The following is a 57,671-nucleotide window of genomic DNA, read 5'->3' as shown; positions in this document are numbered from 1 at the left end:
GGCCGACGATCTCCAGGCGCAGGGTCTCGGCGAGGACGTGCTCGCCGTGCTTGGCGGCGACGTAGCCCGCGCCGCCCTCGTAGGTGGACAGGCCCGCGGTCGAGGAGACGACCACGACCGTGCCGTCGCCGCTCGCATCCAGCTTGGGGAGCAGGGCCTGGGTGAGGTTGAGGGTGCCGATGACGTTCGTCTCGTACATGCGGCGCCAGTCGTCCGGGTCGCCGGTGGCCACCGGGTCGGCGCCGAGCGCGCCGCCCGCGTTGTTGACGAGGACGCCGACCGTCCTGAACGCGGTCGCGAACTCGTCGACCGCCTCCCGGTCGGTGACGTCCAGGGGGTAGGCCGTCGCCTTGTGGCCGGCCGCCTCGATCTCCTCCGCCAGCGCCTCGATGCGGTCCTTGCGGCGGGCGGTGAGGACCACGCGGTACCCGGCCGCGGCGAGCTGCCGGGCCGTGGCGGCGCCGATGCCGCTGCTCGCGCCGGTGACGACGGCGATACGGGAGGCGGCGGACGGGGCGGCGGCTGCGGTGGCCATGGGCTGCTCCTGGTGGCGTACGGCGGGCGGTGCGGACGGTCGCCGACCAGGGTAGTCAGCCGCCGTTGCGCGGCGCCCACATGATCAGAGCCATCCCGGCGAGGCAGACCAGCGCCCCGGCGATGTCCCAGCGGTCGGGGCGGTAGCCGTCGGCGACCACGCCCCACAGGATCGAGCCGGCCACGAAGATCCCGCCGTACGCGGCGAGGATGCGGCCGAAGTGGGCGTCGGGCTGGAAGGTGGCGACGAAGCCGTAGGCGCCGAGGGCCAGGACCCCGCCCGCCGCCCACAGCCAGCCGCGCTGCTCGCGCACCCCCTGCCACACCAGCCAGGCGCCGCCGATCTCGAACAGGGCGGCGACGACGAAGAGGGCGGCGGAGCGGAGCACGAGCATGCGGGCAGCCTCGCATGCCGGGTACGCGGTCAGTGCGGGCCGGTCGCGCGTCCAGTACACCCCGTGTGTGCGCCGGGCGGCGGACCTGCGGAATAACGGCCGGAGGCGCTCCGTTCCACGGGTATAGTTGAACCGTCAACAACCTGGAGGTTGAGCGATCATGCAGTTCGGCATCTTCACCGTCGGCGACGTCACGCCCGACCCGACCACGGGCCGTACGCCGACCGAGCGTGAGCGCATCAAGGCCATGGTCGCCATCGCGCTCAAGGCCGAGGAGGTCGGGCTCGACGTCTTCGCGACCGGCGAGCACCACAACCCGCCCTTCGTGCCCTCGTCACCGACGACCATGCTCGGCTACATCGCGGCCCGTACCGAGCGGCTGGTGCTGTCCACCTCCACCACCCTGATCACCACGAACGACCCGGTGAAGATCGCCGAGGACTTCGCGATGCTCCAGCACCTGGCCGACGGCCGGGTGGACCTGATGATGGGGCGCGGCAACACCGGGCCGGTCTACCCCTGGTTCGGCAAGGACATCCGCGAGGGCATCAACCTCGCCGTCGAGAACTACGCCCTGCTGCACCGCCTGTGGCGCGAGGACGTCGTGAACTGGGAGGGCAAGTTCCGTACCCCCCTCCAGGGCTTCACCTCCACCCCGCGTCCGCTGGACGGGGTCGCGCCCTTCGTGTGGCACGGCTCCATCCGCTCCCCGGAGATCGCCGAGCAGGCCGCGTACTACGGCGACGGCTTCTTCCACAACAACATCTTCTGGCCCGCCGACCACACCAAGCGCATGATCGAGCTGTACCGGGCCCGCTACGCCCACTACGGGCACGGCACGCCCGAGCAGGCGATCGTCGGCCTCGGCGGCCAGGTGTTCATGCGGAAGAACAGCCAGGACGCGGTGCGCGAGTTCCGGCCGTACTTCGACGTGGCGCCCGTCTACGGTCACGGACCGTCGCTGGAGGACTTCACCGCGCAGACGCCGCTGACCGTCGGCTCGCCGCAGCAGGTGATCGAGAAGACCCTCGCCTTCCGCGACTACGCCGGTGACTACCAGCGCCAGCTGTTCCTGATGGACCACGCGGGGCTGCCGCTGAAGACCGTCCTCGAGCAGCTCGACCTGCTCGGCGAGGAGGTCGTGCCGGTGCTGCGCAAGGAGTTCGCCAAGGACCGTCCGGCGGACGTGCCGGACGCGCCGACCCACGCGTCGCTGCTGGCCGCCAAGGCCGCCGACCAGGAGAAGCAGGAGAAGGAAGGAGCGCGCGCATGAAGCTCGTCGTCGTCTCCGCGGGGCTGAGCGTGCCGTCGTCCACCCGGCTGCTCGCCGACCGGCTGGCCGCGGTCGCCGCCCCGGCCGCCACCGCACCCGAGCCCGCCCCGGCCGACGTCCGGGTGATCGAGCTGCGCGACCTCGCCGTGGAGATCGCGCACACCTTCACCAACGGGTTCCCGGCGCCGGCGCTCACGGACGCGTTCGCCGAGGTCGCCGCGGCCGACGGGCTGATCGTCGTCACGCCGGTGTTCTCGGCGTCGTACAGCGGGCTGTTCAAGTCGTTCTTCGACGCGCTGAGCGTCACCGACGACGACGCCCTCACCGGGAAGCCGGTGCTGATCGCCGCGACCGGTGGCACCGCCCGGCACTCCCTGGTGCTGGAGCACGCGCTGCGCCCGCTCTTCGCCTACCTGAAGGCGGTCGTCGTCCCCACCGGGGTGTACGCCGCCTCCGAGGACTGGGGCGCGGAGGGACTCGACGCCCGGATCGAGCGGGCCGCGACCGAGCTGGCCGCGCTCATGGCGGGGCTGTCGGGGCCGTCGGCGGGCCGCCGGCTGCCCCGACGGGACTCCTTCGAGGAGGTCACGCCTTTCGAGGAGCGGCTCGCCGCGCTGAGCGTTCCTGGCCCGAGCCCGGCATCCTGAGCGCCGGACCGCCGCACCGCACCGTGAGCCGCCGACCGGGTTCTGCCGAAGCCGTCGGCGGCTCACCGGCATTCAAGCACCGGTGAACGCTTCCGGAAACCGGCAATGCGCACAGGTGGCACCCTCACACATCATGGGTGCACGGGGAGCACTGCGGAAGGGGGCGGACGATGACGACGACGGTGACGACGAACAGTCCCTACGTCCGTCCGCTCCACCCGCTCCACCGGCTCCACCCGCTCCACCGGCTCCGACCCGACGAACCCGGCCGAGGGCCCCGCCCCGCCGGTGGCGCGGCGCACGACTGCCGCGCCGGCCGCGGCGTCCACGCCGTCTGAAACCCACGCCTCGCCCCGGACGAAGGCCCGAACCCGCCTTCGCCCGCCCGAACGTGCCACCACACCAACGGCCGGCGCCACCGGCCCGAGCCTCAACAGGCCCGCGCAACAACGGACTTCGCGCCGGTGGCCGCCGCCTCAGCCGTCTCATGCCGTAAGGACGTGTCCCATGGAAGTCATCGGTGTCCTCGCCGTCGTCTGCCTGCTCCTGGTCGTTGTCGTGCTGTTCGGCGTCTCGCGGCTCTTCCGCAAGGTCGAGCAGGGCAAGGCGCTGATCGTCTCGAAGATGCGCAAGGTGGACGTGACCTTCACGGGTCAGGTGGTGCTGCCGGTGCTGCACAAGGCCGAGGTGATGGACATCTCGGTGAAGACGATCGAGATCACGCGGGCCGGCAAGGAGGGGCTGATCTGCCGGGACAACATCCGCGCGGACATCCGGATCTCCTTCTTCGTCAAGGTCAACAAGTCCGTCGAGGACGTCGTCAAGGTCGCCCAGGCGGTCGGCACGGCCCGCGCCAGCGACCGGAACACGCTGCAGGAGCTGTTCCACGCGAAGTTCTCCGAGGCGCTGAAGACCGTCGGCAAGCAGATGGACTTCACCGACCTCTACACCAAGCGCGAGGAGCTGCGGTACCGGATCATCGAGGTCATCGGCGTCGACCTCAGCGGGTACCACCTCGAGGACGCGGCGATCGACTACCTGGAGCAGACGCCGCTGACCCAGCTGGACCCGGCCAACGTCCTCGACGCCCAGGGCATCCGGAAGATCACCGAGCTGACGGCCGTGGAGCACGTGCGCACCAACGAGGCGCGGCGCACCGAGGAGAAGGAGATCACCCGGCAGAACGTCGACGCGCGCGAGGCCGTACTGGAGCTGGAGCGCCGCCAGGCGGACGCCGAGATCAAGCAGAAGCGCGAGATCGACACGACGCGGGCCCGCGAGGAGGCCGAGACGGCGCGGGTGGTGGAGGAGGAGCGGCTGCGCGCGCAGGGGGCGTTCCTGCGTACCGAGGAACAGCTCGGCGTGCAGCGCGAGAACCAGGCCCGTGAGGTCGCGGTCGCCGCGAAGAACCGCGAGCGGGTGATCGCCGTCGAGAACGAGCGCATCGAGAAGGACCGCATGCTCGAGGTCATCGGCCGCGAGCGGGAGACCGAGCTGACGCGGATCGCCGCCGAGAAGGAGGTCGAGGCGGAGAAGCGGGACATCGCCGAGGTCATCCGCGAGCGTGTCGCCGTGGACCGTACGGTCGCCGAGCAGGAGGAGTCCATCAAGAAGCTGCGCGCCGTGGAGGAGGCCGAGCGGCAGCGGCAGGCCGTCATCATCGCCGCCGAGGCCGAGGCGCAGGAGCGGCTGGTCAAGGACATCAAGGCCGCGGAGGCGGCGGAGGCGGCGGCCACCCACCGTGCCGCCGAGGAACTCACCATGGCCGAGGCCCGGTTGAAGAGCGCCGACCTCGATGCGCAGGCCAAGCTGCGGATGGCCGAGGGAATCCAGGCCGAGGCGGCCGCGGAGGGACTGGCGGCGGTGCAGGTCCGCGACAAGGAGGCCGAGGTCATCGAGAAGGCCGGCCGTGCCGAGGCGGAGGCGACCGAGGCCCGGATGCGTGCCGAGGCCGAGGGCGCGCGGGCCAAGGCGCTCGCCGAGGCCGAGGCCATCGGCGGCAAGCTGAAGGCGGAGGCCGCCGGACTCACCGAGAAGGCCGCGGCGATGGCCGCCCTGGACGACGCCTCGCGCGGCCACGAGGAGTACCGGCTGCGGCTGGAGGCGGAGAAGGACATCCGGCTGGCCGGCCTGGACGTGCAGCGGCAGGTCGCCGAGGCCCAGGCCACGGTGCTCGCCACCGGTCTGGAGAACGCGGACATCGACATCGTGGGCGGCGACACGGTCTTCTTCGACCGCCTCATGTCCTCGATCGCGCTGGGCAAGGGCGTCGACGGGTTCGTCAAGCACTCCGAGACGGCGCAGGCCCTCGCCGGGCCCTGGCTGGACGGCTCGTCGAGCTTCACCGACGACCTGACCCGGGTGCTGGGCTCGTTCTCCACGGCCGACGTGCAGAACCTCACGGTGTCCGCGCTGCTGATGAAGCTGATGAAGTCGGGCGGCACGGACGCCGGGCAGGTGCAGCGCCTCCTGGACCGCGCCGGTGAACTGGGCCTCGCCGACACCCCGCTCACCGCCCTGAACGGCACGGCCAGGGTCTGACCGGCCTCTACGACCGGCCACCACAGACCGGGTGCCGAGGCCGCCGTACGGGGGTCGGCGGCTTCGGCACCCCTCGCATCCTGGAAGGGACCAACCGCTCATGGCCACCGCTCCGGAGACGGCTACGACGGGCACGGGCACGACGTACGACACGTCCGGCACGTCGGCCACGTCGGCCACGTCTGCCACGTCCGCCACGGCCGAGACGGCCACGGCGACGGCGGGCGCGTACGACACCGCCGACGCCGGCGCGTACGAGGTGCTGCGCGACCGCCTCGCCGCGCAGACCGCCGACCTCGCCCACCGGGCCGAACTCCTCAACGCCCGCCGCATCGAGGAGTTCGGGTCGGCCCGGCTCGAACTGGCCTCCACCGAGCGGCTGCGCACCGAGCACCCGGTCGTGCCCTGCGACATCGCCGCCGTCGGCGACGCCCTGCTCCTCGGCTCCACCGGCCGCCCGGGCCACCGCGAACAGGCCGCCGTGGCGGACGTCTTCACCCTGTACGACCGCGACCTGAACCCGCTGCCCGAGTCGGCCGTACCCGGCCTGCTCGACGACCCGTCCTTCGTGCGGGAGTTCGCCGACCTGCACCGCTACTACCGGCAGGCCCGGCTGCTGCGGCTGCGCCCCGTCGACGGCAGGCTGCTGGCCGTCTTCCGCACCGGCGAGAAGGCCGACGACATCCGCGTCCTGCGCTGGGAGCTCACCGAGGACGGTCGGGCCGCCTTCCTGGACGCGCGGGGCGAACGCGACGACGTGTTCCCCCCGGCCCACGACTTCGAGTGGACCGAGGCCACCCGCGAGGACCACGTCCTGGGCCGCCACCCGCACGTGTCCGTGCGCGGCGAGTTCTACGTCAGCGCGGTGGGCGGCACGCTCACCGTCAAGCCGGCGGACGACACCGAGACGGCCGACGGTATCTACTCCGAGCCCGTCGACGAACCCCTCCAGTCCCTGGCCGACGCGGACATCGCGCACGCCCGGGTCGGCGCCCTGATCCTGCTGCGCGTACGGCCCTACAAGGAGGACACCGACCGCCACCTGGTGTTCAACACCCTCACCAAGTCGGTGGTCCGCCTGGACGGCATCGGCGCGGCCTGCCGTCGCCTGCCCGACGACCAGGGCATCGTCTTCCCCGGCGGCTACTGCCTGGCCACGGGCGCGCACAAGACGTACGAACTCGACGCGACGGGGCTCGAGTTCGAGCGGGAGGTGCGCTCGCCGAACGGCGAGGACGTGCTGTACGCCTTCCACGCGCGCGGTGAGAGCCGGCGCCTGCTGCTGTCGTACAACACCATCCGCAAGGAGGTCGCCAATCCGCTGCCCTGCCGGGGCTGGGCCCTGTCCGGGGACGGCACCTTCGCCGTGCTGCGCGCGGACGGCGACGAACCGGCCCAGGTGCACCCGGTGCAGCTGTGGCACTCGCCGTACGTCTCCGACACGTACGCCGCGGCCGCCCCCACCGGGAGCGGCCCGCTGGCCCGCGTGGGCAACGCCGACCTCGTACGCGGCATCTCCGCCTGTCTGTCCGTCGCCGGGGCCGTCGGCGAGGGGATCACCACGGCCGAGGGCTACCGGGCGCTCGCCGCGTCCTGCGTGCGCGCGGCCGACGGCCACCACTGGCTGGGCGAGGAGGAACTGGGCGACCTGGCCGACGCGCTGGCGGCGGTGCGGGAGACCGCCGAGCAGGTCCTGGCCGAGTTCGCGACGGTACGGGACCTGACCCGGCGGTCGGCCGAGGCCCGCGACGAGGCCGCCGAGCGGATCGCGGCGGTGGTCCGGCGGCTGCGCGGCGAGGCGCCCAAGGAGGCCGCCGCCTGGGTGCGAGGACTGACCGAGCTGCGCCACGCCCACGGGCACCTGCTGAACGTCAAGGAGATGCGGTACGCCGACGTCCCCGGCATCGACGCCCTCGCCGCGGAGACCGAGGCGTCCCTCGCCGAACTCGGGCGGCGGGCCGTGGCCTTCCTCGCCCGCGAGGACGCCTTCGACGCCCAGCGCGAGGACGTCGAACGGCTCGTCGCGGACGCGGAGGCCATCGCCACCGTCGCCGAGGCGGCGCCCGTCGCCGCCCGGCTCGACGAACTCGCCGACGGGCTGCGCACCGTCACCGACGTCGTCGCCGAGCTCGACATGGGCGACGCCACGGTCCGCACCGCCCTGCTGGAGCGCGTCGCCGGTGTCCTGGGCGGCGTCAACCGCGCCCGCGCCACCCTCGACGCCCGCCGCCGCGCCCTCCTCGACCACGAGGGCCGCGCCGAGTTCACCGCCGAAACGGCCCTGCTCGGCCAGGCGGTCACCGCCGCGCTCGCCGCCGCCGACACCCCCGAGCGCTGCGACGACCAACTGGCGCGGCTGCTGGCCCGCCTGGAGGACCTGGAGTCCCGCTTCGCGGAGTTCGACGGCTTCCTGACCGAACTCGCCGACAAGCGCACCGAGATCTACGAGGCGCTCGCCGCCCGCAAGCATGCCCTCTCCGACACCCGCGCCCGCCGCGCCGAACAACTCGCCGCCTCCGCCGCCCGGATCCTGGAGACGATCACCAGGCGGTGCGCCACCCTCGCCGACGCCGACGCGGTCAGCACGTACTTCGCCTCCGACCCCATGCCGGCCAAGGTCCGCCGCACCGCCGACGAACTGCGCGCCCTCGGCGACACCGTCCGCGCGGAGGAGCTGGACGGGCGCCTCAAGACGGCCCGCCAGGAAGCCTCCCGCGCCCTGCGCGACCGCGCCGACCTGTACGCCGACGACGGCCGCACCCTGCGCCTGGGCGCCCACCGCTTCGCCGTCAACACCCAGCCCCTGGACCTCACCCTCGTCCCCGACGGCGACGGACTCGCCTTCGCCCTCACCGGCACCGACTACCGCTCGCCGGTCACCGACCCGGCCTTCGCCGCCACCCGCCCCTACTGGGACCGCACCCTCCCCTCGGAGTCCCCCGGCGTCTACCGCGCCGAGCACCTCGCCGCCCGCCTGCTGCGGCAGTACGGCGCCGGCGCCCTCGCCGCGGCCGACGACCTGCCCGCCCTCGTCCGCGAGGCCGCGCAGGAGGCGTACGACGAGGGCTACGAGCGGGGTGTGCACGACCACGACGCCACGGCCGTCCTGACCGCGCTGCTGCCCCTGTACGAGCGGGCCGGAACACTCGTCCACGAGCCCGCCGCCCGTGCCGCCGCCCAGCTCTTCTGGGCCCACGGCACCACGCCCGACGCCCGCCAGAACTGGACGCGCCGCGCGGTGTCGCTGGCCCGCGCCCGGGACACCTTCGGCCTCTCCACCGCGATCGCGGACCTGGAGGAGGAGCTGGCGGGGGCCATCGGCGCGTGGCCGGGACCGGGACCGAGGCCGGGGGAGGGGACGGCCGGCCGTACGGATGCCGTCACCGGCCTTGCGCGCACGGCGGGACCGGGGGCCGCGGCGGCGGGCTCGACGGCGGGCGCGTCGGCCGGAGGCGCTGCCGGGGACGCCGGGACCGCCGGTCCCGCGACCGGGACGCTCGGCTCCCCCGCCGTGGAGCCGACGGGCTCGGGCGAGGACACCGCGCGTGCCGCCGCCGCGTACCTCTTCCACGAACTGACCACCTCCCCCGACGGCTTCGTCCTCGGCGCGGGCACGCGCACGCTCCTGGAGAAGTTCCGCCGCACGGTGGGCACCCCGGCCTACGACGAGGACCTGGCCGCGCTCGACGACCTGGCCGCCCGCGGGCAGCTCGCCGAGGCGTGGATCTCGTCGTACGCCGCCGCCGGCGGCACCGACCTCGCCCCCGGCGACCTGGCCGAGGCGGTCGCCGGCGAGCTCTGCCCGGACCTGCCCCGCTACGACGGCGACGCCCCGCCGACGGCCACCGCGGAGGGCCTGCTGGGCACCCACCCGCGCATCACGGGAGGCCGGCTGCCGCTGCGCCTCGACGAGTTCCTCGCCCGCACCACCCGCTTCGCGGCCGAGGACGTCCCCGCCTTCCGCGCCTACCAGCGGCGCCGTACGGCCCTGGTGGTCGCCGAACGCGAGCGCCTGCGCCTGGACGACCACCGTCCGCGCGTCATGTCCGCCTTCGTCCGCAACCGGCTCGTCGACGAGGTCTACCTCCCGCTCGTCGGGGACAGCCTGGCCAAACAGCTCGGCACCACCGGCGATGGCAAGCGCACCGACACCGGCGGCCTGCTGCTGCTCCTCTCCCCGCCCGGCTACGGCAAGACGACCCTGGTCGAGTACGTCGCCGAGCGCCTCGGTCTGATGCTGGTGAAGGTCAGCGGTCCCGCACTCGGCCACTCCGTCACCTCGCTCGACCCGGCCGACGCCCCGAACGCCACCGCACGCCAGGAGATCGAGAAGATCAACTTCGCGCTGGCGTCCGCCAACAACACGCTGCTCTACCTGGACGACATCCAGCACACCTCCCCGGAACTCCTCCAGAAGTTCATCCCGCTGTGCGACGCCACCCGGCGCGTGGACGGCGTGCGGAACGGCCGCCCCCGCACCTACGACCTGCGCGGCAAGCGCTTCGCCGTCTGCATGGCCGGCAACCCGTACACCGAGTCCGGCGTCCGCTTCCAGGTCCCCGACATGCTCGCCAACCGCGCCGACGTCTGGAACCTCGGCGACGTCCTGACCGGCAAGGAGGAGGCCTTCGCGCTGAGCTTCCTGGAGAACGCGCTCACCGCGAACCCGGTCCTGGCCCCGCTCGCCGGCCGCGACCGGGCCGACCTGGAGCTGCTCGTCCGCCTCGCCGCCGGCGACCCCACCGCACGCGCCGACCGCCTCGCCCACGCCTACCCGCCGGCCGAGCTGGAGCGCGTCCTGTCCGTCCTGCGCCACCTCGTGGCCGCCCGGGAGACGGTGCTGGCCGTCAACGCCGCCTACATCGCCTCCGCGGCCCAGTCGGACGACACCCGTACGGAGCCCGCGTTCCGGCTCCAGGGCTCCTACCGCAACATGAACAAGATCGCCCAGCGCATCCGACCCGTCATGAACGACGCCGAACGCGCCGCCGTCCTCGACGACCACTACACCGCCGAGGCGCAGACCCTCACCCACGGAGCCGAGGCCAACCTTCTCAAGCTCGCCGAGCTGCGCGGCACGCTCACCGCGGAAGAGGCCGACCGCTGGGCCGAGGTGCGCGCCGCCCACGTCCGCGCCCGCACCCTCGGCGGCCCCGACGACGACCCCGTCGTCCGTGCCGTCGCCGCCCTGGGCCTCCTCGCCGACCGCGTCGCCGCCGTGGAGTCCGCCATCACCCGCGCCGCCGACCCCCGCCACCTGCTGGCCAACCCGCACGCCCGGCACGCCGCCGACGGAACGGGGCGGTGAGGCGCCGGGAGGCCGGTCACGGTTCCGTCGCGTCCGCCGAGTCCGACAGGTCGAAGGCGTTCATCAGGTCCGCCGCGTCGGCCGCGTCCGCCGACGGCCCTCCGTCGAGCCGCTGTTCGGACCAGATGGTCTTGTCGTGGCGGCTGTGCCGGACGCCCCAGTGCGTGCTGAGCCGCATGACGATGAACAGTCCGCGGCCGCCCTCGTCGCTCTCCCGCGCGCGGCGCAGGTGGGGGCTGGTGCTGTTGGCGTCCGTGACCTCGGTCAGCAGCCGCCCCCGGTCGCGGATGAGCCGCAGCCGCACCGGACCCTTGCCGTAGCGGATGGCGTTGGTGACGAGTTCGCTGACGACGAGTTCGGTGGTGTAGGCCGCCTCGTCGAGGTCCCAGGCGGCGAGCTGACGGTCGACGAGCCGGCGTGCCGTGCCCACCACGGAGGCGTCGGCGGGCAGCGTCCAGTCCGCGACGTGCTCCGGGGGCAGGGCGCGGGTGCGCGCGAGCAGGAGGACGGCGTCGTCGTGGCGGGAGGGCGCCATGTGGTACACGGCGGTGTCGCACAGCTCCTGCAGCGGCCGCGTCGTGGAGGCGAGGATGTGTTCGAGGCGGCGCCTGGCGGCACCCGGGGCGTCGCCGTCGCCCCGGGTGAGGCCGTCGGTGTGGAGGGCCAGGAGGCTGCCCGGCGCCAGTTCGAGCACGGCCGGGGTGAACACGTGCCCGCCGCCGGTCCCGAGCGGTGGCCCCTGCGGAACCTCCACTGCGCGGGGGGCGCCGTCGGGGTCGATGACGACGGGGGCGGGGTGTCCCGCGCGGACCATGGTGCAGTGCCGGGAGACGGGGTTGTAGACGGTGACCGCGCAGGTCGCCACCGGCGCGTTCGCACCCGGCGCGGAGGCGTCCGTCAGCTGGGCGGCGACCTCGTCCAGGTGGGTCAGCAGCTCGTCCGTCTCCAGGTCCTGCAGCGCGAGGGTGCGCACGGCCAGCCGGAGCTGGCCCATCGTGGCCGCCGCCTCGATGCCGTGCCCGGACACGTCGCCGACGACGAGGGCGACGCGCGTACCGGAGAGGGGGACGACGTCGAACCAGTCGCCGCCGGCGCTCTCGGGCAGGTACACGTGGGCGGTCTCCACCGCCGTGAGCCGGGGGATCGCGCCGGGCTGCAGCCTGCGCTGGAGGGCGGCCGCCACGGTGTGCTCGCGCCGGTAGCTGTGCGCGTTGTCCATGTGCACGGACGCGGTGAACGCCGCCTGCCGGGCCACGTCCAGATCGGCCTCCTCGAAGGGGTCGGTCCGGTGCCGGTACAGGGTCAGCAGCCCGAGCACCGTGTCCCGGGCGATCAGCGGGGCGACGATCATCGAGTGCACGCCCGCCCTGATCAGCGGTGCGAAGCCCTCCGGGTCGGTGGACAGCCAGGGGTCGTCGGACGAGACCCGGACCAGACGGGCCCGCATGTCGTTGAGGACCTGCGTGTAAGGGGTGGGGAAGGGCAGCGGGCGGCTGTCGCCCTCCTGCCGGCTCACCTCGGCGGTCGGCGGGGCGAAGGACACCCGGCGCAGCGGAACCTCCGTCGGCGGGGGACCGGCCGGGCGCTCGGCCGCGACGGCACCGTCGTCCAGCAGGTCGACGGTGGCCGCGTCGGCGAAGGCGGGCACCAGGGCCCGCACCAGCTCGTCGGCCGTGGTCCGCACGTCCAGTGTGGAGCCGACGGCCGCGTGCACCTCGCTGAGTACGGCGAGCCGGTCCGCCGCGGCCTGCCGCTCGGTCACGTCCTCGACCACGCCCACAAGACCGGGTTCGCCGTCGCCGAGGTCGTGCAGCGGGAAGAGGGACACCTCGACGGCGAGGGTGCGGTGCGGCTCGAACGACGACCTGCCCCGGACCAGCCGGCCCCGCAACGGCTCGCCGGTCGCCAGGACCTCGTCGATCAGGCCCTGGAGCTCGCCCGCTGCGAACCCGGGGGCGAAGTCGTCGATGCCCTGCCCGACGACGTCGCGCGGGGACAGTCCCCGCACTCCCCGGCCGGCGGGGTTGTAGCGGGCGACCTTCCGCTCGGAGTCGAAGACGAACAGCCCCTGGGGCGAGTTGGCGAACAGCGCGTTGAGCACCGCGGTGTCGCCGATGGGATCGCCGGTCACCACACGCTCCCTTCGCGGCCTTCCCTCTCACCTTCTCGCATCGGCACCGCCCGGCAACTCGGCCGACGGGTGTGCTTGAGTCGACGCAGCCGCAAGAACCTCGGAGCCACAGGAACCGCATGAAGGGAGGGCCCCGCCCGTGCACGTACTGATCCTCGGCGGCACCACGGAGGCCCGCCGCCTGGCCGAACTGCTGGCGACGGGGGTGGCGGGACGGGCGGTATCGGCGGGACCGGAGGGGGCGGAAGGGGCGGCGGGACCGGACGGACGGGAGGAGTCGGCAGCACGGAATGGGTCGGCGGGGTCGGCAGCACGGGACGGGTCGGCAGGACGGGACGGGTCGGCGGGGTCGGCAGCACGGAATGGGTCGGCAGGACGGGACGGGTCGGCGGGGTCGGCAGGACGGGACGGGTCGGCGGGACCGGCGGGGTCGGCAGGGGCAGAGGAGCGAGTCGGACCGGCGGGTCCGCTGCCGGGGCTGCGTGTGACGACCTCCCTGGCGGGACGCGTCTCCGCGCCGAGAACGCCGCCGGGCGAGATACGCGTCGGCGGCTTCGGCGGCGCCGAGGGACTCGCCGCCTGGCTCCGCGAGCACACGGTGGACCTCCTCGTCGACGCCACGCACCCCTTCGCCGGCACCATCACCCGCAACGCGGCACACGCCGCCGCCACCGCCCGCGTACCCCTCCTCGCGCTGCGCCGCCCCGGCTGGCGGCGGGTCGAAGGGGACGTCTGGCACGAGGCCGGTTCCCTGACGGAAGCCGCCGCACTGCTGCCCGCCCTCGCCGCCCGGCGGGTCTTCCTGACCACCGGCCGCATGGGCCTGGCCGCCTTCGCCGGTCTGGCCGACCCGTGGTTCCTCGTACGGTCCGTCGACGCGCCCGAGGAGCCCGGCCCGCCCCGCATGGAGGTACTGCTGGACCGCGGCCCCTTCACCCTCGCCGGGGAGCGCGAACTGCTGCGCCGGCACCGGATCGACGTCCTGGTCACCAAGGACAGCGGGGGAGCGGCCACCGCACCGAAACTGACGGCCGCCCGTGAGGCGGGGCTGCCCGTGATCGTGGTGCGCAGGCCCCCGGTGCCCGAGGGGGTGCCGGTCGTGGCCGAACCCGAACAGGCGGCACGGTGGGTCGGCGAGGCACACGCGAGGCACACGCCGACTGGCTAGATCACGTACGCCCCACGGTCCCGCCGCTCACTCCTCCTCGCAGGCGAGCGCGTTGATCGCGGCGGCGGCCATCGCACTGCCCCCGCGACGGCCCCGTACGACGAGGTGCTCCAGGCCCGAGGGGTGGGCAGTCAGCGCGTCCTTGGACTCGGCGGCACCGACGAAGCCGACGGGTACGCCGATGACCGCGGCCGGGCGGGGCGCCCCCTCGTCGATCATCTCCAGGAGCCTGAAGAGTGCCGTGGGCGCGTTGCCGACGGCGACGACGGCCCCCTCCAGCCGGTCGCGCCACAGTTCCAGCGCGGCGGCGCTGCGCGTGGTGCCGAGCCTGGCCGCCAGCTCGGGGACGGCGGGGTCGGACAGGGTGCACAGGACGTCGTTGTCCGCGGGCAGCCGCTTGCGCGTCACCCCGCTGGCCACCATCCGCACGTCGCACAGGACGGGCGCACCGGCCCGCAGGGCCTCGCGGGCGCGGGAGACGACACCCGGCGTCCAGGACAGGTCGCGGACGAGGTCGACCATCCCGCAGGCGTGGATCATCCGGACCGCGACCCGGCCGACGTCCGCGGGCAGCCCGGAGAGGTCGGCCTCCGCGCGGATGGTCGCGAAGGACTGGCGGTAGATGGCCGCGCCGTCCTTCTCGTACTCGTACTCGGAGTCGTACGGGGTCACAGTGCTCTTCTCGCTGCTCTCGGTCGGCTGACGGCCACGGCGGGGAGCATACCGACAGGGCTCCGGCGCCGGTTTGTGGTGTGCCGCACGGTGAAACCCGGCAGACACCGACGACGTAAGACACATGTGGAACATGTGGAAGGGGACCAGCCACCATGACGACCACCGTGAACGACCTACTGCGTACCTACCCGGCCGACCTGGGCGGCGTGGACCGGGACGCCATGGCCAGGTGCATCGAGGAGTGCCTCAGGTGCGCCCAGGCGTGTACCGCGTGCGCCGACGCCTGCCTGTCGGAGGACACGGTCGCCGATCTGACCAAGTGCATCCGCACCAACATGGACTGTGCCGACGTCTGCGACGCCACGGCCGCGGTCCTGTCCCGGCACACGGGCTACGACGCCAACGTCACGCGGGCCGTGCTGCAGGCCTGCGCGACCGTCTGCAGGGCCTGCGGTGACGAGTGCGCCCGGCACGCCGACATGCACGAGCACTGCCGGGTCTGTGCCGAGGCCTGCCGAAGCTGCGAGCAGGCGTGCCACGAACTGCTCGCCGGCCTGGGCTGAGACCGGCGGGCAACGTGCCGCAGGCGGTCAGTGGTAGGCGTGGACGACGGCGTGGCCCTTGCCGCGGCCGATCATCCACTTGTTGACCGGCGTGGTGATCACGAACGCCACGGCGAAGCCGCCGAGCAGGGTGTACCAGAACAGCCCGTCCGACAGATGCGCGTCCATCGCGCCGGGTACGAGGGCGACGATGCCGTTGTCGACCAGCTCCATCACGGCGATGGAGACGGTGTCGGCGGCCAGCGCCACCTTGACCGCGGTCTTCATGGAGACCCCGGCGCGCACCACGGCGAAGAGCGTGAAGGAGTAGCCGAAGACGAAGGCCAGGGCGATGGCCAGCACCATGGTCGGCGCGTTGCCCCACATCAGTGCGGTGCCGACGACCATGCCGAGGATCTCGCCGACGGCGCACCCGGTGAGGCAGTGCAGCGTCGCCCGCATCGCGGTCGCCCAGGTGGTGCCGTGCCGCCCGTGACCGCCCGCGGGGGCGGAGTGGTGGTGCGCGGTACCCGAGTGGTGCGTGCTGTGCTCCATGGCCTTCGTCCCGTTCGACGTCCCGACGCCCGCGGAGACCGGAACGGCCCCCGACGATCAAGAAGGCTTGTCGCGGTCGAGCGGCCCCCAGCCTCCTGGCTGCTCGGTGACGATGCGGCAGGCGTCCTCGATGACCTGGTCGGCGATCCAGCCGAGGGGTTCGATCTCCGTCACCAGGGGCTCGTTGTCCGGTCCGCGGGCCGTCTCGGAGCCGTGCAGGACCCAGGGCCGGGTGCGGGCGTCCTTCACGTGCGGCAGGTGACAGTAGTCGTACAGCCGGCGGGCGACCCAGACTCGCGCGGGGCGCTCGCCCCACCAGTCCTCGAGGTCCAGCGGGCTGGCCGACAGGCCCGGAAGCTTGATCCCGGTCAGGTCGTCCGTACTGCTCGTCCTCGGCAGGTCGCTCTCCGGCCCGCGGGACCAGCGCACGTAGAGGCCGTGGCGGCGGGTGATGAGCCGGGTCAGCTGATCGAGACTGCTGAAAGTCGGCAGGTGGGCGGTCGTGGTCATGGTGCTGGAGGACCCACGCGGTGAGCGCTCAGGCGCTCAGCAGGGAGTCGTCTTCGACCCGGGCACCGGGAAGCCGGTGGCGGGCGGCGACGAGGGCGGCGTCGATGTCCCGGGTGCCGGTGGACACGCACAGCGTGTAAGCGACATCCTCCATGCGCTGGCACACTTCCCGGGTGCCGTTTTCGGCGTGCAGGTCGCGCAGCGCCTCGTACTGCTCGATCAGGTTCTTCAGCACGGCGGGGTGTGCCAAGAGCATCAGGGGTCTCCCTCGTCGCGATCGCTCACATGGGACATACACCGACCCGTGTGCCCCACCCCCGGGCCGCCAATCCGCTGCGTCCTCGCACTGGCGGCCGTGAGGACCGGGGGCGTCCGGCTCAGTCGGTGGACAGCGCCTGGAGCAGGTCGCCGACCTCGGGGTCGGGCAGGGAGCGGGCGACGTCGGCCTGGGCGATCATGCCGACCAGGTCGTGCCCGTCGATCACCGGCAGGCGGCGCACCTTGTGTGCCGTCATGGTGCGCAGGACCTCCTCCACGTCGTCGTCGGCGCCGATGGTCACGGCCTCGCCCTGGGCCAGCTCGCCGGCCGGACAGGTCGCGGGGTCCTTGCCCGCGCCGAGGACCTTCACGACGACGTCCCGGTCGGTCAGTACGCCCTTGAGCTTGTTGTCCGTGCCGCAGATCGGCAGGGCGCCGACGCCGAGGTCCTTCATCTTGCGGGCCGCGTCCAGCACCGTCTCCTCGGCACCGACGCACTCGGCCCCGCCCGTCATGATGTCCCGCGCCTTCGTCATCGCATTCACTCCCGGTGGCTGTCGGTCGCCCCCGACCACTGCGCCGGGGCACGACCGCGTTCTGGTGGATGTGGGCGTGGGTTCCCCCCGGCCACCTCTCATAACGCTTGCCGCGGCCCGATCTCACCGCCCGGACAGCGGGGCTCCGGTCGGACGGATGCCGACGGGGAACCGGGGCAAGCGGGTGAGGATGCCTCTGCCCGCTGCTACCCGGTGATGGTCATGACCTCGTCCACGCGTCCCAGCCCCCAGTCCGTGCCGACAACGACCGATGAGCTGGTGAAGGAACTGGAGCGAGTACGGGCGGAGAACAGACAGCTCAAGCAGGCACTCGCCTCCCACGCCACCGTCGACCGGGCCATCGGCGTCCTGACCGTCCTGGGCCAGATCAGCCCCCGTGACGGATTCACGATCCTGCGGGAGATCTCCCAGCACACCAACATCAGGCTCTCCGCCGTGGCCGAGCACCTCCTCGTGCACGCGCGCGGCGAGGCGCTGCCCGACGTACTGCTCGGAGAACTGCACGCCGCCCTGGCCCACCACGCCCGCCCACGCGCTGCTCCCTGACGGAGAAGGCCGACCGTGCTTCCCGCAGGAGGTACGGCGTCAGGCGGCTGTGCTCCGGGGAGTGTCCAGGAGGTCGATGCCGGCGGTGACGCGTTTGCCGACCGGCTCGCGCCGCGCCTGGAAACTCCGGGCGACGGCCGTGACGATCTCCAGGCCGTGCTGTCCCACCCGGCCGGCGTCCGCGGCCCGGGCCACCGGCAGCACCGGATCGGAGTCCCACACCGAGACCTCCACCGCCCCGCCCCTGATCCGCAGATCCATCAGAACCGGGCCCGGCGCGTACTTGCGCGCGTTGGTGACCAGCTCACTGACCACCAACTGCGTGAGGTCGCTCGCCCGTTGCGACACGGCGAGGCCGTGCTCGGCCCGCGCCCGGGTGAGGAAGTCCACGGCCAGACGCCGGGCTTGGGCGATGCACGCTCCGTCCCCGGCCAGGGCCGCGGTGGCGTGTATCGGCCGGCCGTCCGACGCCGTGCCGTCTTCCCCCACCGCATGTGGTCCCGTCACGACTGCCCCCGTTCCCGTTCACAATGCCCGGCGCTTACCCGTGTACCCGCAGCTCATGCCGTGCGCTCCTGTCGGCTTCGCCACACCGGGAAACGGCGCGCACCGGGCCGGACGGTGCCTCGGCAGGGCCTCGGTGTGCCAGGATCACTGGCATGGCCGAGGGAGAGATGACGGGTGTCGAACGTGTCGCGCAGCCCGGGCGGTTGTCGGTCGTGTCCACGGCCACCGACGGCGTCCATGTGGTGTCACTGGCCGGGGAGATCGACCACGAGACCGGAGACACACTCCGTCAGGCCCTGGACGCCTGCGACACTCCCCGCCCCCGGATCGTGGTCGACCTGCGTCAGGTCACCTTCATGGACTCCAGCGGCATCAACGTCTTCATCGCCGCTCACCGTACGGTCAGCGAGGCCGGCGGCTGGCTGCGGTTGGCCGCACCCGGCGAGGCGGTGATGCGCACGCTGAGCATCGTCGGCGTCGACGCCGTCATCGACTGCCGCGACACACTTCGCCAAGCCCTCGGCAACTGAGCCCGGCTCCCCCGAGCCGTTCCACACCGTGACCGGCACCGCTGCGCCCGGACTGCCCGACGGCCCGCCGACACGTGACGGTGGCGGGACCGGAAGGTCCCGCCCGACTCACAAGAAACCCCGGCTCAGGGCCACACCAGGCAGTACGGCTGATGCCCCGCCTCATGCAGCCGGTGGCTGAAGTCCTGCCACTCGTGCAGCGAGTGGGAGGGGTGCGGTGCTGACCTGGGGCTTCTTGGTCATATGTGCGTTGATCTGCGGGAACTCCTCTCGGTAGTTCTCACGGGTCAACGCCGTTTCCCGGGCTCATGTGCCCTGGATGTGCCCTGTCCTGGCTGCAGAGTCAGCTGGGAAGCGCACGCCTGCCCGGCGCATACATGAGGCCGTCTTGCTCACTGCTTCTGACCCTGGTCACATGGTCATTGGTCTGTGATGGGATGCGAAACGGGGGACGCGTGAGCGGATTACGGGTCTCTGTGTGGAAGCGTTACGGACATGACCGTCTCTACGTGAATCAGCCGGACGGCACGAAGGTCGCCTGGCTCGACCGCCGCACGGGGTCTCTGGAGCTTCTGGTCGAGGAGCAGCGGGACGCGGTACTCGACGCCCTCGCTCCCTACCTTGCTACTTCTTCTTTGCCGGTAGTGCACAAGGCACTGCGCTCTGAAGACGACCTTGCGGGGAACCGCCCAGGAGACGCGCTGCAGACGAAGGTGGACGAACTGGCACCCGGCTTCTGGCGGTGGGTGTTGGCCAGGATGTCCGGTAGGCGTCTGGAGGTGGACAGCTGGCGCACCGGACTGGCCGGTGAGCGCCGGGTGGGGGTGGAGTTGGAGAGGCTGGCGTGGCGAGGCTGGCGAGTACTGCATTCCATACCCCTGGCAGACGATATCGACATCGACCACGTCCTGATCGGTCCGGGCGGAGCCTTTTGTGTCAACACGAAGTGCCACCGCGGTGCGCGTGTGTGGGTGGGCGACGACTCGGTTCGGATAGGCGGCCAGTCGTACCCCTACGTGCGGAAGAGTCGAGCCGAGGCGCGTCGGGCATCGAGCGCGCTGACGCGTGCGTGTGGCTTTCCCGTCGAGGTTCAGCCGGTGCTTGCCTTCGTTGCGGTGGCAGAGCTGCAGGTCGTGCCGTCGCTTCGCGACGTGCGTGTCCTTCAGGAGCGCGACATCGCGACGTTCAAGCGCCTCAAGGCTGGCTGGGGACCGGACAAGGTCGAGTTGGTGTACACGGCGGCACGTGATCGCCGCACGTGGGTTCGCCCCTGAACGGTTGGCTGGGTTACAGCCAATTTCCGCGGAATGTGGCTGGTTTACATCATTACTCGCCGGTCCCTGTTGAAGGCCGCGCTTCTCTCCCACATCCTGGAAGGCTTTCCGTTGAGCCATGATCTGGGGGGATAGGTGTCTCTTCACTCTGCACTCCGTGCGAACCATCCGGAGGCGGTCCACCGCACGCGCCAACTTATCGAATACATGCGCGAATTCGTTCGCGGGTCATACAAGCCGGTGCGGGACTGGCAGAAATACCCGGAGGTCCTCTGGCTTTCCGACATTCCGGATGACAGGCTCCGGCGGAACCCGGATGGCGACCGGACGCTGCTTAAGGTGGCGCACCGCCCGTCCCGCCCGGCTCCTGTCCTGCCCGAGGTGCTGGTGGGATGGGTCGATCCCGAAGCCGCCGCCACCGCATCGCCCGAAGTGCCACCGCTGGCCGAATCGGGACCGGGGCAGGGTTGGCAAGAGGACGACAACGGAGACCTGTTCGAAGTTTCCGAGATTCGCCGGGAGGAAGCGCACGACGTACTGCGCGCCTACACACGGTGGCTCGACGCGTGGCGCAAGTGGTCGGAGAAAGAGCGCATCGACCGTCCTTATAGGGAACTCCATCAGCAGCTGTACCGAATGGCGACCAGGATTCAGCAGGACGGCGAGGAATACGAGGCGGTACTGAGCGCCGGATTGCTGACCGTCGGAGCCGCACGTCCGTCGGCGCGCATCGCCCGGCACATTTTGACGGCGCCGCTGATACTCACCGTGAATCCCACGAACATGTCCATCACCGTCGCCCTCGCCCCCGGCGACCCGGCGCGGATGGAGGACAGCGAGTTTCTCGACGCGGACGCGGGCTACAGCACCCGTCTGCTGAGCCCGCTGCGGGACCGTGTCGATACGGAAGGATTCCATCCGCTATCCCGTGACTCCCAGGACGTGCTCGGCGACTGGTCAGAGAGGGCGTTCGGCACCGATCGCGCGGTGGCGTTCCACCGTGGCTGGGGCCGCCCATCCGCAGACCTCGCGCTGCCGGTGCCCACACTTGGGTTCGCGCCGGCGATCATTCTCCGCCAGAGGGGCCAGGGTGCCCTCGTAAACTTCTACGACGGCATCGCGAACCGCCTCGCTCAGCCCGGTGCCATCGCTCCGCTGGGCTTGGCTCAGCTGCTGTACCAGCTGGAAGCGGAGGACCGCAGGGTGTGGGGTACGGCGGCGGGGAGCCGTGACGTGCCGCCCGCCCTTGGCCCTGACCCGCTGTTTCCGCTGCTGTCGAACGAAGCCCAGCGGGAGGTGCTGAGGCGCCTACAGACCGATACTGGCGTCGTCGTTCAGGGGCCGCCCGGCACGGGAAAGACGCACACCATCGCCAACCTCGTGTGCGCCTTGCTGGCAGACGGCAAGCGGGTGCTCGTGACGAGTGAAAAGGGCCAAGCGCTGAAGGTCCTGCGGCAGCAACTGCCGCCCGAGCTGCGCAACCTGTGCGTCCTCCAGGGCGACCGGCGCCAGGACGGCAGCGACGACCTGGAACAGTCCGTGCGCGCTCTCTCCCAGCTCAGTGCCACCCAGTCGACGGAGCGTCTCGACGTAAGGATCAAGAGCCATGAGGCGCTGCGCTCGGAACTGTCGGACACCCGCGCACGCCTCCGTAACGAACTGCGCGCCATCCGTGAGGCGGAGTGGTACGAACACCTCGAGGTGGCGCCCGGATACAAGGGGCGGCTCGCGGAGATCGTGGAGACCGTCGCTGCCGGTGCACCGAAGTACGGCTGGATGCCCGCACTGCCCGCCTCGGCACCGCGAGAACCTTCGCTGAGCCAGGACGAGGCCCAGCGCCTGCTGGGTCTGGTGTCCCGGCACGGGGCCGGAGTACTGGACGAGCATGCCGCCCGCTGCCCGGACCCCGCAGATTTCATCGCACCCGTGCTGTTCGAAGAAGCGGTCAACGCCCTGGACGCCGCTGTACGTGTCTGTGCTGCGTCGGCGTCCGACACACTTGCCCTCGAACTCGCAGACCGCGGGGATGAGCTGATCGCGACACTGGTCGGTCTGCTGGACGCAGCGGAACACGCGCTGCAGAGCGAGGGACTGCCGGGTGACCCTGCCGCCTGGCCGCCCGAGGAGTGGACCACGCGCGCCTTGCAGGACGGAATGGCAGGCCGGCGGCAGCAGCTGTGGGAGGGAGTGCGGCAGGCGTCCGCTCGTGCCGAGGACGTGCAAAGCGTGCTTCAGCACATGCTCTTCGCCGTGCTCGACGTACCCGACGTGGCGCTTGCCGAGGAATCACGTCTCATCGCCGCCGGGAAGGATCTCGAACAGTACTTGCGTGCAGGCGGCAAGCTGCGCAAGTTCGCCCCGAAGCCGGTCCAGAAGGAGGCCCAAGTCCTTCTGCGGGACTGCCGGGTGGATGGGAGGCTGCCCAGCACACCGGACGAGATCTCCGCGTTGGTGGCTCATCTGGCGGCACGCCAGTGCGTTCGGCAGCTGAACGAGCGCTGGAAGAGCGTCGACGCGCCCGAGGCCGAAGGCTCCACGCAGGTGGCTCTGTCGGAGTTGCTGGACCGGGTGCCGACGCTCCGCGCGGTGGACGGGTTCACCCAATCCGTGCGTACGCTGCACGAAGTCCTACTTAAGGCCAGGATCAAGGCCACGGTGCGGACGGCACAACAGTGGGACGACGTGCGTACGTCGGCGAACGGTGCGGAACGGCTGCTCCGTGCCCGTGAGGCGGAGGAGAGGCTGCGGTCCATCTCCGAGCAGCTGCCGCGACCCGATGCCCGCGGAGTGGCCGAACTGGCAGAGGTACACCGGGCTGTCACCGACCGTGATCCGCAGGCGTACACGTCCGCGATCGATTCGCTGACCGAGGCATTCCACCGTGAGGCTGATCGCCGGGAGGCCCGCAAACTCCTGGACCGCCTGTCCGAGGACCACCCCGAACTGGCACGGCGCTTCGCCGAGTCCCCGACCGAGGCGGCGTGGGAGACCCGCCTTGTAGACCTGGATGGGGCCTGGGCATGGCGGCGAGCCCGTACCTTCCAGGACACGATGCTGACACCTGGCAGGGAAGCCAAGCTAGAAGGCGAATTGGAGGCAATCGAAACGCACTTGAGGAGGACGGTGACTCAACTAGCGGCCGACCGAGCGCTGTATCACTGCCTGGACCGGATGACGGCCGGACAGAAACAGGCGCTGAGTGCCTACGCGTCGGCCACGGCGAACGCAGGCAAGGGAATGACGGCACTCGGCAAGCGGCACCTGAAGGCTGCCCGTTCCGCGATGCGTGACGCGCGTGCCGCGGTCCCGGCATGGGTCATGCCGATCAAACAGGTGGCCGAAATGATCGATCCCGAGCCGGACGCCTTCGACGTCGTCATTGTGGATGAGGCGAGCCAGGTCGGTCTGGACGGTCTGATGCTGCTGTGGCTCGCTCCGAGGATCATCGTCGTGGGTGATGACAAGCAGTGTGTCCCGTTTTACACAGGCGGCAAGCACGAGCGGCTCAACGAACTCCTCGACTCACTCCTGCCCCATCTCACCGACTGGCAGCGGGACGGACTCAGCCCCAAGTCCAACCTCTACGACCTGCTGTCTGCGCGCTTCAGCGAGACGATCAGGCTCACCGAGCACTTCCGGTGCATGCCGGAGATCATCAAGTGGTCCTCCGCCCAGTTCTATCCCGACAACGAACTCGTGCCGCTGCGGCAGTACGGAGCGGACCGACTGCGGCCCCTCGAAGTCGTTCATGTGCATGAAGGCCACTGTGAGGGACGTCGAGAGACCCTGGTCAACAAGCCCGAGGCCGAACGCATCGTTGCCAAGTTGCAGGAATTCGCGGAGGACGAAGCATATGCGAAACGAAGTTTCGGGGTCATCGTGCTCCGTTCCGGACACCAGACAAGGCTCTTGGAGAGTCTCATCGACAGGCAGATCGACTCCACGATCCAGGAGCGGCACAACATACGTGTCGGCACGGCCGAACAGTTCCAGGGGGACGAAAGGGACGTCATCCTGCTCTCGCTGGTCGTCGACGCCGACAACACCCGGGCCCTGACCGGCCAGGGTGACGGAAGACGGTTCAACGTGGCTGCCAGCCGGGCCCGCGACCAGATGTGGCTGTTCACCTCCGTCACACCGGACCAGCTGCGCAGTAGGGACCTGCGCCACTCCCTGCTCACCTATATGCAGGCGCCGCCGGAACTTCAGGGCACCTCTCCCGGCCTTTCCGCCGTTTCACCCGATGAGCAGTGCGAGCCGTTCGACTCGCTCTTCGAGCAACGGGTCTTCCGCAGGATCAAGAAACGTGGCTACCACGTCGTCCCTCAGTGGAAAGTCAGCGGCAAACGCATCGATCTCGTCGTCGTTGGAGAGACGGGCCGCCTCGCCGTGGAGTGTGACGGCAGCCCGTATCACTCCACCCCTGACCAGATCCGTGACGACTACGAGCGGGAGCGGGAACTGCGCCGGGCAGGCTGGCAGTTCTGGCGCATACGCAGCAGCGAGTTCGCCCTATCTCCGGAGGATTCGCTGACCCCGTTGTGGAAGCGCCTTGACGCTCTGGGGATCCGGCCCGGAGTCACCGAGGAGGCCCAGGGCGACTCGGGGAGCATTTGGGCCCCGATCGAGATGGACGATGCCGACCTCACCACCGATGAACTCGACGCCATGCTCGATGAGGATGCGTCCGTCTCTCTCGAAGGGGCCTGATGTGAACGAGATCTTCGACGACAGCACGCTGACGGAGATTGCCCACCTGATCTGCGGGGACGAGACGCCACTGCTTTACCGGAAGGGGTACGAGATAGCCGCCTTCTTCCAGCGTGCGGGCTGGGACGACGTCCCGGACTACGACGGCACACCGAGGCACAAGTGGACCTTGGATCTCCTCAGGGAGCGACAGGAGGACGGTACGGACGATGCCCAGCGAGCCGTCCTTCGCCTGGCGAATCGCCTTGAGTACTACAACCAGCAGCAGGAGTACCACGCCACGCTGAAGCGGCTCAACGAGATACTTGTGCTCGACGGACGCCGGATCGGCGAGGAAGAAGGCCAGCCGGTCCTTGTCCGCTGCGAAGCCGGTTTCGAGGACGAAGCACGGCGGCAGTTGCCGCGTGTGGAGTTGAAGGTCTCCGTGACGGAGGTGGTGAGCGACCCGGAACTCGCCGCTACCGTGCAACTTCGGCTGGACGAGGCACGCACCTGCTACGAGCACGGCGCCTATACGTCGGCGGTCATCATGCTGGGCAGTCTCCTGGAGGGGGTGCTCGCGCATGCCGCGCAGGTCCGCGCCGCAGGCGTACGCATGCCGAAGCCGTTGCGGAACATGGGGCTGAATGACTTCGTCGACTTCGCGTACGAGAACAAATGGATCGAGCACGATGCCAAACTCGCCTCGGAGCTTGTCCGGCACTACAGGAATCTCGTCCATCCCCTGGCGGAGAAACGGACCGGACACAGCCCGAACCGCGACACGCTCGACATGTGCTGGCCGGTGGTGAATGCCACGTTGAACGATCTCGCGGCGACGGTGGTAGCGCCTCCTGTACCACCCACTCCGCGTGCGCCCACAGAACGAGGTCGTGGTCGCAATCCCAATGCCTCCGTACAACGCCCAACGCCGGCCTCTGTCGCTCGTCGCCGTCCAGGTGGGGGAACAACGGCAGGCACTTGAACCGCGGGTGCTCGATCCAACGTGGGCGAAGAGCGCGGAGCAAATACTCCCTGATGTCGCGTGTGCGATGTTGATGCGGCTGATCCGGGGGTGGACGGATGTGGCCTGGGATCCGCTTTGGCACGTCAGGTGAATACGAGTTCACGGAAGGTGTTGCGAATTTCGGCCAATGGCCCACGATCCCTTGTGTAGTAGAGCTTGTTGGTCAGGAGTACCGCCCAGCGGTACTTGGTGGGGGAAATCCACATGCCTGTGCCGGTGAAGCCGTAGTGGACCCAGGCGTCCTCGTCGGCGGTCGTGCCGGGAGCGGGGTGCCAGAACATGCCGCGAGCCGGTTGGAGCTGGCCTGTCTGGATCGTCAGGGAGTGGGTGATCCACTCGCTCCCAAAACCAGACCGGAACTGGGAAGCGGCAGGGGCGAGCATGTAGCGGAGGAAGGCGGCGAGATCGTCGAGGACAGTGAAGACGCCGGCGATGCCGCAGACGCCGCCCAGGAGGCGGGCAGAGAAGTCGTGGGCGACTCCCTTGAGGCGGGTGTCGGTGTCCTGGTCGAGTTCGGTTGGTGCGCAGCGCGCGGTGAGATCGGCGGGCAAGGGGCCGAAGCGGGTGGAGGTCATGCCCAGTGGAAGCCAGGTGCGGGTGGTGGCCAGTTGGTCCAAGGGCTGGCCTGAGAGGTGTTCGGCGAGATAGCCCAGGATGAGGGCAGCCCGGTCGGTGTACTCGACTGCTTCACCTGGAGGTCGGTGGAGCTGCTCGTGGAGGACGCCTCGGCGGATCTCCTCTCGGTTGGTGCCATAAAGGTTCTTCAGTTGGGCCCGTAGTGGGACACCAGCAGTGTGCGTCAGCAACTGTTGAGTGGTGACGGTGCCGAGTGGGCGGCCGGCGACCTCGGGCCAGGAAATGCCGAGCGGTTGGTCGAGGTCGAGGGATCCGTCCTCCCACAGGGCGCCGACGGAGGACCAGACGGCCAAGATTTTGGTGAGGCTGGCGGCGTCGAAGACGGTTTCGGCGCGCATCGGCACGTCCGGCTCGTCGGGGTCGAGGACGCCGGTGGCACCCTGGTCGAGGATGCCGGTGGCATCGCCGAGGGCCCACACGGCGCCCGGGTACACCTTGTCGCGGACCCCCTCGTCGAGTAGGGCTTCGATGCGGTCATGGTCGTACGTCATGGTCTCCCTCTTCGCCGGGGTATCCCGTCGGTCAGCGTAGTGACGTTCGCAGAGCGGTTCGGGTAGTGACGTGTCGGGACGTCTGACGGTCGGTTCAGGTGAGCTGTCGGCCGAGGTCGGTCAGGGATCGTGCGGTTGCCGAGAGGGGGTAGCGTGCCGCATTGGCATAGCCCGCCTGGCGCAGGGCGGACAGCAAGCCGGGGGTCTTCATGAGCCGGTCGAGATCCCGTGCGAGTGCGGCGGAGTGGGTGAAGTCGGTGGTCATACCGGAAGCGGCGAGCGCCTCGCTGAGGCCGGGGACAGGCTGGTAAAGGACGGGGAGCCCGCACGCTTGGGCTTCCAGCGCGACCAGTCCCATGGCCTCCAGGGTGGTGGAGGGCACGACCAGCACATCGTGTTCCGTGAAGGCTTTCCACAGCTGTGGGCGGCGCAGCCAGCCGAGGTAGCGGACTCGTACGCCGGCTCGTTGCAGCAGCGGGGCCAGTGCGTGGAACTGGGCTCTGGGCGCGGCGACGCTCAGCTCGACACCGGGCACCGGGGCCAGACTCTTGATCAGGGCCTCACCACCCTTTTCGGCGGTCAGGCGTCCTGCGTACAGGAGCCGCAGGTGGCTGCTGGAGGTGCGTGCCGGCCGGGCGGGTGGGGCGGTGAGCAGGTGGTCGGGGATGCCCCAGGGGACGTGGGTGATCTTGCGGCGTTCAATCTGCGGGGCGAGCTTGAGGAGGCGGTCGGCCATTGCGTTGGTCGGGACCACGATGGCGTCGGCGGCCCTGGCTGTTTCGCGCAGCACTTGGAGCTGGTCTCGGTGGGTCTCGGCGAAGAGCAGGTCCGTGCCGTGGACGAGGGCGATCCGAGGATGCGCGGGCAGAGCACGGATGAGGGCAGGAGTGGCGCCGAATGCGAGGTGCTGCAAGTGGAGGACGCCGATCTGCGTGGGATCGAGTATGGCTGTGAGCGCTCTGCGCAGGATGGCGACGTAGCGGCTGAAGGCCGTTCCTTCCAGACATTTGCCTGCTACGGGGAGCACGCTGAGCCCGGCGGGTGGCCGGGGAGCGTGACCAGGTGGTGCGAGCATGAAGGCGCGTGCCGGGATGAGGGGTTGTCGGCCGGTGTAGAGGTCGATGAAGAGCTCGACGCTGCCGCCGGGGCTTCCAATGGGGAGGTCCAGGAAGGTGGCAGCCATCGGGCCGGTGGCCGAGCGAGCGTTCACCGCGTGCCTCCGTCGATCTCCTCGTAGAGGCGCGAGACGTCGATGCCTTCCGTGGACGCGTACTTGGCGGGCTGATGCTGGTAGCTGGCCGGGGCGCCGAAGGCAGTGAGGAAGACGAGCTTGCCGAAGGTCATGCCCGGATACACGCGCACCGGTCGCGTGGCGCGGATCTCCAGCGTCCAGCGGATCGCATGGCCCTGGTGTCCGAGCGGAGCCGAGACGTGAACCCAGATGCCCAGGGACCCGGTGGTGCGGTCGCCGTTCAGTAGCTGCGCGTACGTCTCCGAACCGGTCCGCTCCAGCGTGATGCCGAGGTAGAGCAGGTCAGGGCGCAGTACGAGGCCGGTGTCGGGGATGGGCTGCTCGGTGAAGGCGGTGGGGGTCGCGGCGTCGAGGTCGCCGTCGCAGACGCGGATCGTGTCCCCGAGCCGCCAGTCGTAGGCGTTGGGGGAGAGGCGGCTGGGTTCGTACGGGTCGATGGTGATCTCGTCGGCCTGGACGGCGGCGGCGATGGCAGGGCCGGTGAGGATCACGATGCCACCGCCCGGAGTCGGGCGAGGTCTCGCCAGTAGGCGGAGGGCTGCGGTCCTGCGGCGGCCTGGTACTTGCCGCGGTAGAGGTCGATGGCGCCGGTGGAGACGAAGAACATGACCTGCCCGATCTTCATGCCCTCGTATACGCGCAGCGGTCGGATCGGGGTGAGCATGAGCGTCCACTGGCCGTGAAAGCCGATGTCGCCGATGGGGGCGGTGATCTCGACGAACAGGCCGAGGCGTCCGACGGAGGAACGACCGAACAGCAGTGGCACGAAGGTGTCGGAGCCGACCTCTTCGAGGGTGTGGCCGAGGTAGAGCTCGCCTGGCTGGAGGATGTGCCCGTCCGAGCCGATGCTGGTTGCGTTTGTGGGGTTGGGCCGGTGTGGGTCCAGGACAGTGCTCGTGTAGGTGATCAGGGTGGGGCCCAGACGCACGTTGTAGCTGTTGGGGTTGACCTGGTCGGCGGCGAACGGGGTGATGCGGAGGCGGCCGTCGTGAGCGGCAGCGGTGATCTCCGGGCCGGTGAGGATCATTCGCTGTCTCCTTCCGCGGTGTCGGGAGCGGTGAGGACGTGCTGGACGGCCTGGTCCAGGCGCAGGCCGGCCTCGTGTGTGCGTCCGCCGAGGTAGGTGTCGGCGAGGTAGTCGGTGGTCAGCACGGTGGTGATGGCGTCCGGCAGGGGATAGGGGGCCGTGACGAGCGGACCGGACTGGGCGGTCAGATCTGACAGCAGGCCACGGAGGTCGCTGCGTGCCGGCTCAGGTACGTGGGCGTGCACCAGCTGGTTGGCGAACGGCTCGATGGAGAGCAGGTCGCCCTGGGTGAGTGTGTCGCCGAGCGGGACGGCACGTAGTGCCGTCTCGTTGAGGATGACCGTGTCTGCCCCGAGTGCCGTACGCAGGCGGGCGGTGAGCTCCATGAGCAGGCTGCGCCGGTCGAGGGGCTGGTGGCGGTACGCCGGACTGATCGGGCCGAGGATGGCGGCCAGCTGGTGCTTGACGTTTTCGATGAGGGAGCGCAGATCCGCAAGCTCCATGGGAAAGCGGCTCGGGGCCCGATTTGGGAAGGATGTAGTGCCAGCACCCCATCCCGTGCCTACGGGTGTCGCGATCGCATAGCCGTCGGCGAGTTCCCGACCCTTGGCGAGCAGGGTGCCGTTGACTCGGACCGGTCCGTACTGATCGCTGTGGCAGTGCCCGGCGAAGACCACGTCGAGGAACGGACAGGCTGCCGCGAGTTTCCGGTCCTCGTCGAAGCCGGAATGGCTGAGCAGGACCCAGCTGTCCACCTCGTGGTTGTGGGCGAGAATGACCTCGCGCAGGGACTGCAGGGGATCGGTGACGCATTGGCCGGCTCGCTGGGCAGCCGGGATCGAGTGGAAGGCTTGCCGGCCGATCACAGCAGTTACGCCGACGCGCCGTCCATCGATGTCGGCGATGTACAGGCGGCGGAACAGAGCGTCGCCGGTGTTGGCATCCACGGCATTGGCGCAGACAGTGCGCCGGTGAAGGTCGGGTTCGAAGTAGTGGGGCCAGCCGTGGTTGCCGGAGGCCAGCACGTCGTACAGCCTGAGCAGGATCCCCCGCTCGATCGTGCCGCGGGCGAGGCGGTAGTACCCGCTGCCTTCGAAGAAGTCGCCGCAGTCCACGATGAGGGAAGTCGGCCGCAGCGAGTGGAGGTGGGTCAGGAACGGCGCGGCGTTGTCGAAGGCGGAGTGGACGTCCGTTGTGGCAACGATCTGGCGCAGGTTGCGCCCGTCGGTGGTCATGGGGTGACCTCGCAGATGTCGGCGCCCAGGGTGTGGAGCTTGCCGGGCAGGTCGGCGTGGCCGCGGCGGAGCTGGTCAAGACCGCCAAGGGTGGTGACGCCCTGGGCGGTGAGGCCGGCGACCATGAGGGCGGATCCGGTTCGGATGTCGGTGGCCTCCACGCCCGTCCCGGTCAGCCGTTGAGGACCAGTAAGGCGGCACTCGGTGGGGGAGATCTCCTCGATGAACGCCCCGAGGCGGGCCAACTGCGGCACAAGATTGCCATGGCGACCCGGGTTGATGGCGTCGGCGAACAGGTGGGTACCGGGCAGGCCGAGGGCCAGTGCCATGAGTGGTGGTTCGAAGTCGGCGTCCAAGCCGCCCGGGCTGAGCGAGGCGGTGGCCCGTAAGGGGTGGCTGGCCAAGCGGCCGTCCTGGGCGTTCACGGTGAGAGTGTCCGCCTCGCTGACGGCGGAGATTCCCAGTCGGTGCAGGGCGGCCACGAGGGGGGCCAGGTCGTCAGCTCGCGCGCCTCGGATGCGCGCGCTTCCGCCGGTGGCGGCAACTGCGCAGGCGAGTGTCCCTGCCTCCACCTTGTCTCCCGGTACCATCCATGCGGCGTCGCTCGGTGCCGAGGGCGGCGGCGAGAGGGTGAGCAGGCGTTCGCTGGCCCGGGTTTCCCAGCCCGCCGCCTGCAGGGCCTCCAGCACATACAGCACTTCCGGCGAGAGATTGGGCTCGCCCAGCCGCAGAGGCCGGCCGGTATTGACGGCCCGGAGCAGGGCGGCCACCGTCGCCCCGCGCGAGCGGAACGGCAGCATCAGGGACACGGTGCCTTTGCGGCGTCTGGCGGCCTCGACGCGATATCCGGAATCATCCAAGACACTCCGGTCGCCGAACGCCTCGTACACCTTGAAGTGCAGATTCATCCCGCGTGCGCCGATCCGGCAGCCTCCCGGCCACGGCAGCCGTGCCTCTCCGTGCCGGGCGAGCAGGGCCGGCACCAGGTAGTACGAGGCCCGGATACGCGCGGCCTGGGGCAGGTGGGGGCGCACGGGCTGGTTTTTAGTCGGCAGAATCACCGCCGCGGTCGGCTTCCCGACTGGCTGCGCAACGTGCCAGCCCGACTCTTGGAGCAGCGCGAGCATGGTCTGCACGTCCGTGTTGGCAGGGATGTTGTTCAGCCTCACCGGACAGCCGAGGGCAGCCGCGGCGGCCACCAGCGGGAGCGCCGCGTTCTTGGAGCCGTCGACAGTCACAGTGCCGGTGAGCGGTGGGCCCGGACGAACGGCGATCACCTCGGCGGCCACGCCGGGGACGCGAGTGGTCGTCATCAGCAACTCCTCTGTGCAACAAGGGGGGACACGATCGGATGGTCCGGATTGGTGGGCAGTGCGATCTCGGCCCAGCAGCACTTCCCGACCGCCGTCGGCTCGACGCCGTATCGATCCGCGAGCGCGGCCACGAGGAACAGACCTCGGCCGCTCTCGCTACACGGATCCGGGAGACCCGGCCGGGGCAGCTCCGGGCAGTCGTCGCAGACTTCGATCCGCAGTGACTGCCCGTCGAGACGGACGGACAGGGAAACCGGGCCGGCTTCGGCATGCCGGACCGCGTTGGTGACGAACTCACTGATCACGAGCTCGGCGGTGTGCACCACCTCGTTGCCCAGCACCGTGTCCCAGCCCTCTATCGCGTCCACGGCCCGGTGCCGGGCGGCGGTGACCGCGGTCGGTGTGGCGGATACGGAGAGTGCGAACTGGTGCGCTTTCACAAGCTGCCTCCAGGGTCGGTGCGGCTGCTCCAGGCAACCGCTCCGGAGGCAAGCGGGACCATGCCGTGTGCCGGGGCAGCATCACTTATGCAGGAGCTGCATCGCGGCCAATCGATGCTCGGTTACGCTCGGTTGAGCAGGCAGGATCGGCGACGGCAGAAGGGGCCGTGGCACAGATGGCCGACGCACAGAGTGAAGCCGGACGGATCGGCGAAGTCATCCGTCAGGCACGCGCATTACAGCGGCGCTCGCAGAAGGACGTTGCCACCGCACTGGGCTACCACCAGTCGAAGGTGAGCCGCCTGGAGAACGGCAGGGGCACGGAGGACGTGCGCGTGCTGCGCGAGATCGCGAAGGTACTGGACATCCCACCGCAACGCCTCGGCCTCGCCGCTGCCCCCGACGCCAGCCCCAGCGATCCCGGAACCGAGGACATGCACCGCCGCACCTTCCTTGCCGCGAGCGTCGCCGCGCTCGCGGCAACGCCGACGCCAACCGTGGCGCACCACGACCTGATCCAGGTCCTGCTGCCGGGACCGAGCCCCGCCGCCACCGGTGACTCCTCCGGTATCGACGAGCTGCGGGAGCGAGCGCGGACCGTGCGCCGGCTGTTCTGCACGTGCGACTACGCGAAACTGGAGCAGGCCCTGCCGGGCCTGATCGCCGACCTGCGCCAGGTCGCCGGCGGTTCCTCCGGTTCGGCGGAGGCGTCCGGGTTGCTCGCGACCGCCTACCAGACGTCGGTGAGCCTGTTGCTGAAGCGAGCCGACCAGGGCAACGCCTGGCTCGCGGCCGGCCGGGCCATGGCCGAGGCGGAAAGGTCCGGGGACCCTGTCGTCCTCGCCGCCAGCGTCCGCGTTCACGCTCACGTGCTCGTACGGGAGAAGCACACAGCCCAAGCCGTGAACATGGTGCGCCACACCGTCGCCCAGCTCAGCGGCTCCTACGACCAACGCTCGCCCCGATACCTGGCAGCGGTCGGCCTGCTGCTGCTCCGCGGAGCAACCGCCGCCAGCAGAAACGGCGACCGCGAAACCACCCACGACTTCCTCACCGAGGCCAAAGAGGTGGCCCGCTACGTCGCATTCGACAGGCCGGACGCCTGGGCGAACTTCAGCCCGACCAACGTAGCCCTGCACGAGATCAGCGCGGCTGTCTCATTCGGCGACGCCGGAATCGCCCTCCAAACCGCTCGCCCCCTCATGCGGCGGCACATCCCCGTCCCCGAGCGACGGGCCGCGCTCTGGGTGGAGGCCGCCCGCGCCTACAGTCAGCAGGGCAGACTCGCCGACGGCTACCAGGCCCTGCGCATCGCCGAGAGCTGCGCGGCACAGGACGTCCGCCGCCCGGCCGTACGCGAACTGGTCGCCGACATGGCAGCCCGTGACCGTCGCCGGGCGCTGCCCGAGCTCCACCACTTCAGCCGCCAACTGGGAGTGCCCGCGTGAGTGACCAGCACGACAAGCCGTTCCTCCAGATCGTGGTCTGCGCAGCAGGGGTCGCCGCCGACGTCGGCCGGTTGATCACGGCAGCACAGGAACGGCACTGGGACGTCGGCGTCGTAGCCACCCCGCAAGGAGCCGGTTTCCTTGATGCGGAGGCGGTCGAGGCCCAGACCGGCCGCCCCATCCGCTCGGCCTGGCGGTCACCGGGTGAGCCACGTCCGAGCCGGCCGGCGGATGCGATCGCGGTCGCCCCGGCCACCTTCAACACGGTCAACAAGTGGGCCGCCGGGATCTCGGACAATCTCGCGCTGGGCATCCTGTGCGAGGCGCCCGCCATGGGTGTACCGGTTGCCGTGCTGCCGTACCTGAACTCCGCCCAAGCCGCCCATCCTGCGTACCGCCGGAGTCTGGACCTGCTGCGAGAGATGGGCGTCCTGATCGGCTCCTACGAGCCTCACCGGCCGAAGGCGGGCGGCGGGGCCGACCGCTACCGCTGGGAGGAAGTGCTGGAGCTGCTTGCCCCGAGGCTGTCCGCGCGGTCGTGATCAGCGCCGATGTGCTCGCGGCTGCGGGGGCGAGACGGTGGTTGCCTCGTGGGCCAGAGAGCCGGGTGTCCCATTGGGCCGTGCTGCGCTGTGGGCCTGTACTGCACGGGCGCGTGCGTTGGGCGTCGGCCGTGCGCTCAAGCGTTGAATTCGCCATGTCAACGTCCTTGCGGGGGAGCGGGCGTCATCCAGGGCACGTAGGTCGGTGGCCTGTCTGAGGAGTCGCTCAGGGTCGTGCCCGAATGCTTCCGCTTCGGCGAGTGCGGCAGTGAGGGCAGCAACCGAGGGATCTGCGAGGACGTGCTCTGAGTGCTCGGGTACGGCCCGACGGATGTGGTGGATGTGCCGGTCCCCAGTCGGTTGTGGCGGTCGGCGCCGGATGAGGGCGGTCAGGGGCGCGGTTGCTGCCTGGTCGTAGGCGGCTTGTAGGTGGAGCAGGGTCTGCTGGGCTGCGGCGACCTGCTGGTCGTGGTGGCGGAGCTGGTGCCAGCGGGAGACTGCGATGGTGACCAGGATCGCGGCATCGAGGAGCATCGCCAGCGCCGTACCGTCGCTTGGTGCGGGCTCGCGGAGCATCGCACGTGTGGCGCTTCGCAGGGCACGGGCGTGGTGGTGTTCGGCCTGAATACGGGAGCGCGTGGCGCGCTCGAAGGCGGAAGAGGCTTCACGGAGCTGGGCGCGGATGGGTGCGGGAGCGAGGAGGGGCAGGACGTCGAGGACTTCACCGAAGGCGGCGAGGTGGGCCTGGGAGGCTCCATCGTCGTGACCGCTGAGGTGGTGCGGGATGCGCTCGGTAGCGGCAGTGGCCTGGTGCCAAGGGTTGGGAGAGCGAGGAGAGCGCCTGCTCGGCTGGTTGGCGGGCTCCGGGTCGGTGGCCTCCAGGCGTGCTCGGATCCTGGGGAGGGACAGGTCCGGGGCGAGTGTGGAGCCGGAGTACCAGATGGGTTCCTTGCCGGCGGTGAGGTTGTCTTCGCTGGCGACCTTGTAGCCGCGTACGTCGCCGGAAGGGAAGTACACGGCTTCGACCAACACACCTTCGGTGCGGCTGAGCAGGCGGATGAACTCCTCGGTGCTGGTGGAGGCGGCCACGGCAGTGCGGACGATGGTGCGCAGGCGTTCACGAGCCGACATGTCCCGGCCTTGGCGGTGTGCCTTTTCCTGCTCGGCGCGAGTGGAGCGTCTGGCGGCGGTGCGGTCTCCCCGGACGACTTGAAGGAGTCCGTACTCCTTCTCGATGGTGGCGAGTTCGCGGTCCGCGGTGAGGTAGTCGTTCCAGTGGCGGGCGGGGCGGAGGTCGCCGCGGACCTTGGTTGCGGCGATGTGGATGTGGTCGGGGGCGTGACGGACGGCGACCCAGCGGCAGCCGTCCGGGTCGTCTTGTGGCGCTATGCCGGTGGCGGCCACGACGCGGCGGGCTATGTCGGCCCACTCCTCGTCGCTGAGGTGCCGGTCGGTTGTGGCGGCGCGGAGGGAACAGTGCCAGACGTGCCGCTCGGGTGCGCGGCCAAGTCGGCGGGCTTGCTTGACGCGGAGGTCGAGGTCAGCCACGAGAAGCCGCTTTGTGGCGGTGAAGTCATTTGTGCGGCCGGGGTCGGGGGCGAAGCCGTCCCAGGAGGCGACGAGGTGGGGATCGGTGTGGTCTTTGGCCTTCATAGTGTCGAACAGGTAGCGGATCAGGCCGGCCGTGTCCTTTCCGCTGCTGATCTTGGCGATCACCGGGCGGCCTTGTTGATGACGGCCTGGTTTGCAGCCACGGCGATCTCGCTGATGGCCGCTCGAACCGCGCCCAGGGTGCGTTCGGCCTGAGCGAGGACGGAGGTATCCCCGGGATGTGGATGACCGCCGGAGTTGAGCTTCCGGGCGATCTGGTTGGCGTTGTTGCCGATCTTGGCGACCTGCTCGCGCAGGGCGGTCAGCTCGTCGATGTAGTCGTCCAGCGGGGTGCGCTGGCCCGGAAGGGTGAGGTCGCCGTGGATGTGGGCCATGACGACGGCGCCGACGTAGTGGGCGCCGGCGATGTTGAGGGACCGGGCCTTGGCGAGGATGGTGCTCTTCTCTTCGACGCTGTAGCGCACATCGACGCGTTCCTTGCGCTGGGTGTCTTTGCGCTTGCGGCGACGGGCGATGCGGTGCAGGGCGGCGGCTTCGGCGGCACGCGGCAGGACGACGGGCGTGGCCTGGACGCGTTGTCCCTCCTCGGGTGCCCCCTGGCTCCCGAGAGTCTCCGCCACCCCCGGGGCGGAACTCCCGTTGGACCGGCCCTTGGACGGTCCAACGGCATACCTTGCTGGCTGGGTGAGGCCCGTGGTCATCTCCAGCTGTCCGGACAGCGGCTCACTCCGCGATGCGCGCATCGGTCGGCCCTTCTCGAGGTTGAGGTGGGTGGAAGTTGGCTGGACCTTCATGAAGAGGCGTGCTCACGCGTGCGGTCGAGTTCGGCCTGCAGGCGACGGGTGATCTCGGTGAGGCGGTCTTTGCCGACAGGGTGGCCCTGGGCTCGGATCGCCGCTTCGACGTGGCGGCGGGAGATACGTCCTTGGCGGCCCAGGGGCGCGGCGCGGCCGAGAGCCAGGAGCGTTTCCGTGGAAGCGCTGGGCTGACGACCCTTGATCGGGCTGTGGGGCTGACGCGCCTCCGCCACTTCGGCCGGAGGGTCCGCCACGTCCGCGATGTCCTCCGCCACAACTTCATGCCGTGCTTGTGCCGCGCCCTTCGAGGCATCGGCCGTGCCGCTGTCCGGAGCGGGCCGCAGCAAGTCCTCGACGTGAGCGTGGCGCTGAGCACTGACCGGTTCAGTCGAGTGCCGTCCAGTGGGGTGGCGGCGTATGACGAGATCCAGGTGGACGGCTCCGGCGAGCGCGAGCGGGGCGATGGCCGACAGGGCGCCGACGGTGACGTCGTCCAGGTGGAGCCCGGCGGCGTCGCTCTCCTGGTTGAGACGGACTGCGTGCAGGGCGTTCGCCCAGATGCTCGTGATGGTGGCGACGCCAACCAGGGCCCAGACGTAAAGGCGAGATCGCCAGGGGGCGGCGCGCAGGATGAGCAGGGCCGCGACGCCGATGGCGATGAACCCGTCGATCACGAGCGGGAAGGCGTACGTCAGCACCCCGCGGATGTGGATCGCCACTGCCATCTGTCGCAGGGCGTCGTACGAGAGGGCGAAGCCGATCGTGCCGACCAGAGCGACTCCCAGGCGGATCGCGGCGGTCATCAACGGCACGGGGGCCGTGGTGGTGCGTGCAGGCAAGCGGGTGCTCCAAGCAGGGAGGGCTGGTGGGCAGCGAGGTGGCGGACCCGTCGCACCCGTCGCACGGCTGGTCAGAGCAGGTACGGGTGATCGTCGTGGTACGAGATGACTCGTCGCAGCGACGACACCCGTCACGGGGTTGACCTGCGATGCGACGGGTGCGACGGGTCTTTACGGGTGCGGGTCCGGGCCTGTCGGGGCGCTCTCGTCACCGTTCTCGGAGGCGGACTCCTCCGGGCAGTACCGCGCCCAGGCGTCGGTGAAGCGGAGCCGGGCGAAGCCCTTGGCCTGCCTGCCGCCCTCGAAGCGGAGGGTGGCGGCCTTGATGTCGAAGTCCTTCAGAAGGAGCCCAAGATGGCGTGGGCTGAGGCCGGTGGTGCCGTACTCGGCCCACGGAGCCTCCTGGTCCTTGAGAAGCTCCTCCAGCAGGTCCCGGGTGCGCATGATGTCCGGGTCGCCGCAGCGGGCGAAGGCGCGCCGGATGTCCTGCAGCAGGCGGGTCTTGAGGTTGGACTCGTCGTCCTTGTCCGCCTCGGCGGCGCACATGGCCACACAGGCAGCGCGCGCGTCCTCGGGCCAGGTACCGCCGGCCAGCTCCGCGACGATCACGAGCGGTTCCCAGGTGTCCGCCGCGCGGTCCTGCACCGGCATCCGCGGTACCAGGTCCGCGGCGGTGTCCATGAGCGGACGGATCCAGGCCGCCAGGCGGTCCCGCAGGGCGTGCAGGGCTGGGATGTCGCGGCGGGAGCGGAACTGCTCGACGCGCTCGCCGTCCTTGCGGCGTTGCATGCGGATCACCACCGCCCGGTCCATGACCGTGTCCGGCAGGGCGCCGATGCCGGCGAGCGCGGCCATGGCGAAGGTGGGGAACTTCCGCGTCTTGTGCTCGGGGCCGGAGATCCGCAGGGCGGGCCGGTTGCGCTGGTGGCCGGCGTTGAGCAGGCCGCGCAGCTCCTCGTTCTTCTCGGCGGCCTTGATGCTGCCGAAGATGGTGTCGGCCTCGTCCACCAGCAGAGTGGGCGGGTCGTCACCGATGGCACGGAAGACGACAGCCGGGCTGGTGTTCACGGTGATCAGCGGGTCGTGCGCCGTCTCCGTGATCACGTCCAGCAGGCGGGACTTGCCGCACCGCTTCGCCGGCCCGACCACCGCCAGGCGCGGAGCGTGCTGCAGCGCGGGCTGGATGTGCGTGGCCGCCACCCACAGCGTGACGGCGGTCAGGGCCTCGCCACTGGACAGGATCACGTACCGGGCGATCGCTGCGCGCAGCTCGTCCAGCAGGCCGGCGCCCTCGTTGGAGCTGTCGGTCCGATCACGCTCGCTGGATGAGGGATCGGACGCCAGGCCCTGGCCGGGGATGGCCACGGGTGGCCAAGACGGGGTGACGGCGGGTGCGGTGGGGGTGTGAGAGGTCGTAGATTCGTCCACAGGCGTTCCTCCCCGGTGAGCCGGACGGGCAAGGTCCGGCTCACCAAGACAGATCGTTTTCTGGCAAGGGGCGATGAGGGAAGGGGCTGCGCGGCTCCCGGCGGTGGCTCGCCGGGAGCCGCTTCGCTTCCCGTGAGGGGTTATCAGACCGCCAGGTCGTACGCGGCCTGGGCATTGAGCCAGGCGTCCACCTCGGTCCAGCGGTAGCGCAGGTGGCGGCCGACCTTGTGCACGTTCGGGCCGATGCCCCGGTACTTCCACTGGTAGAGCGTCTTGACCGGCACCCCGAGGTACTCGGCGACTTCCGCCGGGGTGGCCAGGGGGCCGCGTCGGGAGGCGTCGGCGGTGGCGCGGGCGGGACGGGGGGAAAGGCTCGGCATAGGGCTCCCTTTTCGGTTTCGGACAACTGCGTGGACAACACAGCCACACCCTGGGCGGAGAAGTCCAGAGTTGGTTCTAGAAGACTCCAGAAGTTCCCGTTGGTGAGCACGGGAGGCAATACCGTAAGGGCGAATTGGCGGTTGACCAAAAAGTCGGCGCCAGGGTGGCGGGTGGTTCGTACGGGCAGGTGGTGCCCCATCGGCGAAGGATGAAGTCAGCTATAGTGCGCTCGCTTTCCGGCGAGCGGAGTCGGCGACGCAGCCTTTCCACTACCGTATGGCAGGCATTAGTCGGGGCGATTGTGGATCCGGTGGGAAGCGACTTCTGTAGGGTTTAAGAACCAACTCTTGCCAAAGGCTTCGGCTGCAAGTTACAGCTACCTGTTATGGCAACTAGACCTCTTGAAATGGGCCCCGCCGGCCTGCATACCGCCCGCGCCATCGAGCGCATGCGGCTGGCGCTCGGCCTCACCCAGCATCAACTGGCCGCCCGCTGCACCGCGATGGGCCGCCCGATGACCAACACCGCGCTCAGTCGCACGGAGCGCGCCCATCGGCGCTGCGACATCGACGATCTCGTCCTGATAGCCGCAGCCCTCGGTGTCCCGCCGGCGGATCTGCTGCCTACTGGGGCCCGGCTCGCCCATCCTCGTCACTCCGCCGCAGACGCCTGCGGCGGAGCCCGGGAGGCCCTCCTTGGCTGACGTGTACGACCGTTGGCACAAGTCCCATCCCAAGCCGGACGAGACCCAGTGCACCGAGCACAAGAGCCGCACCCGGCGGATGGTCCCGACCTCGGACCACGGGGTCGGGAAGCGCTGGCAGGTCCGGTACCGCGACCTGGACGGCTACCAGCGCAAGGAGAACTTCCACACGAGGGCCGACGCCGACAGGCGGGCGGCCGAGGTCGACGTCGAGATCCGGAGCGGCAGCTACGTTGTTCCCGCCGAGACGAAGCAGACGCTCGGCGCCTACGCCCAGAAGTGGCTCGACGCGAACTCGGTAGGCCCGACCACGGCCCTCCGCTACGAGGCCACCGTCCGCAACCACATCGTCGCCCACCTCGGCCGGCGCGAACTGCGGTCCTTGAACAAGCCTTCGGTCATTCAGGGCTGGATTCGCGCGCTGCAGGACGGCGGCTTCGAGGTGTCGACGATCGAGGGCATCTTCGACATCCTCTCCAGCATCCTGGGCATGGCCGTGGAGGACGGGCTGCTGCCGAAGAACCCGTGCAAGTCGAAGTCGGTCAAGCTGCCGACCGCGACCAAGAAGAAGATCGTCCCTTGGTCCCTGGAGCGTGTGCGTGCCGTCATCGCCGGGCTGCCCGAGCGCTTCCAGGCAGGCGGCAAGCTCGCCTTCGGGTGCGGCCTGCGCCAGGGGGAGGTCTTCGGATGCGCCGTCGAGGACATCGACTTCAAGGGCGGCTGGATCCACGTCAACCGCCAGGTGCGGCTCGTCGGCACGAAGCCGGTTTTCGCTCTGCCCAAGGGCAACCGGATCCGGTCAGTGCCGCTGTCGGCTCAGCTTTCCACTGCCCTCAAGGGCCACATGAGGCGATTCCCGCCCACGGCGGTCACGCTGCCCTGGGCGAAGCCCGACGGCGAGCCCAAGACCTTCCGGTTGCTTTTCGTCGACGAGAAGGGCCGAGCGTACAACCGCAGCGTCTTCAACATGGGCGCTTGGAAGCGAGCCCTGGTCGCCGCCGGCGTGATCCCTCCCCGCGAGCGCGGGGCGAGGTACCTCCAGGCGGCTCCTGAGGACGGCATGCACGCCCTCCGTCACGCGTATGCCTCCGTGCTCTTGGACGCGGGGGAGAGCATCAAGGCGCTCTCCGAGTACCTCGGCCACTCGGACCCGGGCTTCACGCTGCGGACGTACACGCACCTGCTGCCGTCCAGCGAGAGCCGGACCCGCAAGGCGATAGACGACGCCTTCACCAGCGCGGAGCCGTTGGAAACCGGAGAGCCCCAGGGCACATCACCACCCCCGGCAAAACCAATGTGCCCTCAATGTGCCCTGGCCGCCTGACGACCCCTCCCCGGCACGCAAAAGGGCGAGGCCCGAAGACCCCGCCCACCCCTCACGAAACCCCAGTTCAGGGCCACACCAGGCAGTACGGCTGATGCCCCGCCTCATGCAGCCGGTGCGAGAAGTCCTGCCACTCGTGCAGCAGCTGGTACACGTTGAACGCGTCCCGCGGGCCGCCCCGGTCCGGGACCGTCGACCAGATGAAGGCCGCCGCGCCGACCGCCTCCTCGCCGATGCCGCGCAGGGGGTCGACGACGGTCATCGGGAGCTTCACGACCGCGTAGTCGGGGTGCAGGACGACCAGTTCCAGCGGGGGCACCTTGTGCAGCGGGACGCCCTCGATGCCGGTGAGGACCATGGCGGCCATGGTCTCCGGCTTGATCTTGGTGAACATGCCGTTCATGCCGAGCTCGTCGCCGCCCAGTTCCTCGGGGCGCATCGAGATCGGGACGCGGGCCGCGGTCGCGCCGTCGGGCGCGCCGAAGTACTTGTAGGTCACCCCCACCCGACCACCATTCCTGCTCCCCGCCCCCAGCCGGTCGGCCCGCCGGTCGAGCCGGTCGGGCTCGCTCGGGGTGCCGTGTGCCTGACGTGCTTCGGACGCTTCCTCCGCCTCGCGTCGGTGCCTTCCCCGCCGGGCACGTCGAGGACCCAGGTCGTCGGTCCCCTCGCCCAGTCCGCCACCGCGATGCATATCTCCACCCGACTGCTTTTCTAGGACGCGTGGCCCCCGCCGCGCAACCCGATCATCGTGTCAGTGACCTCCCCCACGGCCGCTCGCCGAAACGTGCGGCGGAACATATGCCCGCCGGACGGTCGGCAGCCCCGTCCGCGTCGCCCCGGTGAGCTGCGTGGATGGGTTCCAGTCTGGCAGACGGCACGGCATTCGGGGCGGTTGTCTACCCTTGTCGAAGTCACCCTGGGCAACCTGACGCCGCGCAGGGTCCGATACGTCGGAGAAGGTCGAGAAGGTCGGAGAAGTCGCAGGTCATGAGCGAACTGGCATATCCATACGAAGCACCGGCCTCGCAGGCTCTGTTCGACCGCGCGGCGGCCGTCACGCCCGGCGGCGTGAACTCCCCGGTGCGCGCCTTCCGCGCCGTCGGCGGCACGCCCCGGTTCATGGTGTCCGGCACCGGGCCGTACCTGACGGACGCCGACGGGCGCGAGTACGTCGACCTCGTCTGTTCCTGGGGGCCGATGATCCTCGGGCACGGGCACCCCGAGGTGATCGCCGCCGTGCAGGAGGCGGTCGCGCGCGGGACGTCGTTCGGCACGCCGGCCGAGGGCGAGGTCGCGCTCGCCGAGGCGATGGTCGAGCGCGTCGCGCCGCTGGAGGAGGTCCGGCTCGTCTCCAGCGGGACCGAGGCCACCATGTCGGCGATCCGGCTCGCCCGCGGGTTCACGCAGCGCACCAAGGTGATCAAGTTCGCCGGGTGTTACCACGGTCACGTCGACTCGCTGCTCGCCGCCGCGGGTTCCGGCGTCGCCACCTTCGCGCTGCCCGACACCCCCGGCGTCACCGGCGCCCAGGCGAGCGACACGATCGTGCTGCCGTACAACGACCTGGAGGCCGTGCACGCCGCCTTCGCCGCCCATCCCGGCGAGATCGCCTGCGTGATCACGGAGGCGTCGCCCGGCAACATGGGCGTCGTGCCGCCGCTGCCCGGGTTCAACCAGGGGCTCAAGGACGCCTGCGCCGCGAACGGCGCGCTGTTCGTGTCCGACGAGGTCATGACCGGGTTCCGGACCAGCCGTGCCGGGTGGTACGGGGTGGAGGGGGTCGTACCCGACCTGATGACCTTCGGGAAGGTGATGGGTGGCGGGTTCCCCGCCGCCGCGTTCGGCGGGCGTGCCGACGTCATGGCGCACCTCGCCCCGGCGGGCCCCGTCTACCAGGCCGGCACCCTCTCCGGGAACCCGGTCGCCACCGCCGCCGGGCTCGCCCAGCTGCGGCTCCTCGACGACGCGGCGTACGAGACCGTCGACGCCGTGTCCGCGCGGATCCAGGGCCTTGTGACCGAGGCGCTCGCCAAGGAGGGCGTCGCGCACACGGTGCAGTCCGCCTCCAACATGTTCTCCGTGTTCTTCACCGACCGGCCGGTCCGCAACTACGAGGACGCGAAGGCGCAGGAGTCCTTCCGGTTCACCGCCTTCTTCCACTCCCTCCTCTCGAACGGCGTCTACCTGCCGCCGTCCTCCTTCGAGTCCTGGTTCGTGTCCACCGCCCACGACGAGCGGGCCGTCCAGCGCATCGCCGACGCCCTCCCGGCGGCGGCCCGCGCGGCCGCGGAGGCGACGGCATGAGCGACAACGGCAACCAGGACCGCGACGACGAGCTGACCGTCGTCCACGTGATGCGGCACGGCGAGGTCGAGAACCCGACCGGCGTCCTCTACGGGCGGCTGCCCGGCTACCACCTCTCCGAGCTGGGCCGGCGCATGGCCGAGCGGGTCGCCGAGCACCTCGCGCCCCGCGACGTGACGTACGTCGTGGCCTCCCCGCTGGAGCGGGCGCAGGAGACGGCGACGCCGATCGCCAAGACGCACGGGCTCGACCTCGACACCGACGCGCGGCTCATCGAGGCCGAGAACGTCTTCCAGGGCAAGACCTTCGGCATCGGCGACGGCGCCCTGCGCCGGCCCGCCAACTGGAAGCACGTGGTCAACCCGTTCAAGCCGTCCTGGGGCGAGCCGTACGTCGACCAGGTCGTGCGGATGAAGGGCGCGCTGGACGCCGCCCGCGACCGGGCCCGCGGGCACGAGGCCGTGGTCGTCAGCCACCAGCTGCCGATCTGGATCCTGCGGTCGTACGTCGAGCGGCGGCGGCTGTGGCACGACCCGCGCAAGCGGCAGTGCACGCTGGCGTCCCTGACGACGTTCACGTACCGGGGCGACCGGATCGTCTCCGTCGGCTACACCGAGCCCGCCCGCGACCTCGTCCCGGCCCACCTCCTCGCGGGGGCCAAGCCCGTGAAGGGGCAGGGGAAGGCGTACGGGGCCTGACGGCGTAAGGAATCCGACGGCCGTATGGATTACGACGGCCGTATGGATTACGACGGCCGTACGGAAGACGACGGCCGTACGGAAGACGACGGCCGTACGGAACACGACGGGTGTACTGCCCGGCGGGCCGTCACGCCTGTTACCGAACCCGCACAAATTTCCGGAACCCGCTCGTTCGTCGCGTCCTCTCACCTAGTGACCACCCAAGGACGCGACGAACGAGGTTGCGATGCGCACTACCAACCGCACTCTCACCCGCAGGGGGATACTCGGACTCGGCGCGGGGGCCGCGGCGGCGGTCGGGCTCGCGGGCTGCGGCACCGGTTCCCACTCCTCGTCGGACGGCTCCCACCAGGCCGGTGACGGCGGCAAGCCGTCGCCCTCCGGCAGCAGCAAGGCCCCGGCGAAGCCCATCGGCGACGGCTCCACGGCGTACACCGGCAAGCAGCCGCACCAGCCGGACGCCCCCGTGCCGCTGGAGCCCGGCCAGACGCCGCCGCAGTTCGTCGTCTTCTCCTGGGACGGGGCCGGCGAGGTCGGCAACGGGCTCTTCCCGCGCTTCCTGGACCTCGCCCAGGAGCACGGCGCGCACATGACCTTCTTCCTCTCGGGCCTGTACCTGCTGCCCGAGACGAAGAAGCGCCTCTACGACCCGCCGAACAACCCGCGCGGCGCCTCCGACATCGGCTACCTCACCGACGAGCACATCAAGGCGACGCTGAAGAACGTCCGCCGGGCCTGGCTGGACGGGCACGAGATCGGCACGCACTTCAACGGCCACTTCTGCGGGGGCGGCGGCAGCGTCGGCAACTGGACGCCCGCGCAGTGGCGCAGCGAGATCGACCAGGCGAAGTCCTTCGTGAAGGAGTGGCGGACCAACAGCGGCTGGACCGACCTGCCCTCCCTGCCCTTCGACTACGACAAGGAACTCGTCGGCGGCCGCACACCCTGTCTGCTCGGCCAGGACAACCTGCTGCCCACCGCCCGCGAGCTGGGCTGGCGCTACGACGCCTCCTCGCCCGGCGGCCGCCAGGTGTGGCCGGTGAAGAAGGACGGGATCTGGGACTTCCCGCTGCAGCAGATACCGTTCCCCGGTCACTCCTTCGAGGTCCTCTCGATGGACTACAACATCCTCGCCAACCAGTCGGTCAACTCGACCAAGGCTCCCGCCCACAACTACCCGGGCTGGCGCGAACAGGCCACGAAGGCTTACATATCCGGCTTCAAGCGGGCGTACGAGACGAACCGGGCGCCCTTCTTCATCGGGAACCACTTCGAGGAGTGGAACGGCGGCATCTACATGGACGCCGTCGAGAACGTCCTCAAGCACATCGCGCGCGAGAAGGAGAAGGGCGAGGACATCCGGCTCGTCTCCTTCCGGCAGTTCACCGACTGGCTGGACGTGCAGAAGCCGGAAGTGCTCGCCAAGCTGCGCACCGTCGAGGTGGGACAGCGGCCGGCCGGCGGCTGGAACGCCTTCCTCAAGGAGACCCCGGCCGGCACCGGCGCGTCCACGGCCACCTCGGGAGCACCCGCGAACGCCGCCTGAGACGGCGCCCGAAACGGCCCCTGAAATGCGGGTTCGAGCCCGCGAGGGGGGTGCGCAAGATCCTCGGAACGGACATGCGAAACTTTTCACATGAGTGCCGCCAGCCGCGCCCCCCTGCGCTCGATCCGCACGAACCGCATCGCCGACCGCACCGCCGACGCCCGCGTCCGCGTCCGTAGCCGGGCCGCCCTGGCCGTCGGCGCAGCCGCCGCGGCGCTGCTCGTGTCCGCGTGCAGCTCCGGCGGCACCTCGGGCGGCGGCGGCCAGACGGGCTTCATCACCGGCTCGGACGGCATCGCCACCGCGAAGGAGGGCGAGCGCGCCGACGCCCCCGACCTGTCCGGCGAGACCGTCGACGGCGGGCAGGTCGACGTCGCCGACTACAAGGGCAAGGTCGTCGTCCTCAACGTCTGGGGCTCCTGGTGCCCGCCCTGCCGCGCCGAGGCCAAGAACTTCGAGAAGGTGTACCAGGACGTCAAGGACCAGGGCGTCCAGTTCGTCGGCATCAACACCCGCGACACCTCCACCGGCCCGGCCCGCGCCTTCGAGAAGGACTACGGGCTCACCTACCCGAGCCTGTACGACCCGGCCGGCAAGCTGATGCTCCGCTTCGAGAAGGGCACCCTCAACCCCCAGGCCGTCCCCTCCACGCTCATCATCGACCGGGAGGGGAAGGTCGCCGCGCGCACCCTCCAGGGGCTCAGCGAGGAGAGGCTGCGCAAGATGCTCGCTCCGTACCTCGCGGACGACTCCGGCAAGTCGGAGAAGTGACGTGTCCGCGGTGATCACCCTCGCCGAGGAGGCGGGCTACAACGGCACGGTGCTCAACGGCGCCCTGCTGGTCGCCCTCCCCATTGCCCTCCTCGGCGGCCTCGTCTCCTTCTTCTCCCCCTGCGTCCTGCCCCTCGTCCCCGGCTACCTCTCCTACGTGACCGGGGTCACCGGCACCGACCTCGGCGAGGCCCGGCGCGGGCGCATGGTCGCCGGCGCCTCCCTCTTCGTCCTCGGCTTCACCGCCGTCTTCGTCTCCAGCGGTGCGCTGTTCGGCTACTTCGGCCAGACGCTCCAGGAGAGCCGGGGTGTACTGACCGACATCCTGGGCGCGTTCATGATCGTCATGGGTGTCTTCTTCATGGGCCTGATGCCCTGGCTCACCCAGCGCGAGTTCCGCTTCCACAAGAAGCCGGTGAACGGCCTGGTCGGTGCCCCGATACTGGGCGCCCTGTTCGGCATCGGCTGGACGCCCTGCATCGGCCCGACCCTCGCCTCCGTGCTGGCGCTCTCCGCCGACCAGGGCACCGCCGGCCGCGGCGCGATACTGACCGTCGCCTACTGCATCGGCCTCGGTGTCCCCTTCGTGCTCGCCGCGGTCGCCTTCCGCAAGGCGCTCGGCGCCTTCGGCTGGGTCAAGCGGCACTATGTCTGGGTGATGCGCGTCGGCGGCGTCATGATGATCGCGACCGGCCTCCTGCTCCTGACCGGCGTGTGGGACAGCATCGTGCAGTCCATGCAGACCTGGTCCAACGGCTTCACTGTGGGGATCTGACCGATGAGCACCACTTCGAAAACCACCCCCGGGACCCCTCCCGGCCAGCAGTCGAAGGCCGACGGCGACAACCAGGACCTCGGCGCCGCCGGCTCCCAGTTGTCCACCGCCCCCACGGAGGAGGCCCCGAACCTCCCCTCGCTCGGCGTGATCGGCTGGGCCCGCTGGTTCTGGCGCCAGCTCACCTCGATGCGCGTCGCGCTGATCCTGCTCCTGCTGGTGTCGCTGGGCGCGATCCCGGGGTCGCTGATCCCGCAGGACGGCATCGACGCCATGAAGGTCGAGGAGTTCCGCCAGAACCACGACATCCTGGCGCCGGTCTACGACAGGCTCGGGCTCTTCCACGTCTACAGCTCGGTGTGGTTCTCCGCGATCTACATCCTGCTGTTCGTCTCCCTCATCGGCTGCATCGTCCCGCGCACCTGGCAGTTCGTCGGCCAGCTCCGCGGCCGCCCGCCCCGCGCCCCCCGGCGCCTGGACCGGCTGCCCGCCTACACCACCTGGCGCACCGGCGCCGAGCCCGAGGAGGTCCGCGAGGCCGCGCGGAAGCTGCTGAAGAAGCGCCGCTTCCGCGTGGACGCCGCCGGTGACGCCGTCGCGGCCGAGAAGGGCTACCTGCGGGAGGTCGGCAACCTCGCCTTCCACATCGCGCTGATCGTGCTGCTGACCGCCTTCGCCTGGGGCCAGCTGTTCAAGTACGAGGGCAACAAGCTGATCCTGGAGGGCGACGGCTTCTCCAATACTCTGACCCAGTACGACGACTTCAAGTCCGGGAACCTCTTCGACCCGGACCACGACCTGGCACCCTTCGGCTTCACCCTGAAGGACTTCCACGGCACCTACGAGGCGACCGGCCCCAACCGCGGTACCCCGCGCGTCTACGAGGCCGAGGTCACCTACAGCGAGGGTGCCGAGGGCGCCGAGAAGTCGAAGACCGTCGAGGTCAACAAGCCGCTGAACATCGACGGCTCCAAGGTGTACCTCGTCAGCCACGGCTACGCCCCCATCCTCACCGTCAAGGACGCCAAGGGCGACGTGGTGATGGACAAGCAGGCGGTGGCCCTGCTGCCGCTGGACGGCAACGTCACCTCCTCCGGCGCCGTCAAGGTCATGGACGGCTACCGCAACGCCAAGGGGGAGAAGGAACAGCTCGGCTTCAACGCGTTCTTCCTGCCCACCTACGGCGGCGCGGGCAGCGGCATGCGCTCCACCTTCCCGGCGCTGATCAACCCGATGCTCGCGCTCTCCGCCTACCACGGCGACCTCGGCGTGGACGCGGGCATCCCGCAGAGCATCTACCAGCTCGACAAGAGCAACCTGGAGGAGTTCAAGGGCTCCGACGGCAAGCTGTTCAAGCAGCAGCTCAAGGTCGGCGACACCATGACCCTCCCGAACGGCGCCGGCTCGGTCACCTTCAACGGCGTCCAGGAGTGGGCCGGCTTCCAGGTCACGCAGCAGCCCGGCAGCGGCTGGGCGCTCGGCGGTGCCGTCGTCGCCGTCTTCGGCCTGGCCGGCTCCCTGTTCATCCAGCGCCGCCGCGTCTGGGTACGGGCCGTGCGCGGCGCCGACGGCGTCACCGTCGTGGAGATGGCCGGCCTCGGCCGCAGCGAGTCCGCGAAGGTCCCCGAGGAGCTCGGCGACCTCGCCGGCGTCCTGTACGACCAGGCCTCTGACGCGGGGGCGGAGCCGGACGGCTTGTCCAGCCCCGCCTCCGATTCCGCGTCTTCCGAAGGGGCTGAGAATTGAATCCTCTCCCCCGCGGAACAAGGGAGATTCCCGGCTCTCGCCGCCCGGCTGGCCAGCGGCCCTCCAGGTCTTCCACGATCAGCGCCGGCCGGGTTGAAACCAGCCCGGTAACACGTACGCCATCCTGCTGCAGACTTCACCGCCCGACCGCTTGGTGCCGGGACATTCACCCGCCGAAGGAGTGCTGAGAAGTGACTCTCGCCGCCGCAACCGAGCTGGCCGCCGCGACCAACGAGCATCTCGCGAACGTCAGCAACACGCTGATCTACTCCGCGATGGCCGTCTACACCCTGGCCTTCTTCGCGCACATCGCCGAGTGGCTCTTCGGCAGCCGCAGCAAGGTCGGCCGTACCGCCGCCGCGCTCACCGCCGGCGCCGCGGGCAAGGCCGCGTCCGGTCCGGCCGTCACCGTGAAGAAGGCCGGCGGCACCGCCGTACTCGAACGTCCCGCGGTCGTCGTACGTGCCGCCTCCGGCACCCGCGACGTGCCCGACGGGCCGGGCGCGCACGGCGGCACCGAGAAGGGCGACCTCTACGGGCGGATCGCCATCTCCCTCACCGTCCTCGCCTTCGCCCTCGAGGCCGGCGGCGTGCTCGCCCGCGCCCTGTCGGTGAAGCGGGCGCCGTGGGGCAACATGTACGAGTTCAACATCACGTTCACGACGGTCGCCGTCGGCGTGTACCTCGTGCTTCTCGCCCTGAAGAAGAACATCCGCTGGCTCGGCCTGCCCCTGGCCATCACCGTCCTGCTCGACCTCGGCCTCGCCGTCACGGTCCTCTACACGGCGAGCGACCAGCTGGTGCCCGCCCTCCACTCGTACTGGCTGTACATCCACGTCTCGACCGCCATCTTCTGCGGCGCGGTCTTCTACGTCGGCGCGGTCGGCACGATCCTGTACCTCTTCAAGGACAACTTCGAGAGCAAGCTGGCCTCCGGCGGCACCCCCGGCCGCTTCGCCGGCTCCGTCCTGGACCGGCTGCCCGCCGCCGCCTCCCTCGACAAGTTCGCCTACCGCGTCAACGCCGCCGTCTTCCCGCTGTGGACCTTCACGATCATCGCGGGCGCGATCTGGGCGGGCGACGCCTGGGGCCGCTACTGGGGCTGGGACCCCAAGGAGACCTGGTCCTTCATCACCTGGGTCGCCTACGCCTGCTACCTGCACGCCCGCGCCACCGCCGGCTGGAAGGGCCGCAAGGCCGCCTACCTGGCCCTCGTCGCCTTCGCCTGCTGGCTGTTCAACTACTACGGCGTCAACATCTTCGTCTCCGGCAAGCACTCCTACGCGGACGTCGGCCTGGGCGCCCTTCGGTCGGTAGGTTTCTGAACCCGCACATTTCCCGCCGTGACAGCCGCCGAACCCCTTTGAGAGCCTGAAAGAGCAAGTCTGCAAGGCGTATTGACAGGGGGAAGACGATGCTCTCCGCGCTCTCCGCACGACGTTCGGCGACGGGAGCCGCGGTCGCGGTCGCCGCGGCCGCGCTCGCACTGTCCTTCACACCGGCCGCCGCGGCCGCCCCGGCCGGCGGCGGCTCGTGGGACGACCTGGGGACCCGCGACGCCTACTACCAGAGCGAGTACCGGACGAAGACCGTGAAGTCGGCCGGCGGCGACTTCCGGGCCTGCATCACCACGTCGGCCACCACCAAGGAGTCGTACAACCTGTACGAACAGGACGCCGAGCCCTACAACGCCAAGCGGGTGGCCACCGTCAAGGGCGCCGGCTGCTGGGTCTTCCGCGACATCGGCGACTACGTCGACGGGGACAACAACCGCGCCGAGTTCTACATCGGCACGGAGGACGACCCCGAGATGGTGCGCGTCCACTACTACGACTGAGGCACGTGCGACGACCGGGGCACGTCCCCGCGGGCCACGCCCGTGACGATGTCCCGCAGCCGCTCGACGTACAGCCGCAGGTTCTTGTGGGCGACGTCGGTGTCCGGGTAACGGCTCGCGAACCACAGGCCCTCGGGGAGCCGGGTGACCCAGGCGCACACCTGGTCGCCGTAGGAGACCCGGAGCAGCGCGTACGCCGTCCGGTCCGGCCAGCTGTCGGCGCCGGGGACACCGCGGGCGTCGACGTACGACACGATCGAGTACAGGTCGGGTGAGGTCGGCCGGAAGTCCGTGCCGAGCAGGCGCAGCACCCGGTCGATCGGCATGCGGGACAGCCGCCGGTTGGCCTGGAGTTCGGCGCGGACGGTGGCGAGGGCGCCGGGGAAGTCGTGGGCACGGTCCGCCGGGACCTCGATCGGCGCGCCGCCCACGTACCAGCCGACCGACTCCGTCCACTGGGACCGCGACCGGGTGTGGAAGGGCACGACGGTGCGGTAGACGGGCTCGCCGCCGATCTCGTGGACGATCAGCGCGGTCGCGGCCAGGACGCCGACGAGGCTGCCGCCGTAGGGACGGCAGTACGCCTCGAAGGCGGCGGCGTCGGCCGCGTCCACCAACGGTTCGCGCAGCAGCCGCTGTTCGGGCAGCGCGCCGCCTGGCCGGACGCCGAGGTCGACGGGGAAGGACGGCAGCCGCCCGTCGCAGCGCCGGATGAACTCCCGCCAGCGGGCGACGACGTCGTGGCCGCCGTCGATCCGGTCCGCGTCCGCCCGCTCCGCCTCGCAGAAGTCGACGTAGGAGCCGACCCGGGGCCGGGGGACGGTCCGCCCGGCGACGCCGGCGGCGTACAACTCGCCGACCTCGGCGGGGATGCGGTAGATGGAGTAGGCGTCGACGTTGCTGTGGTCGAAGGCCATGTAGACGCTGACGCCGTCGTCGCGCACGACCGCCGTGTAGATGAGGTTGGGCCAGCGCAGCGCGTCCGCGACCCGGTCGAAGCGGTCCTGGAGGTGACGGGCGAGGTCCGTGGCGTCGGGAAAGTCGCCGACGTCCTCGCGGTGCAGGGCCACGGAGTCCGCGTCGAGCGTGAACCGCCGCATCGTGTCACCGCTTTCGCCGCTCCACCGGAACCCGCTGCGCAGCGTCTCGTGCCGCAGGGTCCAGGCGCGCAACGCCTCCTGGAGCACGTCGAGGTCGACCGGGCCCGGGATGTCGAAGGCCGCGCCGAGCCAGGTCGGCACGAACAGGCCGTCCTCGCGCACCGACCGTGCCGTCCGGATGTGCGACTCCTGGATGTACGCGGGCGGTCGCGTGTCCTCGGGCAGCGCCGCCGCGATGTCGAGTGTGCCGGGGCTGAGCGTCCACTCGACGAGGCGCCCGGGCCGGATCTCGCAGCGCTGGATGTCGGTCATTCGCACGAGGAGGTCTCCGTTCGCAGATGTACAGACCCGACCAAGGGAATGCCGTCTCCGCGACCATGCACCGGGTGTGTCGACACTGTTCAACGGAACGGATGGCCTCTCGAACGCCGATCCGGCCCTGTGTCCGGGCGACCCTTCACTCTTCCCCCCTGCGGCCTTCACCCTTCGGCCTTCATCGTGCAGCTGCACGCACCAGGCCCCGCTCGGGTCGGCCACAAGGCACCGTCTCCTGGAGCCGGCCTGATCCAAACGACACCCCCTAGGCCCCGTCCGTGCTGATCGACCGCCAGATCCGCTCCGGCAGGATCCGTGCGGCCTCGTCCAGGTCGAGGTCCCGGACGCCGGACAGCCGGCGCCGGGCGACGGCGACGACCGGGCCCAGGACCAGGGTCTCCAGCAACGGCATGGGGAGCGGGGCGACTTCGCCGGCGTCGATGCGGGGCTGGATCCACAGGGACATCGCCGAGACGGCCGGCTCCTGCTCGTCCCGCACCTCCTGGCCCCGCGCCAGCAGGCGCCGGTCGGCGCGCGGGGAGTGGACGAGGAGCGCGGCACCGGGGTGGTCGCGGACGAAGGCCAGATAGGCCTCGACCACGGCCCGGATTCCCTCGCGGGCCGTTTCGGTACGGGTCAGCGCGGTGACCAGTTGCTCGAGCAGGCGCCCGGTCCAGCGCTCGGTGAGCGCCGTGAGCAGGCCGTCGAGGCTGCCGAAGTGGTGGTAGAGGCTGCCGAGGCTGACCCCGCTGGTCCGGGTGACGGCGGTGACGGTGACGCCCTGCTCGCCCGACTCCGTGTACAGGCGGAGCGCGGCGTCCAGGAGGAGGTCGGAGGTGACCTCGCCGCGGTGTTGTTTGGGACTCATGGGCAGGCGCGCTCTCGTCGGTCTTCGTCCGGGTGCTTCTCGCTCCCTGCTTCTAGAATGATTTTCTAGAAGTTCCTTCCAATTCTATCCCGTCTGGCTCAGACTGACTCCTGCGGGACGCGCGTGTCCGCCCGGACTTCGGAGGGGAGCGGGCGGGCCGCGGGTCCTCGGTCGTCGGGACAACGGGGAGACAGGGCTGACGTGTTGGAGCTGGACGGCAGCGGAGCGGAGCCGCTGGAGGACGAGGACCCGCGGTGGATCGGACCGATCCCGCTGATCGGACGCCTCGGCGCCGGCGGAATGGGCCGGGTCTATCTCGGCGTCCACGAGGGCCGGTACGCGGCCGTCAAGCAGGTGCTGCCCTCGGTCGTCGTCGGCGAGGACAAGGAGTTCCTGCGCCGCTTCGGACACGAGCTGGACAACCTCGCCCGCTTACCCGGGGAGGCGACCGCGCCGCTGTTCGCGGGGGACCGGGACGCCCGGCCGCCGTGGTTCGCCACCGCCTACGTCCCGGGCCTCACCCTGACCGAGGCGCTGGAGGTCCACGGCGGTCCGCTGCCCGCCGGTGCGCTGTGGCTGCTGCTGCGGGAGGCCGCCAAGGGGCTGGTGGCGGTGCACGCGCTGGACATGGTGCACCGGGACCTGAAGCCGTCCAACGTGATGCTGACGCTCGACGGCCTCACCCTCATCGACTTCGGCGTCGCGCGGGCCGCGGACCAGAGCCAGCTGACCAAGAGCGGCGTGGTGGTGGGCACGCCCGCCTACATGTCGCCGGAGCAGGCCTCTGGCAAGCGGACGTCCACCGGTGTCGTCGACGTCTTCGCGCTGGGTTCGGTGCTGGCCTACGCGGCGTCCGGACGGCCGCCCTTCGGTGACGAGTCCGGCCCCGCGGTGCTGTACCGCATCGTGCACGAGGAGCCCGACCTCCAGCCGCTGCGCGATCTGGACGCCGAACTCGCCGATGTCGTCGCCCGCTGCCTCGACAAGGACTACGAGGGCAGGCCCACCGCCGCCGACCTGCTCGACCTCGCCGAGGTGCACGGACCGTACGAGCCGCCGCTGTGGCCGGAGGCCGTCACCGAGCGGCTGGCCGAACGGGCGGCGTTCGTCACGAAGTTGCCGGAGACGGCGGACCTTCCCGTCCCCGAGCCCGGCCCCGAGCCCGACTCCACGGACAGCGGGGGCGGGAATCCGAAGCGGCCCCGGGACCGGCGCCGTACCCGTGTCTTCGTCGGTGTCGTCCCGATCGTGCTGGCGACGGGGGTGACCCTCGCCGTCCAGCTCCTGCCGTACGCCTCCCACGACAAGGCGGAGGCGGAAACCGCTCCGTCCCCGTCCGTCTCGGCTCCGCTGGACCCGACGGCCCCGCCCTCGGAGTCGGCGAAGAAGCGGCCGTCCCCGAGCGCGTCGCCGTCGGACGGCAAGGGCGACGAGAGCGAGAAGAACGGCAAGAACGGCAAGGACGGCAAGGACGGCGCGGGGGGCGAGAACGGGAGCGGGGGAGCCGGCCGGGGCGGTGGCGCGCCGGCCGCCGGTGACGGGGGCTCGGACAGCGGCTCCGGCGGGGCAGGCGGGGCAGGCGGCTCCGGTGGGTCGGGTGACTCCGGAAGCTCGGGAGGGGCGTCCGACTCCGGCGGATCGTCCATGCCGGGCGGATCGTCCGGGTCGGGGGACTCGCCGTCCGGCGGTGGTTCCGATGACACCGGTACCCCCTCCGGCACGTTCGCTCTCAAGAACGGCGGGAACGGCAAGTGCCTGATCCCGGACTTCACCGGGTGGGCGGCCACGGGGTCCTGCTCGGCGGCGTCGGCTTCCTGGTCGTTCAAGAGTGCGTCCGACGGCACCGTGAAGGTCGTCAACAACTCCACCGGCATGTGCCTGACCGCGTCCTTCATCGGTCAGGTGGTGACGACCGAGAGCTGTGCCCCGACGGGCTTCGCGTCCGCAGTGCTGTGGCGCACCGGCTCGGGCGGGGTGCTGAAGAGCGTCTTCAACGACGGGTGCCTCGCCCGGGCCGACGACGGCCACGTCAGGGCACAGAGCTGTTCCCCCGGGACGGCGTCGCAGCGGTGGACGCGTACCTAGGGACGGGGCCGTCGCACACACCGCCGCCGTCACCGTCCGGCTCGCCCCGACCCGGCTGTGATTCGAGGCCCGTCGTCAGCCGTGCGGCGGGGAGTGCCGGGCCGCGTCCATGAGCCGGCCCGCGAGGTCCGCGACGAGTCCCCGCAGCTCGTCCGGTCGCTCGACGACGAACGGTCGGCCCAGCGACGCGAACAGGCCCGGCAGCCAGTCGAGGCGTTCGGCCCGGATCTCGACACGGCACCAGGGCTCGGCGCCGCCTTCGGCCCCCGGCGAGACGCCGCCCTCGGCCCCGGGAGGACCGCCGTCCCCGGTTTTGGAGGAGGCGCCTCCTCCGGCCCCGGGACGACCGCCGTCCCCGCCCGCATCCGCGGTCACGATCGCCACGCTGCCCGGCAGCAGGGCGCGGAGCTCCTCGGCGGTCCCCTGGACCCGTACCGTCACCTCGTACCGGTGGGGAGCGGTGGCCAGCGACGTCAGCACGCGCTCCGCCGGGCCGGGACCGGGGGGCGGTTCGAAGGTGCCCGGCAGCACCCTCGCGCCGGCGATGCGGTCGAGGCGGAACGTACGGTCCGCGGCGACCGAGAGATCCCTGCCCGTCACGTACCACCGGCCCCCGTGCGCGACGAGCCCGTACGGGTACAGGGTCCGTTCGCCGCCCCGGCCGCTGCCGCCGGTGTACCGGACCGACACCGGCCGGTGATGGCGCACCGCGTCGGCGATCGGGAGCAGGACGGCGGCCTGAGGCGCGGCGGACTCGGCCGGTGCGGTCGTGAAGGTGAGAGAGTCGAGCACCGCGTCCAGACGCCGGCGGAGCCGTTCCGGCAGCACCCGCCGGACTTTCGCCGCCGCAGTCTCGCCCGCCGTGCCGGCCGCCGCCGTGATCCCGGTCCGCCGGCCGGCGACCAGGCCCAGCAGTACGGCCAGTGCCTCGTCGTCGCTCAGCATCAGCGGTGGCATGCGGTGGCCGGGGCCGAGCCGGTAGCCGCCGTAGCGGCCGCGTACCGACTCCACGGGGACGTCGAGGTCGACGAGGTGGTCGACGTACCGGCGCACCGTGCGCTCACCGACGCCGAGCCGGTCGGCGAGTTCGGCCACGGTCCGCACACCGCCCGCCTGGAGCAGTTCGAGCAGGGTGAGCACACGGGACACGGGACGGGACATGCCCCAAGTCTGCCGCCGATACCGGCCGGAAAGTGACCGGTATCGCTCCTAGCGTGTGGAGGACAGCACCGGCCGAACTGGAGTGAACCCATGAATCTCGTATCGATCCGCGTCATCACGGACGACGTAGCCCGCCTCGTCGGCTTCTACGAGCGCGCCACCGGTCTGCGCGCGACCTGGGCCACCGAGGACTTCGCGGAACTGCGCAGCCCCTCGGGCGCCCTCGCGATCGGCAGCACCCGCACCGTGCCGCTCTTCGCCCCCGGCTCCGCCCACCCCGCCGACAACCGCAGCGTGATCGTCGAGTTCCTGGTGGACGACGTGGACGCCGTGCACCGCAACCTGACCGGATGGGTCGCGGACTTCGTCAAGGAGCCCACGACCATGCCCTGGGGCAACCGGGCGCTCCTCCTCCGCGACCCCGACGGCAACCTGGTCAACTTCTTCACGCCGGTCACCCCGGCCGCCGTCGAGAAGTTCGCCGACGTCGCCCGCTGATCACCCCCCTATGCTGGATTCGCCCGCAGGGGCGAGTACCGCATGCCGGGAGGGATCTGTGTCAGCGCTGGAGCCGGACGACTCGCGCTCCGTGGGGGAGTACCGGCTGCTGGGCCGGCTGGGCGTGGGCGGCATGGGCCGGGTCTTCCTCGGCCGGTCCCCGGGAGGACGGCTCGTCGCGGTCAAGGTGGTGCACGCCGAGCTGCTGCGCCGACCGGAGTTCCGCGACCGCTTCCGGCGCGAGGTGCAGGCGGCCCGGATGGTCAGCGGCGCCTTCACCGCGCCGGTCGTCGACGCCGACCCGGACGCGCCCCTGCCCTGGCTGGTCACCAGCTACATCGCCGGTCCTTCGCTGGAGCAGGCGGTGGCCGAGCGCGGGCCGTTCGAACCGCAGGCGGTGCTCACGCTGGCCGCCGGGCTCGCCGAGGCGCTGGTGTCGATCCACGCCGCGCACCTCGTCCACCGCGACCTCAAGCCCTCCAACGTGCTGCTCGCCGAGGACGGGCCGCGCGTCATCGACTTCGGCATCGTCCGCAGCGTCGACGCCGACTCCCTCACCGGCACCGGGCACATGGCGGGCTCCCCGGGCTTCATGTCCCCGGAGCAGGTCAACGGGGACGAGGTCACCTGGGCCAGCGACGTGTTCTGCCTGGGCGCGGTGCTGGCCTTCGCGGCGACCGGCGCGGGCCCCTTCGGCGCCGGACCGACGCCCGCGCTGCTCTACCGCGTCGTGCACAACGCCCCCGACGTGGACGCCGTCGCGGACCCCGCCCTGCGTTCGCTGATCGCCGACTGCCTCGCCAAGGACCCGGCCCGCCGTCCCACGC

50 protein-coding genes and 1 pseudogene (2 of these 51 cut by a window edge) are annotated in these 57,671 nt (G+C 70.6%); 26 read left to right on the top strand and 25 right to left on the bottom strand.

Translation table 11 applies throughout. The annotated features are described in order from the left end of the window. Together ABS735_RS34530 and ABS735_RS34525 are read right to left on the bottom strand one after the other, a co-directional pair. Window positions 1-535, bottom strand: partial view of an SDR family NAD(P)-dependent oxidoreductase gene (locus ABS735_RS34530; protein ID WP_373904015.1) — the 5' portion only. Its footprint begins 248 nt before the window's first position; the window shows 535 of its 783 coding nt (coding positions 1-535); it begins with the start codon at window positions 533-535; the stop codon falls past the left edge of the window. A gap of 55 nt (window positions 536-590) precedes the next feature. Beyond that, window positions 591-929, bottom strand: coding sequence for a YnfA family protein (locus ABS735_RS34525; protein WP_030145264.1), 339 nt, complete (start codon window positions 927-929; stop codon window positions 591-593). A 160-nt stretch (window positions 930-1,089) separates the two neighbouring features. Between ABS735_RS34525 and ABS735_RS34520 the strand changes: the two genes are divergently transcribed. The 4 genes from ABS735_RS34520 (at window position 1,090) to ABS735_RS34505 (ending at window position 10,698) form a co-directional block, all read left to right on the top strand. Beyond that, complete coding sequence (locus ABS735_RS34520; RefSeq protein WP_373904014.1) at window positions 1,090-2,202, top strand: LLM class flavin-dependent oxidoreductase; 1,113 nt, start codon at window positions 1,090-1,092, stop codon at window positions 2,200-2,202. Continuing rightward, entirely contained in the window at window positions 2,199-2,849 is a 651-nt protein-coding gene (locus ABS735_RS34515) for an FMN reductase (protein ID WP_373904013.1), read from the top strand. Before ABS735_RS34520 ends, ABS735_RS34515 begins: the two co-directional genes overlap by 4 nt. A gap of 507 nt (window positions 2,850-3,356) precedes the next feature. Then, window positions 3,357-5,390 (top strand): SPFH domain-containing protein, encoded by a 2,034-nt coding sequence (locus tag ABS735_RS34510; RefSeq protein ID WP_373904012.1) that lies wholly within the window; start codon window positions 3,357-3,359, stop codon window positions 5,388-5,390. A 100-nt stretch (window positions 5,391-5,490) separates the two neighbouring features. Further along, window positions 5,491-10,698: a DNA repair ATPase gene (locus tag ABS735_RS34505; RefSeq protein ID WP_373904011.1), complete on the top strand. Its 5,208-nt coding sequence runs from the start codon at window positions 5,491-5,493 to the stop codon at window positions 10,696-10,698. 16 nt (window positions 10,699-10,714) lie between these two features. Here the strand turns inward: ABS735_RS34505 and ABS735_RS34500 are convergent, their stop codons facing one another. After that, window positions 10,715-12,829, bottom strand: a complete 2,115-nt coding sequence (locus tag ABS735_RS34500) for an ATP-binding SpoIIE family protein phosphatase (RefSeq protein ID WP_373904010.1) — start codon at window positions 12,827-12,829, stop codon at window positions 10,715-10,717. 469 nt (window positions 12,830-13,298) lie between these two features. On the opposite strand from ABS735_RS34500, the pseudogene ABS735_RS34495 reads away from it, so the two are divergent. Then, window positions 13,299-13,997, top strand: a pseudogene (locus ABS735_RS34495) (cobalt-precorrin-6A reductase); the annotation flags it as partial. 27 nt (window positions 13,998-14,024) lie between these two features. Here ABS735_RS34495 and ABS735_RS34490 read toward each other — a convergent pair. Beyond that, a complete protein-coding gene (locus ABS735_RS34490) occupies window positions 14,025-14,669 on the bottom strand; it encodes a precorrin-8X methylmutase (RefSeq protein WP_373904009.1) in 645 nt (214 codons plus the stop codon). Between the two features lie 155 nt (window positions 14,670-14,824). On the opposite strand from ABS735_RS34490, the gene ABS735_RS34485 reads away from it, so the two are divergent. Next, a complete protein-coding gene (locus tag ABS735_RS34485) occupies window positions 14,825-15,235 on the top strand; it encodes a four-helix bundle copper-binding protein (protein ID WP_373904008.1) in 411 nt (136 codons plus the stop codon). 27 nt (window positions 15,236-15,262) lie between these two features. Here the strand turns inward: ABS735_RS34485 and ABS735_RS34480 are convergent, their stop codons facing one another. The 4 genes from ABS735_RS34480 to ABS735_RS34465 form a co-directional block, all read right to left on the bottom strand. Continuing rightward, window positions 15,263-15,769 carry a DUF4396 domain-containing protein gene (locus tag ABS735_RS34480; RefSeq protein ID WP_373904007.1) on the bottom strand — a complete coding sequence of 169 codons (507 nt, stop codon included), beginning with the start codon at window positions 15,767-15,769 and terminating at the stop codon, window positions 15,263-15,265. 57 nt (window positions 15,770-15,826) lie between these two features. Next, complete coding sequence (locus ABS735_RS34475; protein WP_373904006.1) at window positions 15,827-16,279, bottom strand: DUF6098 family protein; 453 nt, start codon at window positions 16,277-16,279, stop codon at window positions 15,827-15,829. Between the two features lie 28 nt (window positions 16,280-16,307). Continuing rightward, the gene (locus tag ABS735_RS34470; RefSeq protein ID WP_373904005.1) at window positions 16,308-16,535 is read right to left on the bottom strand and encodes a DUF5133 domain-containing protein; all 228 of its coding nucleotides are present in this window, start codon (window positions 16,533-16,535) and stop codon (window positions 16,308-16,310) included. 121 nt (window positions 16,536-16,656) lie between these two features. Continuing rightward, complete coding sequence (locus ABS735_RS34465) at window positions 16,657-17,073, bottom strand: CBS domain-containing protein (RefSeq protein ID WP_373904004.1); 417 nt, start codon at window positions 17,071-17,073, stop codon at window positions 16,657-16,659. 222 nt (window positions 17,074-17,295) lie between these two features. Between ABS735_RS34465 and ABS735_RS34460 the strand changes: the two genes are divergently transcribed. Beyond that, window positions 17,296-17,640 (top strand): ANTAR domain-containing protein, encoded by a 345-nt coding sequence (locus tag ABS735_RS34460; protein WP_373904003.1) that lies wholly within the window; start codon window positions 17,296-17,298, stop codon window positions 17,638-17,640. A 39-nt stretch (window positions 17,641-17,679) separates the two neighbouring features. Here ABS735_RS34460 and ABS735_RS34455 read toward each other — a convergent pair whose 3' ends face one another. After that, complete coding sequence (locus ABS735_RS34455) at window positions 17,680-18,147, bottom strand: ATP-binding protein (protein WP_373904002.1); 468 nt, start codon at window positions 18,145-18,147, stop codon at window positions 17,680-17,682. A gap of 152 nt (window positions 18,148-18,299) precedes the next feature. Between ABS735_RS34455 and ABS735_RS34450 the strand changes: the two genes are divergently transcribed. The 4 genes from ABS735_RS34450 (at window position 18,300) to ABS735_RS34435 (ending at window position 25,625) form a co-directional block, all read left to right on the top strand. Then, window positions 18,300-18,677, top strand: coding sequence for an STAS domain-containing protein (locus ABS735_RS34450; protein ID WP_373904001.1), 378 nt, complete (start codon window positions 18,300-18,302; stop codon window positions 18,675-18,677). 509 nt (window positions 18,678-19,186) lie between these two features. Continuing rightward, on the top strand, window positions 19,187-19,951 hold the full coding sequence (locus tag ABS735_RS34445) for a nuclease-related domain-containing protein (protein ID WP_373904000.1): 765 nt from the start codon (window positions 19,187-19,189) through the stop codon (window positions 19,949-19,951). Between the two features lie 207 nt (window positions 19,952-20,158). Then, entirely contained in the window at window positions 20,159-24,661 is a 4,503-nt protein-coding gene (locus tag ABS735_RS34440; protein WP_373903999.1) for an AAA domain-containing protein, read from the top strand. A 1-nt stretch (window position 24,662) separates the two neighbouring features. Beyond that, a complete protein-coding gene (locus ABS735_RS34435; RefSeq protein WP_373903998.1) occupies window positions 24,663-25,625 on the top strand; it encodes a hypothetical protein in 963 nt (320 codons plus the stop codon). A gap of 125 nt (window positions 25,626-25,750) precedes the next feature. On the opposite strand, the gene ABS735_RS34430 is transcribed toward ABS735_RS34435, so the two are convergent. The 7 genes from ABS735_RS34430 to ABS735_RS34400 form a co-directional block, all read right to left on the bottom strand. Next, complete coding sequence (locus ABS735_RS34430; RefSeq protein WP_373903997.1) at window positions 25,751-26,794, bottom strand: serine hydrolase domain-containing protein; 1,044 nt, start codon at window positions 26,792-26,794, stop codon at window positions 25,751-25,753. A 94-nt stretch (window positions 26,795-26,888) separates the two neighbouring features. Beyond that, window positions 26,889-27,977: a glycosyltransferase family 4 protein gene (locus tag ABS735_RS34425; protein WP_373904303.1), complete on the bottom strand. Its 1,089-nt coding sequence runs from the start codon at window positions 27,975-27,977 to the stop codon at window positions 26,889-26,891. Window positions 27,978-28,000: 23 nt separating this feature from the next. Then, the gene (locus tag ABS735_RS34420; RefSeq protein WP_121701931.1) at window positions 28,001-28,537 is read right to left on the bottom strand and encodes a dCTP deaminase; all 537 of its coding nucleotides are present in this window, start codon (window positions 28,535-28,537) and stop codon (window positions 28,001-28,003) included. After that, window positions 28,534-29,073, bottom strand: coding sequence for a dCTP deaminase (gene dcd, locus ABS735_RS34415; RefSeq protein ID WP_373903996.1), 540 nt, complete (start codon window positions 29,071-29,073; stop codon window positions 28,534-28,536). Before dcd ends, ABS735_RS34420 begins: the two co-directional genes overlap by 4 nt. Then, window positions 29,070-30,308, bottom strand: coding sequence for a metallophosphoesterase (locus ABS735_RS34410; RefSeq protein ID WP_373903995.1), 1,239 nt, complete (start codon window positions 30,306-30,308; stop codon window positions 29,070-29,072). The genes dcd and ABS735_RS34410 overlap by 4 nt, the downstream gene beginning before the upstream one ends. Next, window positions 30,305-31,621 (bottom strand): UDP-N-acetylglucosamine 1-carboxyvinyltransferase, encoded by a 1,317-nt coding sequence (locus ABS735_RS34405; RefSeq protein ID WP_373904302.1) that lies wholly within the window; start codon window positions 31,619-31,621, stop codon window positions 30,305-30,307. Before ABS735_RS34405 ends, ABS735_RS34410 begins: the two co-directional genes overlap by 4 nt. Next, on the bottom strand, window positions 31,621-32,061 hold the full coding sequence (locus ABS735_RS34400) for an ATP-binding protein (RefSeq protein ID WP_373903994.1): 441 nt from the start codon (window positions 32,059-32,061) through the stop codon (window positions 31,621-31,623). Before ABS735_RS34400 ends, ABS735_RS34405 begins: the two co-directional genes overlap by 1 nt. A gap of 176 nt (window positions 32,062-32,237) precedes the next feature. Between ABS735_RS34400 and ABS735_RS34395 the strand changes: the two genes are divergently transcribed. Next, window positions 32,238-33,509 carry a helix-turn-helix domain-containing protein gene (locus ABS735_RS34395; protein WP_373903993.1) on the top strand — a complete coding sequence of 424 codons (1,272 nt, stop codon included), beginning with the start codon at window positions 32,238-32,240 and terminating at the stop codon, window positions 33,507-33,509. Then, window positions 33,506-34,051 carry a flavoprotein gene (locus tag ABS735_RS34390; RefSeq protein ID WP_373903992.1) on the top strand — a complete coding sequence of 182 codons (546 nt, stop codon included), beginning with the start codon at window positions 33,506-33,508 and terminating at the stop codon, window positions 34,049-34,051. The genes ABS735_RS34395 and ABS735_RS34390 overlap by 4 nt, the downstream gene beginning before the upstream one ends. Here the strand turns inward: ABS735_RS34390 and ABS735_RS34385 are convergent, their stop codons facing one another. The 5 genes from ABS735_RS34385 to ABS735_RS34365 form a co-directional block, all read right to left on the bottom strand. Next, window positions 34,052-35,767 carry a relaxase/mobilization nuclease domain-containing protein gene (locus ABS735_RS34385; RefSeq protein WP_373903991.1) on the bottom strand — a complete coding sequence of 572 codons (1,716 nt, stop codon included), beginning with the start codon at window positions 35,765-35,767 and terminating at the stop codon, window positions 34,052-34,054. Next, window positions 35,764-36,282, bottom strand: a complete 519-nt coding sequence (mobC, locus tag ABS735_RS34380) for a plasmid mobilization relaxosome protein MobC (RefSeq protein WP_043381443.1) — start codon at window positions 36,280-36,282, stop codon at window positions 35,764-35,766. The genes ABS735_RS34385 and mobC overlap by 4 nt, the downstream gene beginning before the upstream one ends. 170 nt (window positions 36,283-36,452) lie before the next feature. Next, complete coding sequence (locus tag ABS735_RS34375; protein WP_373904301.1) at window positions 36,453-37,271, bottom strand: DUF2637 domain-containing protein; 819 nt, start codon at window positions 37,269-37,271, stop codon at window positions 36,453-36,455. Between the two features lie 198 nt (window positions 37,272-37,469). Next, window positions 37,470-38,726, bottom strand: a complete 1,257-nt coding sequence (locus ABS735_RS34370) for a DUF3631 domain-containing protein (protein WP_373903990.1) — start codon at window positions 38,724-38,726, stop codon at window positions 37,470-37,472. A gap of 143 nt (window positions 38,727-38,869) precedes the next feature. Then, window positions 38,870-39,106 carry a helix-turn-helix transcriptional regulator gene (locus ABS735_RS34365; RefSeq protein WP_071528887.1) on the bottom strand — a complete coding sequence of 79 codons (237 nt, stop codon included), beginning with the start codon at window positions 39,104-39,106 and terminating at the stop codon, window positions 38,870-38,872. A 386-nt stretch (window positions 39,107-39,492) separates the two neighbouring features. On the opposite strand from ABS735_RS34365, the gene ABS735_RS34360 reads away from it, so the two are divergent. Further along, entirely contained in the window at window positions 39,493-39,810 is a 318-nt protein-coding gene (locus tag ABS735_RS34360; protein ID WP_042176503.1) for a helix-turn-helix domain-containing protein, read from the top strand. A gap of 1 nt (window position 39,811) precedes the next feature. After that, complete coding sequence (locus ABS735_RS34355; protein WP_373904300.1) at window positions 39,812-41,134, top strand: tyrosine-type recombinase/integrase; 1,323 nt, start codon at window positions 39,812-39,814, stop codon at window positions 41,132-41,134. A 67-nt stretch (window positions 41,135-41,201) separates the two neighbouring features. Here ABS735_RS34355 and ABS735_RS34350 read toward each other — a convergent pair whose 3' ends face one another. After that, the gene (locus ABS735_RS34350; protein WP_003974483.1) at window positions 41,202-41,639 is read right to left on the bottom strand and encodes a hypothetical protein; all 438 of its coding nucleotides are present in this window, start codon (window positions 41,637-41,639) and stop codon (window positions 41,202-41,204) included. 485 nt (window positions 41,640-42,124) lie between these two features. Here ABS735_RS34350 and hemL point away from each other — a divergent pair, with 485 nt between their 5' ends. The 8 genes from hemL to ABS735_RS34310 all read left to right on the top strand — a co-directional run bounded on the left by hemL (window position 42,125) and on the right by ABS735_RS34310 (window position 50,817). Continuing rightward, complete coding sequence (gene hemL, locus ABS735_RS34345) at window positions 42,125-43,441, top strand: glutamate-1-semialdehyde 2,1-aminomutase (RefSeq protein WP_373903989.1); 1,317 nt, start codon at window positions 42,125-42,127, stop codon at window positions 43,439-43,441. Then, a complete protein-coding gene (locus tag ABS735_RS34340) occupies window positions 43,438-44,139 on the top strand; it encodes a histidine phosphatase family protein (protein WP_373903988.1) in 702 nt (233 codons plus the stop codon). The genes hemL and ABS735_RS34340 overlap by 4 nt, the downstream gene beginning before the upstream one ends. A gap of 229 nt (window positions 44,140-44,368) precedes the next feature. After that, window positions 44,369-45,688, top strand: coding sequence for a polysaccharide deacetylase family protein (locus ABS735_RS34335; protein ID WP_373903987.1), 1,320 nt, complete (start codon window positions 44,369-44,371; stop codon window positions 45,686-45,688). Window positions 45,689-45,778: 90 nt separating this feature from the next. Further along, window positions 45,779-46,459, top strand: a complete 681-nt coding sequence (locus tag ABS735_RS34330; protein ID WP_373903986.1) for a TlpA family protein disulfide reductase — start codon at window positions 45,779-45,781, stop codon at window positions 46,457-46,459. A 1-nt stretch (window position 46,460) separates the two neighbouring features. Further along, complete coding sequence (locus ABS735_RS34325) at window positions 46,461-47,234, top strand: cytochrome c biogenesis CcdA family protein (RefSeq protein ID WP_373903985.1); 774 nt, start codon at window positions 46,461-46,463, stop codon at window positions 47,232-47,234. Window positions 47,235-47,237: 3 nt separating this feature from the next. Continuing rightward, on the top strand, window positions 47,238-48,980 hold the full coding sequence (resB, locus tag ABS735_RS34320; RefSeq protein ID WP_373903984.1) for a cytochrome c biogenesis protein ResB: 1,743 nt from the start codon (window positions 47,238-47,240) through the stop codon (window positions 48,978-48,980). 191 nt (window positions 48,981-49,171) lie between these two features. Next, window positions 49,172-50,305 carry a c-type cytochrome biogenesis protein CcsB gene (gene ccsB, locus ABS735_RS34315; protein ID WP_373903983.1) on the top strand — a complete coding sequence of 378 codons (1,134 nt, stop codon included), beginning with the start codon at window positions 49,172-49,174 and terminating at the stop codon, window positions 50,303-50,305. A gap of 89 nt (window positions 50,306-50,394) precedes the next feature. Next, entirely contained in the window at window positions 50,395-50,817 is a 423-nt protein-coding gene (locus ABS735_RS34310) for a hypothetical protein (RefSeq protein WP_373903982.1), read from the top strand. Here the strand turns inward: ABS735_RS34310 and ABS735_RS34305 are convergent. Next, window positions 50,808-52,235 (bottom strand): condensation domain-containing protein, encoded by a 1,428-nt coding sequence (locus tag ABS735_RS34305; RefSeq protein ID WP_373903981.1) that lies wholly within the window; start codon window positions 52,233-52,235, stop codon window positions 50,808-50,810. The genes ABS735_RS34310 and ABS735_RS34305 overlap by 10 nt on opposite strands. A gap of 262 nt (window positions 52,236-52,497) precedes the next feature. Continuing rightward, on the bottom strand, window positions 52,498-53,100 hold the full coding sequence (locus tag ABS735_RS34300) for a TetR/AcrR family transcriptional regulator (RefSeq protein WP_373903980.1): 603 nt from the start codon (window positions 53,098-53,100) through the stop codon (window positions 52,498-52,500). A 201-nt stretch (window positions 53,101-53,301) separates the two neighbouring features. Between ABS735_RS34300 and ABS735_RS34295 the strand changes: the two genes are divergently transcribed. Further along, window positions 53,302-55,185: a protein kinase domain-containing protein gene (locus ABS735_RS34295; RefSeq protein ID WP_373903979.1), complete on the top strand. Its 1,884-nt coding sequence runs from the start codon at window positions 53,302-53,304 to the stop codon at window positions 55,183-55,185. Between the two features lie 75 nt (window positions 55,186-55,260). Here ABS735_RS34295 and ABS735_RS34290 read toward each other — a convergent pair whose 3' ends face one another. Continuing rightward, window positions 55,261-56,346, bottom strand: coding sequence for a helix-turn-helix transcriptional regulator (locus tag ABS735_RS34290; protein ID WP_373903978.1), 1,086 nt, complete (start codon window positions 56,344-56,346; stop codon window positions 55,261-55,263). Window positions 56,347-56,436: 90 nt separating this feature from the next. Here ABS735_RS34290 and ABS735_RS34285 point away from each other — a divergent pair, with 90 nt between their 5' ends. Then, window positions 56,437-56,844, top strand: coding sequence for a VOC family protein (locus ABS735_RS34285; RefSeq protein WP_373903977.1), 408 nt, complete (start codon window positions 56,437-56,439; stop codon window positions 56,842-56,844). A 58-nt stretch (window positions 56,845-56,902) separates the two neighbouring features. Beyond that, on the top strand, window positions 56,903-57,671 hold the 5' portion of the coding sequence (locus ABS735_RS34280; protein ID WP_373903976.1) for a protein kinase domain-containing protein. The gene runs 1,025 nt beyond the window's last position; 769 of the gene's 1,794 nt are visible here — the first part of the coding sequence; the start codon lies at window positions 56,903-56,905; the stop codon falls past the right edge of the window.

Source organism: Streptomyces sp. MMCC 100, assembly GCF_041538145.2.
Lineage (GTDB): Bacteria > Actinomycetota > Actinomycetes > Streptomycetales > Streptomycetaceae > Streptomyces.
This window is presented reverse-complemented; position numbering and strand designations above follow the sequence as displayed.

Bases quoted from the DNA above. Each gene is read 5' to 3' on its own strand.
- ABS735_RS34525 (WP_030145264.1), bottom strand. From the start codon at position 929: ATGCTCGTGCTCCGCTCCGCCGCCCTCTTCGTCGTCGCCGCCCTGTTC.
- ABS735_RS34520 (WP_373904014.1), top strand. From the start codon at position 1,090: ATGCAGTTCGGCATCTTCACCGTCGGCGACGTCACGCCCGACCCGACC.
- ABS735_RS34515 (WP_373904013.1), top strand. From the start codon at position 2,199: ATGAAGCTCGTCGTCGTCTCCGCGGGGCTGAGCGTGCCGTCGTCCACC.
- ABS735_RS34510 (WP_373904012.1), top strand. From the start codon at position 3,357: ATGGAAGTCATCGGTGTCCTCGCCGTCGTCTGCCTGCTCCTGGTCGTT.
- ABS735_RS34505 (WP_373904011.1), top strand. From the start codon at position 5,491: ATGGCCACCGCTCCGGAGACGGCTACGACGGGCACGGGCACGACGTAC.
- ABS735_RS34485 (WP_373904008.1), top strand. From the start codon at position 14,825: ATGACGACCACCGTGAACGACCTACTGCGTACCTACCCGGCCGACCTG.
- ABS735_RS34480 (WP_373904007.1), bottom strand. From the start codon at position 15,769: ATGGAGCACAGCACGCACCACTCGGGTACCGCGCACCACCACTCCGCC.
- ABS735_RS34475 (WP_373904006.1), bottom strand. From the start codon at position 16,279: ATGACCACGACCGCCCACCTGCCGACTTTCAGCAGTCTCGATCAGCTG.
- ABS735_RS34470 (WP_373904005.1), bottom strand. From the start codon at position 16,535: ATGCTCTTGGCACACCCCGCCGTGCTGAAGAACCTGATCGAGCAGTAC.
- ABS735_RS34465 (WP_373904004.1), bottom strand. From the start codon at position 17,073: ATGACGAAGGCGCGGGACATCATGACGGGCGGGGCCGAGTGCGTCGGT.
- ABS735_RS34460 (WP_373904003.1), top strand. From the start codon at position 17,296: ATGACCTCGTCCACGCGTCCCAGCCCCCAGTCCGTGCCGACAACGACC.
- ABS735_RS34450 (WP_373904001.1), top strand. From the start codon at position 18,300: ATGGCCGAGGGAGAGATGACGGGTGTCGAACGTGTCGCGCAGCCCGGG.
- ABS735_RS34440 (WP_373903999.1), top strand. From the start codon at position 20,159: ATGCGCGAATTCGTTCGCGGGTCATACAAGCCGGTGCGGGACTGGCAG.
- ABS735_RS34430 (WP_373903997.1), bottom strand. From the start codon at position 26,794: ATGACGTACGACCATGACCGCATCGAAGCCCTACTCGACGAGGGGGTC.
- ABS735_RS34425 (WP_373904303.1), bottom strand. From the start codon at position 27,977: ATGGCTGCCACCTTCCTGGACCTCCCCATTGGAAGCCCCGGCGGCAGC.
- dcd (WP_373903996.1), bottom strand. From the start codon at position 29,073: ATGATCCTCACCGGCCCGGAGATCACCGCTGCCGCTCACGACGGCCGC.
- ABS735_RS34410 (WP_373903995.1), bottom strand. From the start codon at position 30,308: ATGACCACCGACGGGCGCAACCTGCGCCAGATCGTTGCCACAACGGAC.
- ABS735_RS34405 (WP_373904302.1), bottom strand. From the start codon at position 31,621: ATGACGACCACTCGCGTCCCCGGCGTGGCCGCCGAGGTGATCGCCGTT.
- ABS735_RS34395 (WP_373903993.1), top strand. From the start codon at position 32,238: ATGGCCGACGCACAGAGTGAAGCCGGACGGATCGGCGAAGTCATCCGT.
- ABS735_RS34365 (WP_071528887.1), bottom strand. From the start codon at position 39,106: ATGCCGAGCCTTTCCCCCCGTCCCGCCCGCGCCACCGCCGACGCCTCC.
- ABS735_RS34360 (WP_042176503.1), top strand. From the start codon at position 39,493: ATGGCAACTAGACCTCTTGAAATGGGCCCCGCCGGCCTGCATACCGCC.
- hemL (WP_373903989.1), top strand. From the start codon at position 42,125: ATGAGCGAACTGGCATATCCATACGAAGCACCGGCCTCGCAGGCTCTG.
- ABS735_RS34340 (WP_373903988.1), top strand. From the start codon at position 43,438: ATGAGCGACAACGGCAACCAGGACCGCGACGACGAGCTGACCGTCGTC.
- ABS735_RS34335 (WP_373903987.1), top strand. From the start codon at position 44,369: ATGCGCACTACCAACCGCACTCTCACCCGCAGGGGGATACTCGGACTC.
- ABS735_RS34330 (WP_373903986.1), top strand. From the start codon at position 45,779: ATGAGTGCCGCCAGCCGCGCCCCCCTGCGCTCGATCCGCACGAACCGC.
- resB (WP_373903984.1), top strand. From the start codon at position 47,238: ATGAGCACCACTTCGAAAACCACCCCCGGGACCCCTCCCGGCCAGCAG.
- ABS735_RS34310 (WP_373903982.1), top strand. From the start codon at position 50,395: ATGCTCTCCGCGCTCTCCGCACGACGTTCGGCGACGGGAGCCGCGGTC.
- ABS735_RS34300 (WP_373903980.1), bottom strand. From the start codon at position 53,100: ATGAGTCCCAAACAACACCGCGGCGAGGTCACCTCCGACCTCCTCCTG.
- ABS735_RS34290 (WP_373903978.1), bottom strand. From the start codon at position 56,346: ATGTCCCGTCCCGTGTCCCGTGTGCTCACCCTGCTCGAACTGCTCCAG.
- ABS735_RS34285 (WP_373903977.1), top strand. From the start codon at position 56,437: ATGAATCTCGTATCGATCCGCGTCATCACGGACGACGTAGCCCGCCTC.